Source organism: Microcoleus sp. FACHB-SPT15, assembly GCF_014849525.1.
GTDB lineage: Bacteria > Cyanobacteriota > Cyanobacteriia > Cyanobacteriales > Coleofasciculaceae > Symplocastrum > Symplocastrum torsivum.
The window spans coordinates 1-57,671 of record NZ_JACJNU010000012.1; the positions used below are offsets into that span (position 1 = coordinate 1).

General features: G+C 45.5%; 45 protein-coding genes and 1 pseudogene (1 of these 46 running past the window's edge). 21 read left to right on the plus strand and 25 right to left on the minus strand.

Annotation, left to right across the window (positions count from 1 at the left end; translation table 11 throughout):
• Nucleotides 1-162 precede the first annotated feature (162 nt).
• Nucleotides 163-2,049 carry a family 10 glycosylhydrolase gene (locus H6F98_RS04655; RefSeq protein WP_192217505.1) on the minus strand — a complete coding sequence of 629 codons (1,887 nt, stop codon included), beginning with the start codon at nt 2,047-2,049 and terminating at the stop codon, nt 163-165.
• Between the two features lie 455 nt (nt 2,050-2,504).
• Here H6F98_RS04655 and H6F98_RS04660 point away from each other — a divergent pair, with 455 nt between their 5' ends.
• The 3 genes from H6F98_RS04660 to H6F98_RS04670 all read left to right on the plus strand — a co-directional run bounded on the left by H6F98_RS04660 (nt 2,505) and on the right by H6F98_RS04670 (nt 4,918).
• Nucleotides 2,505-3,002: a hypothetical protein gene (locus H6F98_RS04660; protein WP_192217506.1), complete on the plus strand. Its 498-nt coding sequence runs from the start codon at nt 2,505-2,507 to the stop codon at nt 3,000-3,002.
• Nucleotides 3,003-3,117: 115 nt separating this feature from the next.
• Nucleotides 3,118-3,882, plus strand: coding sequence for a DNA polymerase beta superfamily protein (locus H6F98_RS04665; protein WP_192217507.1), 765 nt, complete (start codon nt 3,118-3,120; stop codon nt 3,880-3,882).
• A 73-nt stretch (nt 3,883-3,955) separates the two neighbouring features.
• The gene (locus H6F98_RS04670) at nt 3,956-4,918 is read left to right on the plus strand and encodes a protochlorophyllide reductase (protein ID WP_192217508.1); all 963 of its coding nucleotides are present in this window, start codon (nt 3,956-3,958) and stop codon (nt 4,916-4,918) included.
• A gap of 167 nt (nt 4,919-5,085) precedes the next feature.
• On the opposite strand, the gene H6F98_RS04675 is transcribed toward H6F98_RS04670, so the two are convergent.
• Complete coding sequence (locus H6F98_RS04675) at nt 5,086-7,956, minus strand: PAS domain-containing protein (RefSeq protein WP_192217509.1); 2,871 nt, start codon at nt 7,954-7,956, stop codon at nt 5,086-5,088.
• Nucleotides 7,957-8,351: 395 nt separating this feature from the next.
• Here H6F98_RS04675 and H6F98_RS04680 point away from each other — a divergent pair, with 395 nt between their 5' ends.
• Nucleotides 8,352-10,193: an AAA-like domain-containing protein gene (locus H6F98_RS04680; protein ID WP_192217510.1), complete on the plus strand. Its 1,842-nt coding sequence runs from the start codon at nt 8,352-8,354 to the stop codon at nt 10,191-10,193.
• Nucleotides 10,194-10,447: 254 nt separating this feature from the next.
• On the opposite strand, the gene H6F98_RS04685 is transcribed toward H6F98_RS04680, so the two are convergent.
• Nucleotides 10,448-11,050, minus strand: a complete 603-nt coding sequence (locus H6F98_RS04685; RefSeq protein WP_192217511.1) for a Uma2 family endonuclease — start codon at nt 11,048-11,050, stop codon at nt 10,448-10,450.
• A 211-nt stretch (nt 11,051-11,261) separates the two neighbouring features.
• Here H6F98_RS04685 and H6F98_RS04690 point away from each other — a divergent pair, with 211 nt between their 5' ends.
• The 7 genes and pseudogenes from H6F98_RS04690 (at nt 11,262) to H6F98_RS04720 (ending at nt 25,160) form a co-directional block, all read left to right on the plus strand.
• Nucleotides 11,262-14,777 (plus strand): AAA-like domain-containing protein, encoded by a 3,516-nt coding sequence (locus tag H6F98_RS04690; protein WP_192217512.1) that lies wholly within the window; start codon nt 11,262-11,264, stop codon nt 14,775-14,777.
• Nucleotides 14,723-18,742 carry a nitric oxide synthase oxygenase gene (locus H6F98_RS04695; RefSeq protein ID WP_313929795.1) on the plus strand — a complete coding sequence of 1,340 codons (4,020 nt, stop codon included), beginning with the start codon at nt 14,723-14,725 and terminating at the stop codon, nt 18,740-18,742. Before H6F98_RS04690 ends, H6F98_RS04695 begins: the two co-directional genes overlap by 55 nt.
• A 159-nt stretch (nt 18,743-18,901) precedes the next feature.
• Nucleotides 18,902-20,128 (plus strand): hypothetical protein, encoded by a 1,227-nt coding sequence (locus tag H6F98_RS04700; protein ID WP_192217513.1) that lies wholly within the window; start codon nt 18,902-18,904, stop codon nt 20,126-20,128.
• A 16-nt stretch (nt 20,129-20,144) separates the two neighbouring features.
• On the plus strand, nt 20,145-20,633 hold the full coding sequence (locus tag H6F98_RS04705; RefSeq protein WP_192217514.1) for a GAF domain-containing protein: 489 nt from the start codon (nt 20,145-20,147) through the stop codon (nt 20,631-20,633).
• Nucleotides 20,634-20,854: 221 nt separating this feature from the next.
• On the plus strand, nt 20,855-22,189 hold the full coding sequence (locus H6F98_RS04710; protein WP_192217515.1) for an IS701 family transposase: 1,335 nt from the start codon (nt 20,855-20,857) through the stop codon (nt 22,187-22,189).
• 26 nt (nt 22,190-22,215) lie between these two features.
• Nucleotides 22,216-23,487 (plus strand): annotated as a pseudogene (locus H6F98_RS04715) (ABC transporter substrate-binding protein); the annotation flags it as partial.
• Nucleotides 23,424-25,160 (plus strand): mechanosensitive ion channel domain-containing protein, encoded by a 1,737-nt coding sequence (locus H6F98_RS04720; RefSeq protein ID WP_192217517.1) that lies wholly within the window; start codon nt 23,424-23,426, stop codon nt 25,158-25,160. The pseudogene H6F98_RS04715 and the gene H6F98_RS04720, both read left to right, overlap by 64 nt.
• 238 nt (nt 25,161-25,398) lie before the next feature.
• Here the strand turns inward: H6F98_RS04720 and H6F98_RS04725 are convergent, their stop codons facing one another.
• The 6 genes from H6F98_RS04725 to H6F98_RS04750 form a co-directional block, all read right to left on the minus strand.
• Nucleotides 25,399-25,776 carry a DUF423 domain-containing protein gene (locus H6F98_RS04725; RefSeq protein WP_192217518.1) on the minus strand — a complete coding sequence of 126 codons (378 nt, stop codon included), beginning with the start codon at nt 25,774-25,776 and terminating at the stop codon, nt 25,399-25,401.
• A 47-nt stretch (nt 25,777-25,823) separates the two neighbouring features.
• Nucleotides 25,824-26,228: a hypothetical protein gene (locus tag H6F98_RS04730; RefSeq protein WP_192217519.1), complete on the minus strand. Its 405-nt coding sequence runs from the start codon at nt 26,226-26,228 to the stop codon at nt 25,824-25,826.
• Between the two features lie 142 nt (nt 26,229-26,370).
• Nucleotides 26,371-27,057, minus strand: a complete 687-nt coding sequence (gene bchM / locus H6F98_RS04735; RefSeq protein WP_192217520.1) for a magnesium protoporphyrin IX methyltransferase — start codon at nt 27,055-27,057, stop codon at nt 26,371-26,373.
• A 45-nt stretch (nt 27,058-27,102) separates the two neighbouring features.
• Nucleotides 27,103-28,110, minus strand: coding sequence for a 4-(cytidine 5'-diphospho)-2-C-methyl-D-erythritol kinase (ispE, locus tag H6F98_RS04740; protein WP_192217521.1), 1,008 nt, complete (start codon nt 28,108-28,110; stop codon nt 27,103-27,105).
• A 9-nt stretch (nt 28,111-28,119) separates the two neighbouring features.
• Nucleotides 28,120-28,962, minus strand: coding sequence for a 16S rRNA (adenine(1518)-N(6)/adenine(1519)-N(6))-dimethyltransferase RsmA (rsmA, locus tag H6F98_RS04745; protein WP_192217522.1), 843 nt, complete (start codon nt 28,960-28,962; stop codon nt 28,120-28,122).
• 85 nt (nt 28,963-29,047) lie between these two features.
• Nucleotides 29,048-30,001 (minus strand): bestrophin family protein, encoded by a 954-nt coding sequence (locus tag H6F98_RS04750; protein ID WP_192217523.1) that lies wholly within the window; start codon nt 29,999-30,001, stop codon nt 29,048-29,050.
• 359 nt (nt 30,002-30,360) lie between these two features.
• Here H6F98_RS04750 and abc-f point away from each other — a divergent pair, with 359 nt between their 5' ends.
• Nucleotides 30,361-31,977, plus strand: coding sequence for a ribosomal protection-like ABC-F family protein (gene abc-f / locus H6F98_RS04755; protein WP_192217524.1), 1,617 nt, complete (start codon nt 30,361-30,363; stop codon nt 31,975-31,977).
• Between the two features lie 344 nt (nt 31,978-32,321).
• Here abc-f and folB read toward each other — a convergent pair whose 3' ends face one another.
• Together folB and H6F98_RS04765 are read right to left on the minus strand one after the other, a co-directional pair.
• Complete coding sequence (gene folB, locus H6F98_RS04760) at nt 32,322-32,681, minus strand: dihydroneopterin aldolase (protein WP_192217525.1); 360 nt, start codon at nt 32,679-32,681, stop codon at nt 32,322-32,324.
• A 64-nt stretch (nt 32,682-32,745) separates the two neighbouring features.
• On the minus strand, nt 32,746-33,162 hold the full coding sequence (locus tag H6F98_RS04765; protein WP_192217526.1) for a hypothetical protein: 417 nt from the start codon (nt 33,160-33,162) through the stop codon (nt 32,746-32,748).
• Between the two features lie 381 nt (nt 33,163-33,543).
• Between H6F98_RS04765 and H6F98_RS04770 the strand changes: the two genes are divergently transcribed.
• Nucleotides 33,544-35,280 (plus strand): ABC transporter ATP-binding protein, encoded by a 1,737-nt coding sequence (locus H6F98_RS04770; protein WP_192217527.1) that lies wholly within the window; start codon nt 33,544-33,546, stop codon nt 35,278-35,280.
• A gap of 243 nt (nt 35,281-35,523) precedes the next feature.
• Here H6F98_RS04770 and H6F98_RS04775 read toward each other — a convergent pair whose 3' ends face one another.
• The 3 genes from H6F98_RS04775 to H6F98_RS04785 all read right to left on the minus strand — a co-directional run bounded on the left by H6F98_RS04775 (nt 35,524) and on the right by H6F98_RS04785 (nt 39,414).
• Complete coding sequence (locus H6F98_RS04775; RefSeq protein WP_192217528.1) at nt 35,524-36,597, minus strand: aromatic ring-hydroxylating dioxygenase subunit alpha; 1,074 nt, start codon at nt 36,595-36,597, stop codon at nt 35,524-35,526.
• Between the two features lie 72 nt (nt 36,598-36,669).
• Nucleotides 36,670-38,619: an FAD-dependent oxidoreductase gene (locus tag H6F98_RS04780; RefSeq protein WP_396810628.1), complete on the minus strand. Its 1,950-nt coding sequence runs from the start codon at nt 38,617-38,619 to the stop codon at nt 36,670-36,672.
• A 210-nt stretch (nt 38,620-38,829) separates the two neighbouring features.
• Nucleotides 38,830-39,414 carry a TetR/AcrR family transcriptional regulator gene (locus H6F98_RS04785; RefSeq protein ID WP_192217530.1) on the minus strand — a complete coding sequence of 195 codons (585 nt, stop codon included), beginning with the start codon at nt 39,412-39,414 and terminating at the stop codon, nt 38,830-38,832.
• Nucleotides 39,415-39,746: 332 nt separating this feature from the next.
• On the opposite strand from H6F98_RS04785, the gene H6F98_RS04790 reads away from it, so the two are divergent.
• Complete coding sequence (locus tag H6F98_RS04790) at nt 39,747-40,520, plus strand: ABC transporter permease (protein ID WP_192217531.1); 774 nt, start codon at nt 39,747-39,749, stop codon at nt 40,518-40,520.
• 90 nt (nt 40,521-40,610) lie between these two features.
• Here the strand turns inward: H6F98_RS04790 and H6F98_RS04795 are convergent, their stop codons facing one another.
• The 7 genes from H6F98_RS04795 to H6F98_RS04825 form a co-directional block, all read right to left on the minus strand.
• Nucleotides 40,611-41,105: a response regulator gene (locus H6F98_RS04795; protein ID WP_192217532.1), complete on the minus strand. Its 495-nt coding sequence runs from the start codon at nt 41,103-41,105 to the stop codon at nt 40,611-40,613.
• 329 nt (nt 41,106-41,434) lie between these two features.
• Nucleotides 41,435-42,646 (minus strand): hormogonium polysaccharide biosynthesis glycosyltransferase HpsP, encoded by a 1,212-nt coding sequence (gene hpsP, locus H6F98_RS04800; RefSeq protein WP_192217533.1) that lies wholly within the window; start codon nt 42,644-42,646, stop codon nt 41,435-41,437.
• A 247-nt stretch (nt 42,647-42,893) separates the two neighbouring features.
• Nucleotides 42,894-43,610, minus strand: coding sequence for a peptidoglycan-binding protein (locus H6F98_RS04805; protein WP_192217534.1), 717 nt, complete (start codon nt 43,608-43,610; stop codon nt 42,894-42,896).
• 109 nt (nt 43,611-43,719) lie between these two features.
• Nucleotides 43,720-44,889: a hormogonium polysaccharide biosynthesis glycosyltransferase HpsO gene (hpsO, locus tag H6F98_RS04810; protein WP_192217583.1), complete on the minus strand. Its 1,170-nt coding sequence runs from the start codon at nt 44,887-44,889 to the stop codon at nt 43,720-43,722.
• A gap of 165 nt (nt 44,890-45,054) precedes the next feature.
• The gene (locus tag H6F98_RS04815; protein WP_199348294.1) at nt 45,055-45,270 is read right to left on the minus strand and encodes a DUF4351 domain-containing protein; all 216 of its coding nucleotides are present in this window, start codon (nt 45,268-45,270) and stop codon (nt 45,055-45,057) included.
• Between the two features lie 365 nt (nt 45,271-45,635).
• Nucleotides 45,636-46,019 (minus strand): oxalurate catabolism protein HpxZ, encoded by a 384-nt coding sequence (hpxZ, locus tag H6F98_RS04820; RefSeq protein WP_192217535.1) that lies wholly within the window; start codon nt 46,017-46,019, stop codon nt 45,636-45,638.
• Between the two features lie 89 nt (nt 46,020-46,108).
• Entirely contained in the window at nt 46,109-47,533 is a 1,425-nt protein-coding gene (locus H6F98_RS04825; RefSeq protein WP_192217536.1) for an amidohydrolase, read from the minus strand.
• Between the two features lie 299 nt (nt 47,534-47,832).
• Here H6F98_RS04825 and H6F98_RS04830 point away from each other — a divergent pair, with 299 nt between their 5' ends.
• The 4 genes from H6F98_RS04830 to H6F98_RS04845 all read left to right on the plus strand — a co-directional run bounded on the left by H6F98_RS04830 (nt 47,833) and on the right by H6F98_RS04845 (nt 50,078).
• A complete protein-coding gene (locus tag H6F98_RS04830; RefSeq protein WP_192217537.1) occupies nt 47,833-48,018 on the plus strand; it encodes a hypothetical protein in 186 nt (61 codons plus the stop codon).
• 103 nt (nt 48,019-48,121) lie between these two features.
• Nucleotides 48,122-48,892 (plus strand): cysteine hydrolase family protein, encoded by a 771-nt coding sequence (locus tag H6F98_RS04835; protein WP_192217538.1) that lies wholly within the window; start codon nt 48,122-48,124, stop codon nt 48,890-48,892.
• 241 nt (nt 48,893-49,133) lie between these two features.
• Entirely contained in the window at nt 49,134-49,571 is a 438-nt protein-coding gene (locus H6F98_RS04840) for a cupin domain-containing protein (protein WP_199348301.1), read from the plus strand.
• Nucleotides 49,572-50,078, plus strand: coding sequence for a GNAT family N-acetyltransferase (locus tag H6F98_RS04845; protein WP_192217540.1), 507 nt, complete (start codon nt 49,572-49,574; stop codon nt 50,076-50,078). It abuts the gene before it with no gap.
• 42 nt (nt 50,079-50,120) lie between these two features.
• Here H6F98_RS04845 and H6F98_RS04850 read toward each other — a convergent pair whose 3' ends face one another.
• The gene (locus tag H6F98_RS04850; protein WP_192217541.1) at nt 50,121-50,759 is read right to left on the minus strand and encodes a Uma2 family endonuclease; all 639 of its coding nucleotides are present in this window, start codon (nt 50,757-50,759) and stop codon (nt 50,121-50,123) included.
• Nucleotides 50,760-50,861: 102 nt separating this feature from the next.
• Here H6F98_RS04850 and H6F98_RS04855 point away from each other — a divergent pair, with 102 nt between their 5' ends.
• Nucleotides 50,862-52,508: a CocE/NonD family hydrolase gene (locus H6F98_RS04855; protein WP_192217542.1), complete on the plus strand. Its 1,647-nt coding sequence runs from the start codon at nt 50,862-50,864 to the stop codon at nt 52,506-52,508.
• Between the two features lie 11 nt (nt 52,509-52,519).
• On the opposite strand, the gene H6F98_RS04860 is transcribed toward H6F98_RS04855, so the two are convergent.
• Nucleotides 52,520-52,663 carry a hypothetical protein gene (locus H6F98_RS04860; protein WP_192217543.1) on the minus strand — a complete coding sequence of 48 codons (144 nt, stop codon included), beginning with the start codon at nt 52,661-52,663 and terminating at the stop codon, nt 52,520-52,522.
• Between the two features lie 170 nt (nt 52,664-52,833).
• Between H6F98_RS04860 and H6F98_RS04865 the strand changes: the two genes are divergently transcribed.
• A complete protein-coding gene (locus H6F98_RS04865; RefSeq protein ID WP_396810598.1) occupies nt 52,834-53,070 on the plus strand; it encodes a hypothetical protein in 237 nt (78 codons plus the stop codon).
• A gap of 384 nt (nt 53,071-53,454) precedes the next feature.
• On the opposite strand, the gene H6F98_RS04870 is transcribed toward H6F98_RS04865, so the two are convergent.
• Nucleotides 53,455-53,670: a hypothetical protein gene (locus H6F98_RS04870; protein ID WP_192217544.1), complete on the minus strand. Its 216-nt coding sequence runs from the start codon at nt 53,668-53,670 to the stop codon at nt 53,455-53,457.
• Between the two features lie 271 nt (nt 53,671-53,941).
• Nucleotides 53,942-54,247, minus strand: coding sequence for a hypothetical protein (locus H6F98_RS04875; RefSeq protein ID WP_192217545.1), 306 nt, complete (start codon nt 54,245-54,247; stop codon nt 53,942-53,944).
• Nucleotides 54,248-54,629: 382 nt separating this feature from the next.
• Here H6F98_RS04875 and H6F98_RS04880 point away from each other — a divergent pair, with 382 nt between their 5' ends.
• Nucleotides 54,630-57,671, plus strand: the 5' portion of a protein-coding gene (locus H6F98_RS04880; protein ID WP_192217546.1) for a PAS domain S-box protein. The gene runs 2,664 nt beyond the window's last position; 3,042 of the gene's 5,706 nt are visible here — the first part of the coding sequence; the start codon lies at nt 54,630-54,632; its stop codon lies beyond the right edge, outside the window.

A 57,671-nucleotide genomic window follows, 5' to 3' on the forward strand; every position in this document is an offset into this window, starting at 1 on the left:
AGAACAGCTATGTCTTTTCGATTTTTTGATTGGTTGAACCTAAATCGTGACGTGTTTGCTGCTTACAAAGCCAGTTTAGGGTTTATTTGGGCTTAATTTTTGTCTAAGTCCCGTTAAGGCAGAAGGCAGAAGGGGATATTTCTAACAACCAACAACCAACAACTAATCCTCCTTAGAGGACTTCAACGCTTCTAAAAGATCAGGAGGTTCGGCTGGCATCGGAAAAAGTAAGCGAAAGGCAGCCTGACGCTGGTCTGATGGTTCTGAGGCATTGTTCCACAAGGTTTCATAGAAAAAGAACGATACCCCAGCAAATCCCCGCTGTCGGACAGCATCTACTTGCTTTTGAATTTGTGACAGGGAAATAGGTTTGCTTCTCAGTCCAGTTAGAATACCGATCCCTACAGGGATATGACTGCGGGCGGCTTTAACTTCAGGTTGTTCCAACTCTGAGATAAAGGTGTTGAAGCTGTCTCGATAAATCTGCACAATCAGTTCCTCCACCAAGCCACGCCGTTCCCAATTTGCCCAGTCTGCTAAAAAGAATTGGTAGGAGTCTTTCTGCGGGTTGGGAGAGACGGAGAGGATGACGTTTGGCTTACGGTCTTTTACCGCCCGGAATACCTTGGTTAAGTAATCGGTAATTTTGTTAGCCCGCCAGCGTACCCATTCAGCATCTTGAGGGTTTGTGGAGGGGGATTTGCCTTGATGTTCTTTTTTGTACAACTCAATGGTAAAGGGATCGTAACCTAGGTCAGAGGGCAAGCCAAAGTGGTCATCAAATTGGATGCCATCAACATCGTAGTTGTTGACAATCTCAACCACTAAATCCTGGATGAACTGCTGCACCTCTGGCTTGAAGGGGTTGAGCCAGACGCGATCGTGAGTTCCTTCTTTTTTCGTCTTTACACCTTTGCTATTTTGGGTGAGCCAATCCGGGTGACGCTTGGCTAATTCAGAATCAGCAGGTGCCATGAAGCCAAATTCAAACCAGGGAATGACCCGAATCCCGTTTTGATGTCCCTGCTCCACCATTTCCTTGAGCATATCTCGCCCTTGTACCCCTAAATCCGGGTTGAGGGATGCGTCAAGGGGGGTTACTAATCTTACTGCCCGTCCGGTAACTTGTTCTGCTACTTGGCTAGGGTAGAGGGTATAACCCCAGTTCCAGACAGTAGGGTAAACGGTGTTGAAGTTTAGCTCTTTGAGCCGTTGGATAGCGTTGGTTACATTCTGGCTGGAAAATAATACGTTACTGTCAATATTTGTAAGCCATACACCGCGTAACTCTGCTTTTGCCGTATCAGATGGCGGTGTTCCTACTTTCGCAATGTACTGGGCAGGGATCGATCCCACCGTGCCTGTTGCTTGACACAAAAACGCGGCAACATCGGCTCGACTTGCCAACTGATTGGAGTTAAGTTTCCGAACCTCAGGATAATTAACAACTAGCCCTTTTTCTATAGCGGCTGCGATCGCACTTCGAGAATACTCCGGAATCCCAGCGACATCACTAAATGCTCCATTTAATGTGTCTACAGTGGGATTGACGGGTACATACTTTAACCCACTCGCTAATGACACTAACGCTTGCACACGAGGGATATTTTGAGTTGGATTGAAAACTCCTCCCGGATAGCCAGCCAGAAATCCGGTTTGATAAGCCTTTTGAATCGCAGCACTCGCCCAGTAGTTAGTCGAGACATCTGCAAATTTGCCTCCGGTTCGTATGGCTGGAGTATCGGGGAAGGCTTTTCCCAGCATGGCGGCAAACTCTGCTCTCGTCACAGGTGCATTCGGCTTAAAGCTGCCATCGGGATAACCACTAAGGATTTGCCGTTGGGTTAGTTGTTCAATACAAGGCTGTGCCCACGTCCCCTGGATATCATTAAACCTCGTCTGAGCCTGAGCAATGGTTGGCTTGAGTACTGCAACTGTAATGCCTAAGATAAACAGGAAAATAATCCAAGCCTTACGCCCAAAAGCGCGGCTAAACCAAACCAGCCCATCTGCACAGGCTGTAAAAGAGTTTTGGAGAAATCGTTTCATAGATGGCGAGATAGACACTAAACAATTGACACAAGCGCCTTGCACTAATCAGGAATGACTGGTAAAACTGGGCAAAGGTTGCAGGGCAAGAAGTATAGCATCGCAAATTTGGGTGGGATTTGACGTGATGAAAGTCAGTCCAGACACGGTTAGTGAATGGTGTTGAACCGCAGAGGGTTAGTGTCTGTGCAAGGTTCATGTTGGACAGAAGATTTTTCAATCTGATAATTACTATTCAATGTCATTAAGCTTTGTTACATCTATCCGGATTTTGAAATAACCGCCGTGTTGTCATACGTAAGCAGATCGTTGTCATACACAAATGCAATCGCGTCATACAACCGTAGTACTGCAATTAGATGTAATACTGCAATTAAAAAATCACCCATTCTTACGAAGACATCACTTTTTTTTTCCTTTAAAAAGTAATTTAGAAAGCCACCTGGTATTTTCATATGACTCACCAGTTTGATTTGGAAGATTCGGCTATCAGTAACAAGCGATCGCTCCGAAAACTGGAACGGGCGATTACTCTATCCCAAGGTCAATTTTCACTAATTTTGGTATGCTGCAACTGTCCCTCGTTGCGGCTGCGAGTGGTGAATCGGCTGCCAGAATTCTCTTCTGTCCAAATCCAAGAACTCACGCTACACCCATCGGTTAACACTCTATTTACAACGATTCTGACCGCGATGGAGGAACCGCCGCCTCCAGCGTTGATGGTTTTCGGGCTAGAATCAGTCGTTGCAATTGATCAAGTTTTAATTGCGACTAACCTTGTGCGGGATGAGTTTCGCAAACAGTTTCCTTTCCCGTTAGTGTTGTGTGTTAATGATGAGATTCTGCAAAAGCTGATTCGACTTGCACCTGATTTTAGGAGCTGGGCAGCTAACCCAATTCGATTTGAAATCCCTAATATTCAGTCACTTGAACGGGCAGCGGTTACCGCTTAATTCTGCCTCTTGATTGCCCAATTATCCTCCCTATGGGGATCGCAAATTTAAAGGATAATTTAAGCTATTCAAGGATTCATATTCAGGTGGCTGAAGTAACAAGCGGATCAATCTAGTGGTTATTGACCAACGCCTGCTCACAGCAATTCATCGTCAGCCTTACCCGCTGTTATTTAGTACAGTTAGTGGGGCGCATCTCTACGGCTTTCCTTCCCCTGACTCGGACTATGACTTGAGAGGAAGTCATATTCTGCCAGTGCCAGAGGTGGTAGGACTCAATCCGCAACAGGAAACGATTGAAGTCACAGAAGTCCGTGAGGGGCTGGAAATTGACTTGGTGACTCACGATATCAAAAAGTTCTTTTCGTTGCTCCTGAAAAAGAACGGCTATGTTTTAGAGCAGTTATATTCGCCGCTGATTGTTCACACGACACCAGAACATGAGGAACTAAAAGCGATCGCAATTGGCTGCATCACACGCCACCATGCCTACCACTACATCGGCTTTGCTCAGACACAGTGGCGACTGTTTGAAAAAGAACAGCCACATCGCGTTAAACCTCTACTCTATGTCTACCGAGTCTTGTTAACCGGGATCAACTTGATGCGAACCGGAACGGTAGAAGCAAATTTAGTACAACTGAATCAACGTTTCCAACTTCCCTACATTCCTGACTTGATTGCTCTAAAGCTGGCAAGAGCAGAAAAATCCGTTTTGGAAGATGCCGCTCTAGAATTCCATCAGCAGGAATATCTGCGACTGTTAGGTGAATTAGAAGCCGCTCATCAGGCTAGCCACCTCCCCGAAAGTCCTTCTGCCAACGAAGCTCTAAACGACTTGCTCGTGCGTTTGCGGATTGGCTCTATGGCGAATCAGTAAATTAAAGATCTGATGGCTACAGCCGTGTGAGATCATAGAGAGAGTCAACAACGGTCAATGAAGTCTGAACAGAATGGCACAAGATCAGAAGTCAACGGTCGTAATCACGGGTGCCTCTTCGGGAGTGGGTTTGTACGCTGCGAAAGCCCTTGCTAAAAGAGGATGGCATGTGGTGATGGCCTGTCGAGATTTAGAGAAGGCACAAAACGTTGCCCAAATGGTGGAAATGCCGCAAGACAGCTACACCATCATGCATATCGACGTTGCCTCTTTGGAGAGCGTTCGGCAGTTTGTCAATAAGTTCAGGGCAAGTGGCAAGTCTCTAGACGCTTTGGTGTGCAACGCTGCAATCTATATGCCTTTATTAAAGGAGCCGTTACGATCCCCAGAAGGATTTGAGTTAAGCGTTGCCACAAATCACCTGGGTCATTTCCTCTTATGTAACCTCATGCTTGAGGATTTGAAGAATTCAGGAGCTACGGAGCCGAGGCTCGTCATTTTAGGAACCGTAACGCATAATCCGGACGAGTTGGGCGGGAAGATTCCGCCACGTCCAGACTTGGGCGATTTCAAGGGTTTTACAGAAGGATTTAAAGAGCCAATCTCGATGATTGATGGCAAGAACTTTGAACCCGTCAAAGCTTACAAAGACAGCAAAGTCTGTAATGTGCTGACTATGCGGGAACTGCATCGACGCTATCACGACTCAACAGGCATCGTCTTCAGTTCTCTCTACCCAGGATGTGTTGCCGACACGCCGCTATTTAGAAACCACTATCCGCTGTTTCAAAAACTCTTCCCCTGGTTCCAGAAAAATATCACGGGGGGATACGTGTCTCAAGAGTTGGCGGGTGAGCGAGTCGCGGTAGTGGTTGCTGATCCTGAGTACAATCAATCGGGTGCCTATTGGAGTTGGGGAAATCGACAGAAGAAAGATGGCAAGTCGTTTGTTCAAAGAGTCTCTCCCCAAGCCCGTGATGATGAAAAAGGCGATCGCATGTGGGAGCTAAGCGCCAAGTTGGTTGGGTTATCGTGACAGGACATGGGCTGGGTGTTAGTGTTGGTGCCGCTCAGCCTGTATGATTAATTGCTCCTCGCCCAAAAGAGGAGGAAACCCCAAAACTGCCAGAACAGGAGCAGGAAACAACGATTAAGGCATAAACTCTGTATGGTGTTGATGACCATACAGGAATGTAAGATTTGTTAGGTGGTAATTAGCTGCTTAAGCAGTGAAGTTTCTGCTCTGTTGTGGGTCACATCCCTATTACAGGTTACTGGAATTTCCACAATGAACTCTGTTCCTTTCTCTGGGGCAGAAATACAACTGATTCGACCCTTGTGTTTTTCTACTACAATCTGATGGCTAATGGACAATCCCAATCCGGTGCCCCTTCCTACAGGTTTTGTCGTAAAAAACGGGTCAAATATTTGCTGGCGCACTTTTTCACTCATGCCAGAACCATTGTCTGCAATACGAATGATAATGTAGTTTGTTATTTGTTGTTTGTTGTTGGGAACTGACTGCTGATAGCCCGATACTGATGTGCTGATGGTAATCACTCGTGGGGACGATTGATTTTCCAGAGCATCAATTGCATTATTCAATAGATTTAGAAATACCTGATTTAATTGGCTGGCGTAACAGATCACCTGGGGCAGTTGACCGTAGTTTTTAATCACTTCAATTTCAAGACGCCCACCTACTGCCCTAAGTCGGTGCTGCAAAATTAGTAAGGTGTTATCAATGCCTTCGTGGATATCTACCAGTTTTTGCTCCGATTCATCCAATCTAGAGAAGCTTTTGAGCGATCGCACAATTTCTTCAATGCGTTTAGTCCCCACCTGCATCGAATCCATCAGTTTTGACCAATCTTCTACCAGAAAGTTCAAGTCGATCACAGAAGCTAAATGCTGAAGTTCTGGTGTGGAATTCGGGTAGGTTTGCTGATAGAGTTCAAGCAGTCTTAGCAGGTCTTGGAAGTATTCTCTGGCAGGAGTAAGATTGCCTTTGATAAAGCTGACGGGATTGTTAATTTCGTGGGCAACTCCCGCCACCATTTGCCCCAAACTGGACATTTTTTCATTTTGAATCAATTGAGTTTGGGTGCGTCTCAGTTCGCCTAAAGTCAGCTCTAGCTCTTGTGCTTTTTCTCGTTCTCGTGCTTCCGATTGTCGCAGTGCTTCTGACTGCTTTTGAACCTGCGTTAATAATTCAGCTTGCTGCAAAGCGACTCCCAACTGATTGCCAATCTGACTCACCACATTGATTTCTGCTGTTTTCCATTGGCGGGAGCCAGAATTTTGATAAGTCGCGAGCAGCCCCCACAGTTTAGAGCCACAGAAAATGGGGACAATAATGTAGGCTCTGGCTTGAAATTGCTGTAAGAGGTTGAGGTAACAAGAGTTGAACCCGGCTTTGTAAATGTCCTGGACTACTGCATAACTTGTTCCTCGACTGTACGCACCGCCTTGGGTTTCTTGCAGATGAGTATCCTGCACTGGGAAAGAAGTATTAAGAACGCTATCGCATCCTGCGGCACTATCGAATTTTTTCACAGCGCAGCGATTATCTTCTAGACTAGTGTGTGCCAGATTCGGGTTATGGGCTTGTTCCTGCAATAGCGAAATCCACCCAGTCCCTACAGACTCGGAAACAATCTCTCCACTCCAGTCGGGATTGAAACGATAGATCAAGACGCGATCGCAGTTAATCAACTGCCGCAATTCCTCTGTTGTTGCACTGAAAATCGTTTCAATATCCAAAGTTTGGCGCATTCTTTGAATCGCTCTGGCGATCGCTCGTTCTCGTTGAACGCTCTCCTGCAAGGCTTCTTCTACCCGTTTGCGATCAGTGATATCCAATGCTGTTCCAAACAGTCGAATCACTTGCCCTTGCTCATTAACACCAGCCTCTCCTCTTCCCTCGATGTACCGGACTTGACCATCAGGGCGCACAATTCGATAGTCCAGTTCGTAGCATGTCCCTAATGCGAGCGCTTGTGAGGTAGCTTGTTGAAATGGTTCTCGGTCATCGGGATGAATCTTCTCGATCAGTTCGGCGTAATTCGGTTCGGGTTGAGTCGGGTCAAGACCTAGAATGTGGAATTTCTCTGCTGACCAGGTAATTTCCCCAGTGAGTACATCAAATTCCCAGTTGCCGATATGGGAAATTTTTTGGGCTGTTGCCAGGTTAGCTTCACTATGTTTGAGTCGTTCCTCTGCAAGTTTGCGATCGCTAATATCTTTTTGTGTACCGAGCATTCGCATAGGCGCACCCGATTCATCGCGATCGCAAACCTTACCGTGACTCAGAATCCACTTCCACTGCCCAGACTTTGAGCGCATCCGAAATTCCACTTCATAAAGGGGAAGCGCATCTCGAAGATAGGCGTTCAACACTTCCATTACCCTGGGCTTATCCTGTGGATGCATCAGCCGCTCCCAGGATTGGTAATTATTCTCAATCTCCTCTACCTCGTACCCCAGCATTCTCTTCCAATAGGAGTCGAAATAGGTTTGCCCTGTGGTAATGTTCCAATCCCACCACCCCAAAGCACTACCTTCTAACGCTAGCTGCAAACGTTCTTCGCTCTCTCGCAGCGCCGCCTCTGCCTGCCTCCTCTCAGCCATTTCCTGCTTGAGTTGCGCGATCGCCTGCTGGAGTTCAGCTTCTGTTCGCAGGCGCTCTTGAATTTCGTTTTTCACGGCTTCAAATTGAGCCGCACTAGGCATTGCCAAGGCTTTGGGGAGTAACGAAACAAGTTCTGATGCCGTATAGAGAGAGATGACGGCAGTAAAGGCTTTGACCAAACCCGATAACCAATAGTCAGGATGCCACAGTGTCCAAATTTCTATAATGTGGGTTGTGCCACAGGAAACGATGAAAGCACCAAACAGCAGGAAAATCCAGTTGAAAGGTACATCTCGCCGCTTGGCAACGAAATAAGTAAGCATTAGCGGAATTGAATAATACGCTACTGCTGTCAAAGCATCTGAGACAATATGTAACCCTACTAACTCAGGCTTCCAGAGATAGCAGTGTCCGTGAGGAATAAAAAATTCCGCTATTATCATGTTGATTATCTTAAAAACTTAAAACTCTATCTAAAGGTAGATGCTAAACCCTGAAATTAACTCCAACTAGATTGCTTTAGTAGCGAGATGTTTTCAGACCCTCTGAAGATAGATGCAAACCCTAAAAGAAACTACTATTAGATTGCATCTGTAGCGAGATGTTTGCAGACCCTCTAAAGATAGATGCAAATCTTGAAAGGAACTACTACTAGATTGCATCCGTAGTCAGATGTTTTCAAGTAAAGATTGCAAGTTAAGCACACAAGATAAGCACACAAGATAAGCGAATTAACATCCATATCGCTCAATAAGACAAATACTATGAGTAGAAAGCTGCCAAAATAAAAAAAATCAGCTAAATCCTGTTGGATCTCAAGGAGATTGAGCGAATATTAATGAGAAGTCAACCATCACGGCGGAAGCGGGGTGTCGTTCTCACGCTTCAAGGTTGGCAACGCTTGCAAAGGGCACAGCGCCAGTGGGAAATTCAAGAAAATACTGGCAATTCCTACACCTTGGAAGAATTAAGTGAACTGAGCGGCTTGAGTCCCAATACCATCGCCAAGGTACAACATCGCCAAGTTGCTGTAGATCGGCAGACTTTGGAGTCTTACTTCAGGGCATTTAATCTTACTCTGTCCCTTGACGACTATACCAATCCCGACTCTGACAATCTAGAGAGTGGCTCTAGAGTCATGCTCAAAGGTCAAGTTCCTCTAGATTCCCCATTTTATGTAGAGCGTCCCCCTATTGAGCGGCTTTGCGATGAAACCATTTTGCAGCCTGGGGCTTTGATTCGGATCAAAGCTCCCAAGCTTATGGGCAAAACTTCTTTGATGATCAGGATTCTCGACTCTGCGCGATCGCACAATTTTAAGACGGTTACGTTGAGCTTGCAACTGGCTGATGCCGATGTATTCGCGACTCTAAATCAATTTCTGCGGTGGTTCTGTGCAGTTGTCTCTCGGAGTTTGGGACTACCGAATCGGTTAAGCGAGTATTGGGATGACGTTTTTGGCAGCAATTACAACTGCACCGATTACTTCGAGAGTTATCTGTTAGCAGAAATTGACACTCCGCTCGTTTTGACATTAGATGACGTGGACGTGGTGTTCAATTACCCCAAAATTGCCACCGACTTTTTTGGCTTGCTGCGAACTTGGTATCAGAAAGCCAAGTATGCCGACAAGAGTAGCGATGTTTGGCAAAAACTGCGGTTAGTGGTGGTTCATTCTACGGAAGTTTATATCCCGCTCAACATCAATCAATCACCTTTTAATGTCGGATTATCGATTAAGTTGCCAGAGTTTACCCCGCTTCAGGTACAAGATTTAGCGACTCGGTATCAACTGAATTGGGGAACCCAGAAGGTAGAATACCTGATGGGATTGATTGGTGGAAACCCTTATCTAGTACAGGTGGCACTGCATCATATTAGCTGCCAAGACATCACGCTTGAGCAGCTATTAGAAACCGCGACGACTGAAGACGGTATTTACAGTGACTATCTGCGACGCCAATTGTGGAATCTCCAACAATATCCCGATTTGGTGACAGGATTGGCGCGGGTTGTGATGTCACCAACCCCCGTGAAATTAGATCCAATCCAAACTTTTAAATTGCAAAGTATGGGCGTCGTGCGCTTCCTCGATAGCCAGGTTGTGCCCAGTTGCGAGTTGTATCGTCAGTATTTTAGCGATCAGCTGGGTCAATTACGGTTGAATTTAATCCAAGAACACCGTCTCACTACGATTGTTTCTATAAATGCGGTTGACTTAGCAGCGAAGATGGAAGCTGACTCTGAACAGACGCAGAATCTACTTGATCGAGACTTTCAGGTCATCTCCCAATTAGCTCAGCAATATGAAGGTCAGATTCTCAAATCTTTTGGCGATGGGTTGTTATTTTACTTTCCTAGTACCATCAATGCTGTCAATTGCGCTCAAGAGATTCAACTGACATTCATACAGATAACTCCACCCACGTCTCAGCCGAGGCTAACTTATCGAATTGGCATCCATTTTGGAGATGTTATTTTCAATTACGCTGATGTCACTGGAACTGGGGTTATCATTGCCACTCGCGTACAAGCTGAAACTTCGCCCGGTTGCGTTGGTATTTCCCAGACAGTCTATGAAGCGGTCAGAAGTTATCTTCCCCTACAACCCATCGAAATAGGGCAACGGCAATTCGAGGGGATTGAAGAACCGATACCGCTGTACCAACTTACTCTTTGATGGGATTGGGGAAGAGTTTGAACTCTACGGTGTGAAATTCAAGTGTGGGCTACTTAGTTGTTTTATGTTGTCTCAGTTGATTTTGGAGAGGCAAACGTTGTTCGATGCAGATGTAGAAGAAAGAGATCGCACTCTATGTAATGGAATCAAAACTCAAAACGCTGCACAGTAATTAAAAAGGAAAAGGACGACATTTGTGTGATGGAGTCGGCAATCACTCTTTAAGCTTTTCATCCTATAAATAATCCTATCAATTACCAGATTTTTGCCATCTGCAAGACAAATCCTGGTAACTCTGGATCGCCACTCACTGTTTCGGGATTATCCAAGATTTCCGGTTCTTGATTGGGACGGTAGATGTAGACTTTTCGATTCTTGCGGTCAATCAACAACCCCAGTGATGCACCGTTGTCAATATATTCCTGCATCTTGTTTTGCAATCCACTAAGAGTATCGCTAGAAGACCGTAATTCAATCACAAAGTCTGGACAAATCGGAGCAAATGAGGATTTTTGTTTTTCAGTTAAAGCATTCCAGCGCTTTAGTTTAATCCACGAGGCATCAGGGGAGCGAGTTGCCCCATTCGGCAGAGTAAAGCCTGCACTGGAGTCAAACGTTTCACCTGTGCCATCTTGCTCTGCCCAGTTCGCAAGTTGCTGAGCAATTTTAAGGTTTCGATTCCCGGTATCTGAAAAAGCTGGCGGCATAATGATAACTTCCCCACTGGCAGTACGCTCAATTCTCAAATCGCGATTGGCTAGACAGAATTCGTAAAATTGTTCAACACTCATCGATTTGATAGCAGGGAGATTGACCGTCAGTGGGACGCTCATGCTCTGAATTAGCAGCGTCGTCATTGTTTTTCCTCAGTTGGTGTAGGGGTGAAGTAGTGACAGAATACCCTGAGCTTATCCGCTCCTAGTTTTAGCGACTAAAGCAATCGTACACTGGGTGAAAAATCTCTTGTTTTGAGGAACTAGAAATAATCCTGATGTTAGATTGAATTGACTGTCATTTCCAATCGCCAAGTATAAGATTTGACTTTTAGCTTTTACCTTTTGCTTCATCATGCTCACCGCCCAAAGTCCATCCTATGAGTATCAAGTTGGCGGGAGTCTACCGATTGATGCCCCTAGTTATGTCAGGCGTCAAGCTGATGATGAGTTGTATGAGGCATTACTTAAGGGTGAATTTTGTTACGTCCTCAACTCCCGACAGATGGGCAAGTCTTCGCTTTGGGTGCAAACGATGAACCGCTTGCAATCTGAAGGCGTTTGCTGCGGAGTCATCGATCTCACAGCGATTGGCACTCAAGAGATAACCCCAGAGCAGTGGTATGCCTCTGTTGTCGGTTCTCTCAGCAATAGCTTCCAACTCCAATTTAATTTACGAGCTTGGTGGCGCGATCGCACCCACCTATCCTTAGTCAGCCGCCTGAGTGAATTTCTAGAAACCGTTTTACTAGAAGAAATTCAGCAAAATGTCGTAATTTTTATTGATGAAATCGATAGTCTCCTGGGCTTAGGCTTCCCGATTGACGATTTTTTTGCTCTAATCAGAGCTTGCCACAACAAACGCGCTCAAAAATCAACTTATAAACGGCTAACATTTGCCCTTTTAGGAGTCGCAACACCGCCAGATTTAATAGCCGACAAAAACCGCACACCGTTTAATATCGGACGGGCAATTGAGCTAAGGGGATTTGATTTACACGAAGCAATGCCCCTGATGCCTGGATTAAAGAGGATTGCCAGTCAACCAGAAGCCTTGTTAGCTGAAATTTTGCACTGGACAGGGGGACAGCCATTTTTAACACAAAAGTTGTGCCAGCTTACCCTGATGGCAACAAATCCATCCAATGCAATTCCTGCTGGGGATGAGGTGCGTTGGGTGGAAGAGTTGGTGTTAAAGCGCATCATTGACAACTGGGAAAGTCAAGACGAACCGGAGCATTTGAGGACAATACGCGATCGCCTTTTGAGAAACTCCCAACGTGCTGCTAGATTACTCGGCATCTATCAAAAAATCTTACAACCCCCCCAACCCCTCCTCACTAAAGCTTCGGTTAGCAGAGGGCAAAGGGGTGTGCCAACCGATGACTCGCGAGAGCAAATGGAACTCCTGCTATCTGGTTTGGTCGTAAAACAGCAGGGTTTTCTCAAGGTAAAAAATCCTATCTATCAGAACGTATTCGATTTGGAATGGGTAGAAGAACAATTAGATTCTCTGCGCCCTTACTCTCAATCATTCAATGCTTGGATTACTTCAAAGCAAAATGATTCTTCTCGATTGTTGCGCGGACAAGCATTAATTGATGCTCAAACTTGGTCACGGGGTAAAAGTTTAAGTGATTTGGATTATCAATTTTTAGCCGCGTCTGAAGAATTAGATAGGATCGAAGTGCAACAGGCACTAGAAGCGGCTAGGCTCAAAGAAGTTGAAGCCCGACTTACAGAGGAACAAAAAAGACTTGCTCAAGAGAAAAAAGCAGCAAGAAGACAAAGGTTCTTGCTAGTTGTACTCTCTCAGGCATTGTTGCTTGCTTGTGGGTTAGGAGTGGTAACTTACTCTCAGTATCGACAAACTGCTGTCAGCGAGATAAAAGCGATCGCCAAATCTTCCGAAGCGCTATTCGCCTCAAATCAAAAGTTAGACGCACTAGTACAAGCCATCACCGCACAGCGACGTTTGCAAAAGTTAGGTGTTACAGACGCAGATATCCAGCACTCAGTTAAGGAGGCTCTCCATCAGGCGGTTTATGGAGCGGTTGAGTACAACCACTTATCTGGGCATGACAATGTAGTTAATGATGTAGCGTTCAGCCCTGATAGCGAACTCATTGCCTCAGCTTCTGCCGACAAAACCATCGATCTTTGGAAAAAAGACGGTACAAAACTGGGAACACTTCAAGGGCACAACAAGACAGTTTGGGGAGTTGTATTTAGCCCCAAAGGAGAGCTAATTGCTTCCGGTTCTGGGGATAACACCGTTAAACTTTGGCGCAAAACGAGTACAAAATCACCAAACCTAAAGCCGAACTATACGTTGTGGCACACCTTAAAAGGACATACTAATGAAGTTGCACAAGTAGCGATCGCTCCTGACGGTCAAACTATTGCATCTGCTTCTAAAGATAAAACAATTAAACTCTGGAGTACAGACGGCAAACTGCTGAAAACTCTCACCGGACATAAAGATGAAGTTGACAGCGTTGCCTTTAGCCCTGACAGTCAAACCATTGCATCTGCTTCTAAAGATAAAACGATTAAACTCTGGAGTACAGACGGTAAACTGATAAGAACCCTCACCGGACATACGGATAGAGTTAAGCACGTTGCCTTCAGCCCTCAAGGAAATCTCATCGCCTCGACGAGTTGGGATAAAACAGTCAAACTTTGGCAGCTTGACGGCACATTAGTCCAAACCCTAACTGGACACAGTGATGCAGTAGGCAAAGTCGCTTTTAACCCGAATGGTCGTTTAATCGCCTCGGCAAGTCTTGATAGAACAGTCAAACTTTGGAAGCTTAACGGGACTCTTGTAAAAACCCTGCCAGCCGCAAAAGATACCGTCTCTGGAGTGGCTTGGAGTCCTGACGGACAAATCCTCGCCTCATCCAGTTGGGATGGCCCGATCGCGCTCTGGAAGCTTGATGACAGCTTGCTCCAAACTCTTAACGGACATCAAGCCTCAATTTACACCGTAAAATTTAGTCCTGATGGCAAGACAATTGCCACCGCCAGTCGTGACAATACAGTTAAACTTTGGCGGCTTGATGGTAGCTTAATTCGCACTTTCCCCAAACAAGCTGATAAAGTTTTCGGAGTAGATTTCAGCCCAAACGGAGACACCATTGCTACAGGCGGTTATGACAGCACAGTCCGGTTGTGGCAAGCTGACGGAACCTTACTCCAAACTTTCACCGGACATCAGGGTAGAGTCTTCACCGTTGATTTTCATCCAGATGGGCAGTCACTCGCCTCGGCGGGCGAGGACAGAACAGTTAAAGTTTGGAAGATTGACGGTACTGAGTTGGCAACTCTCAAAGGGCATAGCGATCACGTTAACGGAGTTGCCTTTAGTCATGATGGAACGCTCATTGCCTCAGCTAGTGTGGACGGCACAGTCAAACTTTGGCAGTGGGATAATACCATCGCATCTGGAAAGCCCAACTACAGGCTTCTACATACGTTAACAAGCCATCGCCGTCAGGTGGCTGGAGTGGCATTTAGCCCCGACGGAAAAACTCTCGCTTCGGCAGGTATGGATGGCACGGTGAGACTTTGGCGACGCGACGGTACAGAAATCAGAGCCTTTAAGGGACACAAAAATGGCGTATTCGGAGTAGCATTTAGCCCTGATGGCAAGACGATCGCTTCAGCCAGTTTCGACGGCACGGTTAAACTTTGGAGCTACGACGGTAAAGAGCTTGAAACCTTAAAGGGACATAGCGATGGGGTGTTCGGAGTTACCTTTAGCCCTAATGGGACGTTCATTGCCTCAGCAAGTCAGGATAGAACCGCAATTTTGTGGAATTTAGAGCGAATTTTCCAGCTCGATCTCAAGGTACAGCAGAACCAGTAGAGATTGAGCTGCCTCAGCCCACACCACTCACCCCGCAGGACGAAGTGATCGTTAAGGATGTCTGGAACAAGCTGCGGGCGTGGAAAGAATTGCAGATGGAGAAATTCCTGAAGCGGATGCTCTTGGAAGAGCCAGAGCTTGAGTATCTGTTTGGGGAAGCGCTCGACAGTATGAGCGACTTTTTCTATGAGTTGTTTGACTGTGCCATCCACCAGCTTCAACCAGAGACGCAAGTGATTGTGGGCGAACCTTTAATGGGAGTGCCACCGGAAAAAGGGGATGGATTGGACACCATTGAAGACTATGGCAGGTTATTTGCCGATGTAGGGATGCGTCCTGAGCATTGGGTGAAGGCGCGACAAGTGTGGATGTGGATGCTGCCGTCTATTCCCTATTTGGAAGACTACGATCGCGAGGATTTGCAAAAAGGCGCAAACTCTGCCCTCTACAAGTTCTTCAATACCTACATCATTCTGCCGATGGCAAAGGCAGTCCGGCGCTACGACGAAGCCTTACCCCCTGAAATGCTGCAAAAAATGGCAGAGTCCTGGTCTGTGTTTAGCCAGAACAAGCAGCAGATGGGCATGGAGTTTTACCAGATCTTGTTTGAGAAATATCCGTTTGTTCTGCCGATTTTTGGTCGGGCAGACATGGATTATCTCTCACTGCACCTGTTTCAGGCATTGGAGTTTTTGGTGCGTTGTCTGCAAAGTGGCAGCAGTGATGAAATCTTACGAGAACTGCGGTTTTTGGGACAGGTTCATAGTTTCGCTGATGTGCCAACCTGTGCCTATCCTGCCATTGGCGAGACCATGTTTGCTCTGTTTGAACGGTATCTCCCCGACTTTACCCCTGAACTACGGCAAGGATGGCAAACGTTGCTTGATCGGGTAATCAATGTTGTTAAGCTGCCCATGCTCAACCAGGAGCGACTGCTCAAGAAAGCCAAGCAGTTCCTCGATCTGATTTCTGGTGAACAAGCCTGGGAACCGGAGGACAAAGAGCGGCGCTGGAAAGAAATTCGCGAGGAAGTGAAAGCAACTGGCACTTATACTCACACCTATGAGGAACTGGCTTACGGGGCGCAGGTAGCATGGCGCAATGCCTCCAAGTGCGTTGGACGGATTGCCTGGAACAATATGGTGATACGCGATTGCCGCCACGTCACTGATCCAGATGAAATGTTCCGCGAATGTCACGAACACGTCAAATTTGCGACGAATGGTGGCAATTTGCAGATTACGATGAGCGTCTTTCGTCCCAAGCTACCCAAAGAACGCTGGGGTCCGCGCTTCTGGAATTCCCAACTCTATCGTTATGCAGCATACGAGCAGCCCGATGGTAGTGTAATGGGCGATCCAGCCAACCTGGCATTGACTAACGCCATCATCAAATTTGGCTGGCAACCGCCCGAACCGCGCAGCGCCTATGACATTTTACCACTGGTGATTGAGGTTCCCGGTCAGGAGCCGAAGATGTACCACTGGCAGCGCGAAGAAGTGCTGGAAGTGCATATTGAGCATCCCACTGTTCCAGAGTTTAAAGACATCGGAATGCGTTGGTATGCGATTCCTGCTATCAGCAACTTCTCCGTTCACATTGGTGGTATCCAATATGGCTGTATGCCCTTCAATGGCTGGTATATGGACACCGAAATCATGCGCGATTTCCTCGATGAGTACCGCTACAACAAGATGGAGGAAATCGCGAAAGTTCTGAAACTGGACACCAGTTCGGAGCAAACCCTGTGGCGCGATCGCGTTGCCCTAGAACTCAACATCGCCATCCTTCACTCTTTCCAGAAAGCCAAGGTGACGATGGTCGATCACCAAACTGCGTCTCGCCAGTTCTTAACCCATGATTTACGCGAAAAGAAAGCGGGACGAGAATGTCCGGGTGATTGGGGCTGGGTTGTTCCTGCTACAGGTGGCAGTGCTTGTCCGGTGTGGCATCACCAGATGCGCGATTTTTATTTGGAACCTGCCTATCACCATTCCGCTGATCGCTGGGACGTGGAAGATGGCATTGATCTAGAGAAGCTCACGGCTGTTGCGAATGAAGACGGCGATAAGCGCGATCGCATTCTGATTCTCTATGCCTCTGAAACGGGAACCGCAGAGGGGTTTGCCCGTAAAGCCGCTCGTCAGTTGCAGCAATTCCGTCCTAAAGTGATGGCACTTGATGAATATCCTGTTGATACGCTTGCCTCTGAGAAGTTGCTGCTGATTATCACCTCCACCTTCGGCAATGGCGAAATGCCAAGTAACGGCAAGCGATTCTTGCAATGGGTGAAACAACAGCCTGCGGGAGCGCTCGATGGCTTGAACTACTCCGTGTTAGGGATTGGCAGCACGGTGTATGAAAAATTCTGCGCGGCTGGCATCGCAGTTGATAAAGCCCTGACGAGAGCCGGGGCAAACTGTGCTGTCCCCATGCATAAAGGCGATGAAATTAAAGGTCAAGCTGATACCTTTAAGCAGTGGTTAGGCTTAATTTCCCGTGTGCTGGGTGCAGACGAAACAACAGGTAACGCGACCAATTTTGCTGCTCCTAAACTTACCGTTATCTTCCTAAACGAAGCAGAAGCGGCAACTATTGCACCTGTGCAAATCAGTGGTGATCGCGGCGTTGAAGTTCCCATCCTTGCCAACGATGAACTGCTGCAAGAAGTCATCCCCGGCAGCCGTTCCACTCGCTATATTGTCTTTGATATTGCAGGAACCGATTTGCAGTATGAAACAGGGGATCATGTAGCGGTTCATCCCTGCAATCCACCCGAACTAGTGAACCGCCTGTGCGATCGCATTGGTGTGACGACAAATACGTACTTTACGGCTTCTTACGTCAATCCAGACGGCACAACCACCGACGATCAGCCCCCTGTTGCAGTTCCGACTACCGTGGGTCAACTGCTCTCTGAAGAACTGGATCTATCATTACGGGAACCCTTCAACGATCTGCTCACTTACCTGTATTCATCCGCTCAGAATCCCCAAGATAAACAACGCCTGGAAGTCTGGCTAGAGATTTTGCGGCAGGGTGAGGACAATCCTGATGCTGTGACGCTCAAGAAAACTATCTCTGATAATTTCATGAGCGTTGCCGATTTGTTTGATGAATTTCCTTCAGCAACGATTACGCTGGAAGCGCTGTTGGAATTGCTGCCCAAGCAAAAGCCACGCCTCTATTCCATCTCGTCCTGTCCGTTGCTGCATCCTGACAAAATTCAAGTGACGATTGGCGTGCTGCAAGTTACTACCGATGCTGGCAAAGTGCGCCAGGGGTTGTGTTCCAACTATCTAGCCGGACTGCAACCTGGCTCAAAAGTTCGCATTGGGGTTCGCACCTCTGGCTTCCGTCCCCCTGCCGATCCGCAAGCACCGATGTTGATGGTTGGTCCTGGTACAGGCGTATCGCCACTCATTGCCTTCCTGCAATACCGGGAAGCTTTACAGAAACAGGGAACGACCTTGGGCGAGGCCTGCCTATACTTTGGCTGTCGCAATCACGGTGATTTTCTGTATGGCGAACAACTGATAACCTGGCAAAATCAGGGCGTGTTGACAGATTTGCAAGTAGCTTTCTCCCGTCTCACCGACAAGAAAGTTTACGTGCAAGGCTTAATGCAAGAGAACGCACAAGCCTTGTGGCAGTCACTCAGCCATCCTCAGTGTCATTACTACGTCTGCGGCGACGCGAAGATGGCGGATGATGTGTTCGAGGTGTTTTTGGCGATCGCCAAAAATGAGGGCAAACTTTCTCACATTGAAGCCGTTGAATTTTTCGACAAAATGAAGCAAGAAAAACGCTTCCATGCCGATGTATGGGGTGTGCAACTCAACTTCAAACAAGCCATCCAACAGTTGCAAAAAGATAACTACTCCAAAGCCGAAAAGTGGCTGGAACGGGTGAAGCAGCCCAGAGAGCAATTATCTGCCGATCCAAACCAGACTGTTTTGGTCTAATCTGGGCAAGCCTATTTAGGCGAGGGTGAGTCTGACTTTGAACTTGTACATCTTTTGATAGATTATGTCCTTGCAGATTCGCCACTCGCCTAATTTTTTCTTTAATCCGTCACTACTAATTTTTGTCTAACACATCAGGGAAAAAAACTGCTATTAGGAATGAAAAGACTTGGGTTTCGCCAATTTATATTAGTCTGTGTTCTGACAATAGTATGGTGTATCATCGCTCATGCCCACCAGGTTTATGCATCAAATATACAAGGGCAGAATCGAACTATTGCATCAAAATCAGAGCCGGAGTTCAAGCTTGTCAGTCAAGTCACTGAACAATTTGCTCAAACAGAATCAGTAAATAACTCCTCCTGGCAAACTGAAGTATCAAACTCGGTGCGTCAGCCCAGTCCTTATAAGCCGACCATTGTTTTTGTTGATGTGAGATTAAACACCGTTTCTCAAATTAACCTACCAGAGAAAACCTACAACATATCAGCAGAAGTTGTTTTAGAGTGGCAAGACGGTCGATTGGCTTTCACACCTAATAATAAAGAGACAAATACGCCATTAAAATTTAATGGTAATGATGTCGATTTGATACTAGGAAAAATTTGGTCACCAAGTTTTACAATTGGTAATGAAATTCAGCCGCGAGAAACACAAAATCGTTCGGTTCAGGTTGCTTCTAACGGTTGGGTAAGAGTCTACGAACAGTTTAATGATGTGGTCAAATTTGATGCAGATGTCCACACTTTTCCCTTTAGTAACCAGACACTCACTCTAGCTATTAATTCTGCCCTAGACGACCTCAGTGCCGTCGCATTCAGTCTTCGAGAGTTTAAATTTAATTCCCCAGACCCATCACAGCAAATTATTGGACGTTGGTCGCTGAAAAAGCTGAATGCTAATACGAGAAGCTTTAGCCGTCTCGATTCCAAAGTCAGTTTTCCACAAATTCTTATATTCATGCACATTCAGCATAAACCGCAGTACGTCATTTTTAACTTTTTTATCCCACTATTTATCATTTTTGTTGCTGCGGCGGCTGTAACCTGGATTGACCCGACTAAAACGGCTCCTCATACTGCTCCGCGAGTCCTTGGGACAATAATATTACTTCTGACGACAATTACTCTCAAGTTCGCTCTAGCCAGAGAAATTCCTGCTGTAAATTACATTACTTTGACCGATGCAGTTTTCGGTGTGACTGTTCTCATCCTAATCCTGAGTTTAATCATGTCTTGTACAATCATCTACTTGAAAGAGCATGTACAAAAAGACGTTCTATCCAAAAGACTTAATACAAACTTCCGAATGATTTATCCTCTTTTATATGTTGCTTGCATGAGTGCTGTTTTTCTACTTTTCTACACAGTGAATTGGAACTCTTGATCAATACCTGGAGTTTATGGTTAATTCTGTTTCTACAGATATCTCGATGCCTCATCCTGATTTCGCTGCCGCTCTCAGTTGTGTTTGCCAAGCGATTAACTGGGACTATGGCGAAGTTTGGATACCAAATCCAGAAACAACACTGCTCGAACTCAGTCCATTTTGGTATTGCCATCCAAACCGAAGTAGCGATCGCCTAGATGCTCTTGAAAAATTTAGAGCCTGTAGTGAACAGTTCGTTTTATCAATCGATCAAGGATTGCCAGGAAGAATTTGGCGATCGCGCCAGCCTGAGTGGGTTAACGATGTTGCTACGCAGCCAGAAGACTACTTTCTTCGCAACCAAATTGCGAAAGCATTCAATGTCAAAGCTGGATTTGGATTTCCAGTTGTTTACGATCAAGCGAGCATTGGAATTTTAGTGTTTTTTACCGATTACGCCTGTGAAGAAGACCACTGTTTAGTTCAGGTTGCGATCGCGGCAGCAACTACATATAGAGCATGAAGAATTTTGGTTCCTCTACAGCGAGAATCTTCATCCTTCTACTTGTTGCTTTAACTGTGTTGCTGTCTGCTTGTAGTGGAGTCTCGGTAAATTCTGAGCATCAAATACTCACAATCTGGTCGTCCTACGCCAATCAAGACATAGAAATTCTGATTAACGCTCTTTCATCACTCTAGGCAGAGGATAATGGGCTGAAAACTGCCCAAAGCCAGAATCAGCCTATGACAGAGCGACGTCAAGCTGCTCCAACCGTGAAATTTGTGGATGAATACTGTCAATGGTATCAACAGTTGTTTCCAGAAGTCAGAAGCTATGAAGCTTTTAAGTATCTTCATGTGGGTATGATTTCGGACATTAAGCGAAAATCATTGCCTGAGATAGGGAAATTTGTGGGGCTAAAGAATGAACAATCTCTGCTGCATTTCGTAAGCGAATCACCTTGGCAAGTTGAAGACTTAAGAGAACAGAGATTAAAGTTAATTCTGCAAGTCTTGCAAGGTCGAGAAATCAACTTAATTATAGATGAAACAGGAGACCGAAAAAAGGGGAACAAAACCGATTATGTCAAACGCCAGTATATTGGCAACCTAGGTAAAGTAGAGAACGGGATAGTAGCTGTAACGGCTTATGGATTAATTGAGGGTATGACTTTCCCCTTGATTTTTGAAGTTTACAAGCCAAAAGAACGATTAGAACAGGGAGATACCTATCGAACAAAGCCAGAGATTGCCGCGATATTAATTCAAAAGCTACAAGCAATGGGGTTTAAGTTCAAGCTGGTATTAGCTGATAGTCTTTATGGTGAAAGTGATGGCAACTTTGTCAGTGTATTGAATAAATTAAAACTAAATTTTGTGGTGGCTATTCGGAGTAATCACACCGCCTGGTTGCCCCCAGGACAAAGGGTTAGACAAAACCAGTGGCGTAAATTTGAGCGTGTATTTTCCGATGGCAGTACTCAACAACGCTATATCCGGGAAATCATTTTTGGTAAGCGTCGTGAGATGCAATATTGGCAAATTACAGATGACCCCAAGACTCTACCCAAGAACTCTACTTGGTATGTGATGACGAAAGTCCCTGGTGTTAAATATAAAGAAGTCGGCAATCTATACGGGTTAAGAAACTGGGTTGAGTATGGACTTAAACAAAGCAAGAACGAACTCGGATGGGCAGACTTTCGCGTGACCAATTATGCCCAAATACAGAAGTGGTGGGAAGTGGTTATGAGTGCCTATCTTCTGGTAAGTCTTCATGCTAATGTTCTTAATCCTCATGAACATTCCCCTAAAGATAATATTACTAAATCTGTCCTGAAAAAATTTTCAACTCATGATTGGTGGGATGAGGGACAAGGCTGGAAAAATCTCCTGAACAATTTACGCTTAGTCCTACAACCTTTCGGTTCTTTTAATCTGATTAAACCGTGGTTGAAGGTATTTCCTATTCCCGCTTTATCTGTGGGCTTTGAGCGACTGATTGGGTTGATGAATTTATTTAATGGAGCGGTTCCCCTCACCGTGCCTGAGCCAGCTTTCTTATTTTCTTCTGCCTAGAGTGATGAAAGAGCGTTAAGAACTATCAGACTGTTCGCCCGAATGTGGAAGTGATTCATACCAGCGAAGGGCTGCTCAATTACTTCTCCTTTTTAAAAGAGCGAATGAGTCAAGGGCTAGGACCTGATCTAGCGATCGTACCCGATCAGGTGCTGCCCTCCCTAATTGAAGCAGGAATTATTGAAGATTTAGAAAAATATAGCCTGGATACGTCCAATTTTTATTCCAAAGCCCTGGTATCGTTGCGAACAGAAAACAAACACTTATATGGTATTCCATTTGGCTTTCAAACCATGGCACTTTGCTATAACCATGACCAGACGACTGACCCGCCAACAACGTTGGATGCAGTGTTGGCTCAAGCGAATCAGGGTAAGGGGATTGCCATTGACCCTAGCTTTTTGAATAGTGTTTGGGGAGTTGGTGCAATGGGCGGTACATTCTTTAATTCCGTTGACCAATTTACGCTTGAGGAAGATTCGTTAAGCCGTTGGCTAGGTTGGCTCAAGAATGCTCAGCAAGCTCCAAATATTTATATAGATAACCGTCGCGACGTTTTATTTGACCTGTTTGCAGCGGGCAAGGTTGCGTATTTTCCTTGCTGGACTTTTGAGCTATCAGCACTACAGAAAAAAATGGGTAATCAATTGGGCGTTGCCGTATTACCGGGTCACTTGAATAGTGCCTCTCCAGCCTTAGTAACGGATTCCCTGGTGCTGAATGTTCATGCATCGGCTACCCAAAAAAAGTTGGCACTCGACTTTGCAGAGTTCGTGACTCGTCGGGAACAACAGTTGGCATTCCAATCTGCTCAAAACGCGATTATTATTCCCATCAATCCTAAAGTATTGGTTGATCGAAGGCTCTTGCCGATTCGACGGAGCTTGATCGAGCAAGTCCAAAACAGTTTTCCAATTCCGATCACGCAGTCCCGCTATCAAACCAATCGCCTGGTTTATTATGGGAATGCGATTTACACCCAGGTAATGCAGGGAGATATCTTTCCCATTGAGGGAACACGTCAGTTTATTAATCAGCTCAACCAATCTGCGGAGGGTAAAGTCATTAATGGGTCTGCCTCAATAACCAATGCAGTAAGTAGCAACAATGTACAAACTGACATCACGCCAAAAGCTGATTACTTGCTTCAGCTATTTCGGATTCAATGGCAAATTCTGCACCGTCCTTTTATTTGGTTACAAATCGTTCTCTTTACTGGTGTGGTGTTATTAGTATGGTTGATCGCTCGCGGCTTAAATCGCTTCATCAGCAATTTCAGCCAGCGCTTCACCGAGTGACAACCTTTTTGCAACTCCACTCCTACGAGTGGGTCAGAATTGGCACTGAGTTGTCTCGTGCGCTTTTGTTTCCATTGCTGCTGTGGGGAACGCTCTGGCTACTGGTGCAAGTTTTTCCCAGTTCAGGGCATTGGAACCTGAATTTAATCGCGACGTTCTTTTTACCGTTGGTCTCTCTGTTTGTTGTTTATCGGGCGATCGCGGCAGTTGTCCTGTTGATGGGTGGAAAAGAGGTTCATGCATCGCTGGTGGTACGTTTTTTGCTGCCGCTCTTTATCACTTACGCCGTGATTCAGTTCATAGGGTTGTTTAGTGAAATTTCACTGTTGGGAGATACCCAACTCTTCACAGTTGCTAAAACCACCATCACCCTACGCGGTTTATTCGCGGCATCGATTGGGCTATATCTCTGGTTCGCCGGAGTGAGCAGTTTGGCGCAATTCTTACGTAAATTGCTGCTCAATCGCCTGCACGTAGACGAAGCAACGCTGGATGGTTTGCTAATCCTGCTGCGTTACTTTTTGATTGGCTTAGGGCTGTTTGTGGCGTTTAGTGAATTGAAACTCGATTCCACTGCGATCGCTGCCATCTCTGGCGGGTTAGCGGTGGGCATCGGCTTTGGTCTTAAGGATATTGTGATCAACTTCCTAAGCGGCATCATACTGCTGTTTGAGCGCAGCCTACGTCCAGGGGATATTATTGAATTCAACAACAAGATGGGACGAGTTGAAGAAATTAACCTGCGTGCCACGACGATCAAGACCAGAGATCACGTAGAGTTAGTGATTCCCAATCAACTGTTTTGGAATGCAGCTCTCACCTCTTATACGCGCAGAAGCCGCATGGCCCGGTTTCAGATCGAGGTGCTGCTTGGCTATGACTACTCGCCTGACACCATAACCGCTATTTTGGTGAATGCTGCTCGCGAAAATTCCAAAATCGCCACCAGTTTGACGGCAAAAGTTGAAATCGTCAATTTCGGTCAGGAGGGAGTCCTCTACAAGCTCAAGTTCTGGACAGATGACCCTCTGGCAATTAACAGCCTTCGAGACAAGATTTATCGCCACCTCTGGAAAGCTTTTGAAGAAGAGGGCATTGAGCTGGAAACCCCAACGAATATTACCATTCATTCCCCCAAAACTCTAACCCGATCAGACTGGGCGTTGGTCGAATCCCCTGAAGATCAGATTCACCATCCAACCCGATCAAGTCCGTTACAGCCAGAAATCGCTCCACAACAAACTGCTCCTGTACAACCAAAAGCCCCTACTCAGGTTGAGTTAGTTGAGAGTAGTTTTGAAAAAATTAAGCCTCATGCAACTGAATTCTCAGTAAGTTTTTATCGCCATCTGTTTAGAAGCAACCCAGAACTGCGCTCGATGTTTAGCAACACCGACATGGAAAAACAGCAGCAAAAACTGCTCAGTGCGCTGGTTCTTCTAGTTGAAAATGTCCGCAATCCCGATCACTTAGTTCCCATCCTGCAAGATTTAGGAGCCAAACATAAAGGCTATGGGGTAATCGAAAAACATTATCCAGCAGTTGGCGCTGCCTTGCTGCAAACCTTTGAGCAGTATCTTAAAGAAGGTTGGACGAAAGAAGTCAAGCAAGCCTGGACAAATACCTTTGATGCGATCGCCCAAATCATGCTAGACGGCGCAGAAGAAGCTTAACTTGAATGGCACTGATAAGCTTCTGTAGACCATCGCTTGCTGTTGATGCGTTGCCAGACACTCACTCTAGCTACAGTAAGCTTTTTAACCTTTCTCAACTGGCGCACTCAAACTCTGGAAGATAGCAGTCGCCACAAATGTTAGGACATTAACAGGAGAAGAGCGTTACCCAGCTAGAGCCGATTTGACCCAAAGCTGACTGCTGATTACTATAACGAAAATCGAGAGTCAATAATGGTTACTTATAGCCCCAAGCTGCGATCGCAAGACAGCCCCAACCGATAATAAAAGCGACTCCTCCTAGGGGTGTGATCGCTCCTAACCATTTGATGCCGCTGAAACTCAAGGCATACAAGCTGCCGGAAAAGATGGCAATGCCGATGATAAAGGCAGAACCCGCCGCTATCAATAAACTTTGTGAGGCTTCAGCGCGGCTTAAGAGCAACGCTACTACCAACAGGGCAAGAGAATGATACATCTGATAACGGGCACCCGTTTCAAAAATTTCTATTGCCCGTTCACTTAGCTTTTCTTTCAAGGCATGAGCGGCAAAGGCACCTCCTGCAACAGATAGACCTGCCAAGATTGATGCTACGCTCAAAAATAATCGAGTCATTAATCGCGCTTTTAACTAACTAATAAAGATTTCTCGAACTTCAAAAGCTAGAGATGGAATTGGTAGACAATGCCACCATCATCGAGAGGTTCAAATGTTGCATTGAACTCTTTTGCTCGTTCATCCAGATAGTCTCTAGCTTGCTCTCCGGATAGCTGTGCTTCCATCGCAAAATAGAGGACGCTTAGCTGCCCATTGTTTTCTTTGATTAACCGATAAAACGTAGCTCGAAGGCGATCGCGTGTTTCTTTATCACCCGCTTTATACAATCTCCATGCCACCCATCCTCCCACACTAGCCGCAGGTAGAGTCAGGATGAGTAGCGCCGCTAAAGCTTCATCTTTATCCTGCGGTGAGGTTTGAGGATTCGTGATTTCTGTGAGAGCAACGAGCGAAAGAGGAACACCAAACACGAGTAGGAAACCCGCAATTACCTTCTGAAGTAGTTTCATGTGGCAGCTTTAACGTCGTCTATAGCGGTTTTCAGTTGGATGAGCTACAGCGGCAGGTCTGTGAAACTTAAATAGAGCTAGGAAAAAAAGCTGATAGCTGATAGCTGACGGCTAACCGCTATATATTGCCCCGATTCTAACCTTATCTACGAGTGGCTTCCAAAATCCGTGAGAAGTAAAAACGAGTACGAGTCATTGCACTGCGCTGTACACAAAAGCCATTATTTTCCAGAATTTTCACTACATCTGCTTCCCGGTGGAGATAAGCACGAGTCGCTTTACTAGAACCAGGGAAGAAACTACCAATTTTTTTCAGCAGACTGAGTGCAACGGTTTTTGGTGCAAAGCTTAGAATCAGCCGAGAGTCTGCCAAAGACGCCAGGTGAGCAATCATTTGCGCTGCCTTGTCTTGAGGATAATGGATGAGTACATCCAGGCAAATGACGGTGTGGTAGCTGCCACTCAATGCCTCTAAATCCTGCACTGTAAATATGGGATTGGTAGCTTGTCCTAAGCTATCTTTCGCTCTTGCCTGAGCTTCGCTGACCATTTTTTCGGAGATGTCAGAAGCATTGACTTTTGCCCCTGCTTGTGCGAGAGGAATGCTGAGGCTACCAACACCACAACCTGCGTCGCAAATTGATAAATCAGCTAAATTCCCGTCAGCATTGAGCCAGCTAAGGACTGTATCAACTGTCTGCTGATGACCAGTGCGGATATCTAGCTGAACTTTGTTCACTTCACCATCGCCGTAAATCCGCTGCCAGCGGTCAAACCCTGTGGCATTGAAATAGTCTTTGACAATGGTTTTGTCATCAACAGTGTTCATATTAGATGTTAATAAAGGATTCGGGACAGTTAATTACTTTAGTTCTTAATTGACAGTTGAGACAACCTGAACACCGTGATTTGAGAACTTTGTCACCCAAAAATCTAGATCTGGATCGGCAATCCTAGCTCTTACGTTCTGCTGAATCTCCTGCGCGTGAGCCTCTGATTCACACAGAGCAAAGACAGTTGGACCTGAACCCGACATCATCGTTCCTAAAGCACCACTACTCTCAAACGCTTCCCGTAGCTGCATGACTTGGGGATTGGCTGGTAAGACCACTTTCTCTAAATCATTATGTAGGAGTTGACCAATCTGCGAGACATTTTTGTTGAAAATTGCGTTGACCATTGGGCCGGAATGCACTCTTGCTGCACGGGATTCCAAGCTTTCGGCAGACGATCCTAACGTCGGTAACCCTAGCTGCTCCGGAGTCACTATGCTAACGCGATCGCGAATATAGGTATGACCAAACTCAGAACGATAAGTCTGATAAGCCCAAACTGTTGAAACCATCAGATTGCGGTGTTTTGCCAACACCACGTAGAGATTTTCTAAATCCGGCAAGGGAGATAGTGCTTCCCCTCGACCTGTCGCCAACGCTGTGCCACCCGCTAGACAGAAGGGTATGTCTGAACCAAGTTTTGCGGCTAGTTCTTGTAGTTCCGGCTGGGTTAGCCCTAGTTGCCACATCAAATCCATTCCCATCAAAACAGCAGCGGCATCCGTTGAGCCACCAGCTAATCCTGCGGCGACAGGAATCTGCTTTTTGATAGCGATTTCAACGCCACCCAACCGGGCAAAAACATCGGGGAATTCCTCAGCCATCAACTTTACGGCTTTGTAGGCAAGGTTGCTTTCGTCGTTAGGGACTTGGGGATGGTCGCATTGAATGCGGATTGTATCTGTGCTAATTGACCGCAGATTGATGTGATCAGCGAGTTCTATGCTTTGGAGAATCATTGCTAGCTCGTGATATCCATCAGGGCGATCGCCTAAAATTTCCAGATACAGATTGATTTTGGCTGGGGCAATTAGGGAGTAGGAACGCATTGCTGGGGATTAGGGATTGGGGATTGGTGACTGGGAACTAGACGTGAGGGTGTTACTCAAAGTTACCCATTGTTGCACGCTTAGGTCTTCGGCGCGAACTTGGGAGTTCACTTCTAATTGTTCCAGCAAGTGGGTAAGGCGATCGCGTTCCACGACTGATTGCAAATTATTTCTCAACATTTTCCGCTTGCTGGAAAATCCGAGTTTCACTAACATCTCCAGGTGCTTGGGTTCATTGACAGGTGGTTCTACCACTCGCGGATGCAGCCTCACGACCGCTGAATCTACCTTAGGCGGGGGGACGAACGCTTTAGCAGGTACATCGCAGATAAATTCACACTCTGCTAGGTACTGTACCCGCACAGATAAAGCACCAAACATTCTAGAACCAGATTTAGCAGATAAACGCTGTGCGACTTCTTTTTGCACGAGGAGTACGATTGTCTCGAATGGTTCAGTAGCTGGTTGAGCAATCGTACCTAGCAGCTTCTCTAGAATGGGGCCCGTGATGTTGTAAGGGATATTGGCAACAACTTTATTAGGTTTCTGGAATGCCGGGAAGAAGGCAAGTTGAGTATTTAAGTCAAGGGAGAGGAAGTCGCCCTGCAATAGTAAGAAGTTATCAATGGAACCGAGCTTTTTTACTAAGAGTTCACACAAGTCACGGTCAATCTCAACGGCAACAACAGACTGAACTTGAGGTAATAACTGACGGGTGAGAATGCCTGTACCGGGACCAATTTCGAGAATGCGATCGCTTCTTTGCAACTGAGCCGCTGCAACAATTTTATTCAGTGCCTTTTCGCTACGCAGCCAATGTTGAGCAAATTGTTTACGCGGTTGAGGAGCCATATAGCAATCCTATTCGATTCGTGCAAGAGGACAAGGTAGACAAGAGGGGGTATTCAAAACTCATTTAGGATTGCCTATTAGCTTTCTATCTGAGTGATGAGAGCTGAGAATCTAATTCTAGATTTGGCTCTCTCATTTCCTGTTTTTTTTGACTGTTGGCTGCGATTAAATCCTCAATATTCTTCGATATCGTCCCGCAAAACTCTTCTAGAGGTAAGTCATTGGCATCTTCTCCGAAAGGATTTTCAATTTCTGTGCCAATTTCTTCAATTCCCAGTAAGACGAAACTTAGGATAGCAGAAATGGGGCTAGTCCACCAATGTAAGTGATTAACGACTTGAAAGGGTAACGAGATGCAATAGATTAGCAACAAGCGTTTGAGATATATTGCGTAAGCTAAGGGAATTGGTGTTGATGCAATACGCTCACAGGTAGTGATAGCTTCCAATAAATTGTTGCTTAAACCATTCATGGTTGCTTGTTGATTAGCAGAGACTAAATTTCGTTTGTATTGCTGCTGTATGTAATGTCCAATCCAAACTACTAATTGTAGGGGTGTAGATCTGACGGTTTTGAGTAGTTGAAACTGCTCTGGGTTCATTAAAGCTTCTAATTCACTATTAACTGGCTGATATCGTAATTGCAGTTTGGTAGCGACAGCAAAGGCAGCGAGTAAGCGAAGATTTGATACTTTATTCTCTCGATCTGTCGAATCAGTTTCAACAATAGATACCCAAATTAAGTACCCTAAACTGCGAATATTTGCTGTTAAACTTGCCCAGGCTTTGCGTCCTTCCCAAAAGCGCTCGTAGGCGGTATTCGTGCGAAAAACCAACAATAAACCTAAGACCAAATTGTAGGAAACATTAGTAACAACAATATCGAATCCCTGCCAGGAAACAGGAAATCCTAAATGATCGAGTAGCGAGACAAAAATCCCTAATCCTCCACATAAGAGGACACCAGGAAGCACTTTGGGGGCGACTGAGCCTCGCCACCGTAAAACTACTCTCAGCCAACTCGCTTGTTCAACACTCATGCGATCGCCCCTAACCTTTTCCTCCGTCCGCCACTAACCCATGATAGCGAGACAGTGTTAGAGCTAATGCCAATTGTATGGCAGTGGTAAGAGCTTCTTGTCCCTTCGTATCGTCGCCAAAAGAGGCAGAAGGCAGAGGAAATGCCTTCGCCCTTTGCCCACGATCATAAAATTTAACCTCACTCGCTGATTCAATTGCGTAGTACTAAATAACACTAATGTAGTACAATTGAGTCAGAAGTCGTCATGGGCGATCGCCCACTACCAGACATGAAAATTACATTGACCAATCAAACTCATCGATTCTCCGTCAGAACAGGGATTCTCCCCTATCCAGTTAACTACTCAAAGCTTACCGTATGGAAAGACAATCATTACTATCAGCCTATGACGTAACCTACGAATTTGCTGTAGGTAAGACGCTCTTTAGTCGTATCAATGCTGGCATTAATCAGGGAGATAAAATTGCTCTGATTGGTGCTAACGGAATAGGTAAATCAACCTTATTAAAAATACTGGCGGGTCAAATCCGGCCGAGTTCTGGTTCGGTGGTTAGTAATAGCTGCATCTATTATTTGCCCCAAATCAGTACGATTGGTCGAGAAAATAAAGATATAACAGTTCTAGATTTCATCTGCTCTTTGTCAGAAGAATGGTGGCAAATCACTAGCGTTTTGGAAACTAGACTAGATATAAAGATTGATTTGTCTATACCAATCGGTAGTTTAAGCGGAGGAGAGATAACTAAGCTATTTTTGGCTATTGGTCTATGTAGAGAACCTAATGTTTTACTCTTAGATGAGCCAACTAATCATATGGGTTTTTTAGCTTTAGAAAATCTCAGTCATTTTTTAAGCGAGTTTTCTGGAGCTTTTGTAATTGTCTCTCACAAACCCTTCTTTCTCGACCAAGTTGCTAATACGACTTGGGAGTTAACGGCGGAGGGAGTAAAGGTTTATGGAGGTAACTTTTCTTTATATAAAGACCAAAAAGAGACAGAACGACAAGCTGCACTCAGAACCCAAGAGGTTGCCAAAAAAGAACTAAAACGTGCTAGAGAAAGTGCCTTAAGAGAGCAACAACGGGCAGCGCGTTCAAGACGAAAAGGGCATATCCAAGCTTTTGATGGAAGTATGGGGAAAGCCGCGCAACACTTTTTTGCTAACCGTGCCTCAGCTTCAGCAGGAAGTTCCTCTAAAAAACACGATACAGCTATGAAGAACGCTGTTCAAAAAGTTGAAGACTCAAAGCTAAGAAAAAATAAAGCTACAGCAATTCATCTAGACGAAGGAAGTAGTAAACGAGGAAAAAACTTAATTGATATTCAAGGGGCAACTCTAAAAGTAGGAAACCAGCTTTTAATTGATAATATTCATCTTCATATCGCCTATGGAGATAGAATAGCTATTTCCGGCTCTAATGGTTCAGGAAAATCAAGCCTGATTCAAGGAATCTTAAGTTCCACTAGCGGTGCCAACTCCATAACCTCACTTGAGGCTGGCACAATTCTCCTTTCAGAGGACATGAAAATAGTCTCTCTCGATCAAAATTATCAATTAATCAATAGAGAGAAGACTGTCCTGGAAAATATGCAACAAGCTAATTCAATTCTTAACTATCAATTATTAAGGCAACAGTTGGGGAGTTTTCTCTTTCTTAATGATGAGGTTCATAAAAGTGCATCACTGCTGAGTGGTGGTGAGCTAGCTAGACTTGCCTTAGCAATTGTTAGTATCTCTGAAATTGACTTACTGATTTTGGATGAACCAACAAACAATCTTGATATAGAAACAGTTAATCAAATTATTGAGGCATTAAACCTATATCAAGGAGCACTTTTAGTCATATCACATGATCTGGATTTCTTGAGTAGGATTGGTATCACCAAAGCTTTTAAGCTAAAAGAAAAAGCATTCAAGGCTACAGATTATCTTCCTCATGAAGTTGATGAATATTATCAAGAACTTCTTTATTGATTAAGAGTTAGACAATGCAACCGAACCAATATGAAACTTGCGATGGGGAGCATGTCACCGATGGGAAGCCCTCACCCTAAATCCCTCTCCCCGTGGGAGAGGGACGCATGAAATCTTACTCCCCTTCTCCCATGGGGAGAAGGGATTGGGGGATGTTAGCGTAGCGGTACGCAGTGCGGGCTGTTCCTCCACTTGCTTTCCTTGACATGCTCCCCTTGCGATCGCTCTTTTCCTTACTGAACGGAGGAGATATTATCCCCCCAAATCTGTGTGGACTGACAACAATAGAATTGTAAACACTGCCTATTGTCAGAATGTAAGAAAGCGTGATGGTTCCTCTCCTTTTATTCTCTTGTTCTCGTAATGTCAATCGTAATTTTGCCGCTAAAGTCGGGAATAGGGGCAGCGAGTTTGCTAAACCGAACTTGTACTTGCTGCACCTGCTCGAATTTCAACATGGCATCTGCGATCGCATTTGCCATTTTTTCCAGTAACGCAACTTTAGAGGTTTTCACCAACTGCTTGACTGTTTCAATCGCACGACAGTAGTCAAGCGTATCGGTAATATTGTCACTCTGACCTGCTGGTGCTAAATCCATCCATAACGTCAGGTCAACCTCAAACCACTGTCCCAGCACTTGCTCCTCTTTAAGGTAGCCGATGTAGCCGTAGCAATTAATTCCAGTTATTTGAATGCAATCCATTGAAATTCAGGCATATTGTCTTTTACCAAGTGTTATGTATTGTCCCTAAGGCTTTGGGTTCTACCTAAGAGTTGCTACGACATGACTGAAGAATCTCTCGAACCTCACCTGGCGGCTGCCCGCTTGTTTTCGCGTCTTGGACAATCTTCCTAAATTCGTCAAAGGTGTACCTGTTCTGAATCTCCGTAATCGCGCAAGTACAAAGTGCCTGTACCTTAGCGCCACGATCTTTCGCACAAGCTTCCGTAAAACGCTGGACTGCCACCTCTGGGTAAACGTTAGTCGTCTTCTGGGAACTAACTGTTGGTTGTGAACTGACTGTTGGTTGTGAACTAACTGTTGGTTGTGAACTAACTGTTGGTGGGGAACTGGTACTAGTCTCAGGTGCGGTATTAGACTCAGGTGTGGAGTTGCAAGCAGTAATAGTAAGTATTGCTAAGCAAGTACTGACAAGAGATAGCTTATGCAGTCGCTTTTTCATGTATTTCTCTTGTAAATTCTTTCAGTAAGGGGTTGAAACAATCATGACTTCAAGCAGAGCATAAGTCTTTAATGGTAGAAGTTGCCCCTCCCTAAGGGAGAAATAGCTTGAAAAAGCATGGCAGGAGAAGCTGGAGAGGAGTTTTTACGAGCTGGTCTAGTTTAATTTAATTTAATTTAGTAGGCAGCACACTCTATTATCTTTAGGCGCTCAATTCCTTACCTTGCTTGGAAATGTAGGAGTTGCGATCGCCTTTTCTCGGCATAATCCACTCACACGTTAATTAAGTACCCAGATTGCGCTTGGGTACTAATCCCAGAGCGTGGCACATAACATAATAAATAATCCAATTCAAAATACTACAGAGAACAGAACTCGCCTATGCAATCTCTCAATCGCGTTCTGGGGAGCCTGAATGCTTACCGCTTCATCGCTATCGGGGCTTTTGTGAGTTTGTTGCTGCTGACGGCAGCTAATGCCGTGACTCCGCAACTCTTTCGTTGGGCCATTGATCAGGGTATTGCCAAAAAAAATCTACAAATTGTTCTCTACAGTGCGGCTTTAATGGTTTTAGTCGCTGTTGGGCGTGGCTTGTTCAACTTCGGGCAAAGCTTTTGGGCAGAAGCCGCCTCTCAGGGTGTTGCCTATGACTTGCGTAATACAATTTTCACTAAAATTCAAAACCTTAGTTTCAGCTACCACGATCAATCGCAAACCTCACAACTATTAACCCGCATCACCAGTGATATTGAGCAAATTCGTACATTTGTTGGTACAACGCTAATTCAGGTTGTTGGTTCTGTCGTTACGCTAGTTAGCATTGCGATAATTTTGCTGTTGATGGACTGGCAATTGGCGCTGATTACTTTGGTAATGGTACCGATTGCAGGATTTTTACTAGCACAGTTTCTCACCCGAAATCAAAAGCTATTTGAGCGGGTACAAGAACAATTAGGTAATCTCAATGGAGTTTTGCAAGAAAACCTGTTCGGTATCCGGGTGGTGAAAGCTTTTGTGCGTGAGCCAGTGGAGATGGGACGCTACTCGAAGCTGAACGATGACTTGATAGCGGTGAATATGCAAACGATTCGCGCTATTGCCAATACCTTCCCAGTCATTTTTCTCTTGAGTAACCTGATTACGCTAGCGGTGGTAGGTTATGGCGGGGCTGAGGTAATAGGGGGGAGGTTTTCGATTGGTGAGTTGGTAGCGTTTAACTCCTACCTGATGTTTATTCTCCAGCCGATTTTGCTGATTGGTTTTGCCGCACCCGTAATTGCACAGGCGGCAGCTTCGGCAGAACGAGTGTATGAAGTTGTAGATGCAGAAATTGAAATTCGCGATCGCCCTAATGCTATACCCTTTGAGAAATGTGGTGGCAGAATCACCTTTGAAAATGTCCATTTCCGCTATCCAGGAGCGGCAACAGAGGCGCTAAAAGGGATTTCTTTTGAAACCAAACCAAAAGAATTGATTGCAATTCTAGGGGCAACTGGCTCTGGTAAAAGTACGATTATGAACCTGATTCCGCGCTTCTATGATGTTACAGAAGGAGCGGTTCGGATTGATGGCAGGGATGTCCGGGATTTGACGTTAGAAAGTTTGCGATCGCATATTGGCATTGTCTTCCAAGAAACAACGCTTTTCTCTGGCACAATCCGCGATAACCTCACCTATGCAGCACCCAATGCGCCTTTAGAACGAGTGATTGAAGTCGCAAAGACGGCTCAAATTCACGACTTTATTACCAGCTTGCCAGATGGCTATGAGACACTTGTCGGTGAACGAGGAGTGGGTTTGTCGGGTGGACAGAAACAACGAATTGCGGTCGCTCGAACCTTACTCACCGACTATCGCATCCTGATTCTGGACGATAGCACCTCTGCTGTTGATGCCAAAACTGCTGCTCAAATCCAGGAAGCTTTGGATGAGTTGATGCGCTTACATACTTGTACCGCCTTCGTCATTGCCCAGCGTATCAGTACAGTTCGCAATGCCGATCGCATCTTACTCATGAATCAAGGGCAACTAGTCGCACAAGGTACTCATGATGAACTGATGCACAGTAGTCCTCTGTATGGCTCGATTCTAGAATCTCAAGTTCGCCAAGCGGCTTAGAGATTTCAATTTACAGCAGTTTTCAAGTCAATAGACCTCTTGCATAAATACGAAAAACCCCTCCCCAGCCCTCCCCGAAACGGAGAGGGAGCAAGAGTTCTTCTCCCGCATCGGGGGGATTGAGGGGGTCAATTTGACTTTTGCAAGAGGTCTATTGAAGTACAGATGGCTTGTAGGGGCGCACAGCTGTGGACCCTTAACTGTATTGCACTTGTGTAGTAATTGTCCTTTGCGCGATCGCACTTAATCTCTCTGCTGTAACTGACTCCTAATTAACCGTTGTACACTAACCAAAGCTCGATTCAACTCATAACTTCGGCGCTCTGGATGCGTCAGATACGCTTGTTGTTCTTCCTCAATCATCTGTACATCCTGACGCACCAATCCATCCAGTAACTTTTGTGCTGAACCCAATAAACTATCTTTTACAAATCGACGAAACCACACGGGTAATTTGTGCAAACGCCAAAAGGCATTTAGCGAAGTGAAATGAATTAGATAAGCACGAGTTGCCGTTTCGCTTACCGGACAAAGTAGACAGTAAATTTTAAAATCTTTCCCTAATGTTGAAACCCAGTGTGGGTAAACATAGCTGACATCCAACGGTTCTGGATGCAGTTGTCGCAAGGTGGGGAAAAATAGCTGAGAAATCGACCAAATTTTATCAATTTTGTAATAACTTTGTGCCTGATAGTGGGCATCAACACGATTAGTGTCTTCTTGGATATCCTCTAAGACAGCATCCGTCCAAGCTTGCCAGTCCTGATGCAAATGCCCGTGGTACATATCCATCAGGTTTTCTATCAAATAAGAATAATGGGCGTTGCATTCAATGACTGAGACAGTGGCGATGTAGTTGAGATGTTCCCATTCTGGTACACCCATCGGTTGTAGGGGTACGGAATGCTTCCCTTCTAAAGCGTTGATATCTCCAGGAAATAGCCAAATAAACCCATCCTGTTCCTGTACCGGATACTTACGAATCTTGCAGTTGGGTAGTTTCTGGTTATCAGCCAGGTAAGGGACATCTGCACACTCACCACTGGACTTGAATCGCCATCCATGATAGGCACATTCCAGTAGTTCGCCAGTGACGCAACCATGACTGAGTTTAACTTGTCGATGGGGACAACGATCTTCTAAGGCATGGACTGCCCCCTCATCATCTCGATAAAGCACAATCGGGTGATTCCAAAGAGTCACCCCTAGAGGCTGGGTTTGAACCTCTGTGCTGCGAGCAACAACATACCAATGATTGGGGTTGATTCCCAACTGACGGATATCAAGGTGCTGGGTGGTGAGAGAGGAGGATTGCATAGTGTTAGCTTGCAGACGAAGTTAGGTTTATATTGTCGCTTTCACCTTCAGTTTCAGGCTTTCTGCTATGAGCTAGATTTTCAAAATGCCTTCTGGATTCACGGAGAAAAGCGATCGCCTTTGCAACCCCTCCCGGTGCGAAATCTCATTCGCTGCCAGTAACCCACTACTAATTGCCCGTTCCATCAAACCACAAGGAAACGGCATCTTCACCCAATCCCCTGCAAATATAAGATTCGGGACACCTGTGTCAGTTTCTGGTCGTTCAGCATAGCTACCAGGTGGATAACCAGAAAAGTTCTTCTGATTTACCAGTTCCCTATGTAGCATCTTCGCCTGTGCAAGAGACGGCACAATCTCATAAAGTTCCTGCTCAAAGGTTGTTAGTAGTGCTTGCTGAGTGGGAAATTCTTTCTCTTTGTAGCAGTAAGCGTGTAACTCCACGACACTACCACCCGTTTTTTGATTCCAATCAATGAATTGATCTTGAATTCGGTGGTAAAGGGTGATGCTGTCAGTCAATTGATAACCAGACAAAGAGGAGAAGTTGCTGTGTTCCCAATCAAAGTCTTGGTCAAACCAGAACCGGGCAACAGCAAAGGGGTCAGCGATGCTCAATTTCTCCACCTGAGTATGTACCTGAGTATTCACCTCACCCTCACACAGCTTAAATAGCTGTTGAACTCCCGGTACATCTGTTGCAAAGACATAATAATCTGCCTTAATCGTGGTTTCAGCCGTCTCTAGAGGGGTAACACTTTGCGCCCCTACCAGTTGTATCTGGTCTTCAGCACGTTGAGCAATTTCAAAGCGGGGTAAATCCCGTTTAGCTGGCCCTGCAATGACTCGCCCTTCAGCATCATAGAGTGCGCCGTGGCAAGGACAGAGAAACTTTCCATCAGCTTGGTGCTGCACGGTACAACCCTGATGAGTGCAAGTAAGAGATACAGCTTTCGTGTCTCCTGGTGCAACGGCAAAAACCGCATCCCCAGCACCGTAGTATTCCAGGCTTGGTGATTGTGCATCGGTAGGGGATTGGGAAGATAAGGAAGCGGTTTGTTCAGGAATTTCCGTAAAGTTGCCCCCTTGTCCCCCTTCTCTAGTTCCCATAATCGTGTTGCGCTTCACCCAAAAGGGAACATTACTCTGGATACTTCCTTGCTGGTAGCTGAGGGAATCAATCTGTTCTTGCTGCCAGTTAAAGCGGCTTACTGTTGCTTCTGTCACAATCTTGCCGCCATTGCGCTGAATCGCCCTGGCAATTGGCTGCACTAAACTTGTCCCCATGTCCTGACGTGTACCATTAAACGCCAGTCCCTCCGGGTTACCAAAAAAGTAGAAATGGAAGAACTGCATTAGTTCTCCCACACTTAGCTCATCTGGCGCGTTCAGGCTAGATTTGGCAAAGGGTAAAAAATACAAGTCATAAAGCCCTTGGGGGAAATCTTGCTCTACCCATTCGGCAACTGACAGCTGATCGAGACGATCGAAACTTCTTGGTATCTGGAATCCACCAATTGCCTGGAAGACTTGCCAGTGTTTCGGTTTTATCAGATTTATCCCCCAGTTGAGACAATTGGGAGATGCGATCGCCAAATCCACAATATTCCAGGGAAATGCTGAGTGGTTGGGTCGAAATACCTCCGGGTTATACTTACCATCTCGGAAAACAACCGAGTAGGACTCCAACGAGAGAAAATTGTCCTTAATTTCTAGTTCTTCAACTAAGCTGTTGAGGTTGTAATACTGCGGGAAAAAGCCGTGGAAGCCGTGTTCCATCATGAAGGTTTCATTACCCACTTGGATCTGCCAACTCGCAACTTTCCCTCCTAGCTGAGGCGATCGCTCTAAAAGTGTTACTTTAAACCCACGTTGGCTGAGTTCATACGCACAGGCTAATCCAGCAAGTCCCGCCCCAACCACAACAACACTTCTGTCTTGATTCAGATACCGTGGTAAATCCAAGCTATCTTGCTGAAAAATCGTTGGTTGAGGCTTTGAGAAGCGGGAGTACCCCAGCATCCCACCAACAGCACCTACACCCAATAGCTTCAGCGCCGTCCGTCGAGAGATTCTAGGGAAGTTCTGTGCGCTTTCATCGTTCTTTTGGATAGGGGTGGAGGCTGGGACTACAGGAGAATTGGAGAATTGATTCTTCATGAAACTAAAGCTAAATCCTCAGACAACGAGCTTGAGCTACCTATTAATTGGTAGGTTAAATTGCGAAAAAAATTATTGGGGCTGCAATCCGTCTAACAGAACTGAAATTACTTCAGATGCAATAACGTCTTTCGGTGAGGTTCCCGGTAACGTACTAGCAAAGTTCATCCCGTCCATCGCCGACAGAAAAAGACCAGCGAGGATAGTAGGCTTCACCTCTCTAATCTGACCTTGTTCTTGTGCGGCGATGAAGGCTAGCCTAAGTGGATCGAAGACAGACTCTTCAGCAATTAACGACAATCGCTGAATGTGTTCCTCGCTCAAAGTTGGTACATCAGTATGCATTAAACTCAGAAAATTGAGAGGTGGTTGCGAGATGAACCAACGGGAAACCGCGTGCAACTGTCCTCTTAGATCTGACCCAGCCTCATGAATTGCCTGCTGTAAACCATTCCGGTGCCGTGCAAAAACTTGTTCGGTCACGGTGATGAACAACTGCTCCTTACTGGGAAAGTGATAGTACAGCGATGCCTGACGAATTCCCACTTCCTCAGCGATATCTCGCATCGTAACGTTGCTGTAACCCCCTTGACGGAAAAGAGTTTCAGCCGCAGCCAAGATACGTTCGCGTGGATCTAATGGAACTTGATCAAGCACTTCAAGTCAGTTGGGAAATTGGCTGCTTACCTAATTAATTGGTAGACTACCTACTAGTCAGTAGTTTTGAAAATTTTCTTAACTTTGTCAAGCGGTTTAGCGAGACTTTAGAAACTTTTGAGCTATCCACTCTTGAGTACTTATACTTACCTCTGTCAAGGTTAAGGCGCGTAGGTGGTAGGTTTTAGGGGAAAATCTAGCTCAAGACTTGGTCATGTTAGAACTTTCGGAAATTCTAACTCCAAGACTCGCCTTTCACCCTACTACCTAAAACCTAAAACCTGTCAAGGTGATAGGGGTAAGTACTTATAGGTTAGTTAGCAATTTCTTACATGAAATATTGGCGCGAAACCTTAGCTGTAGCACAGCGAATTTTGATTGAATTGTGGCGACGACGCCGTAGCCTGGTTTTTTGGAGTATTTTCCCGATTTCTGTCCTCTTACTCAACGGATTTATTTTGGCAGAACGGGCGAAGCTATCAACAGAAGTTGCATTTGAAAGTGCTGCTCCTTCAACTTTAGTAGGTGCCGCCTTGTTTTTTAGTTGCTTAGGCGGTAGTGTCGCAACGGTAGTTGCAGAACGAGAGCAGCAAACTCTCAAGCGCTTATTTATCTCCCCCCTTAGTGGAACCTCCTATTTTCTTGGTATCTTTTTTGCTCATAGCTGCATTGGCATTGGTCAAGCACTTCTGGTTTATACTATCTCAGCGTTTTTTGGAGCTAAGTTTCAGGGTTCTGTGCCACTGGGAGTAGTGATTATCCTACTCAGTATTATTTCTTATGTAGGTGTAGGATTTGTTCTCGGTACACAGTTTGCACGACGCACAGAGGATGTCAATGCTTTAGTCGCTGCTTTCGGTGTACCGCTTTTGATTTTGGGTGGAGCTTTTCTTCCCTCATCCTTGTTTCCGGATAAGTTGCTGAAAATTGCAAAATTTAATCCGATTTATCACATGAATGAAGCACTGCTAGGGGTTTGGGGCGGAGGTAAGGATTTGGCGGAAATTTCAACACATTTCTCGTTTCTATGTGTGTTCGCTGTTTTGATGGTAGCAGCAGGATGGCTCTCTTATCGACGAATGCTAAGTGTTGAAAGAAGGTTGTGACGTTAGAGTATAGTTTTTAAAAGAAGGCAGGAAACTTTAACTTCAAGGTATGCAAAGTTAAGGGTTTTCTTTTGTATCTTTTCACCTTCCTTAACGTTCATCTGCACTGAAAGGAGGTGTAAGGCGTCCGCTAAGTTTGGCAAGCTCGACAACTAACGTTACTGGCTCAATTGGCTTCGGTATCTGTGCATGGAATCCTACTGCCATTGCCCTAGCACGATCGACATCTCTAGCAGACGCTGTCACAGCCACAGCGATAATTTCCCTTTGCCGTGCTGTCTCATAAGCATAAACGAACTCCAAAAGTGAGTAGCCATCTATATCTGGTAAGGCAATATTGCTGACTAGGATATCTGGTTTATAAGTTTCCAGTGTTACCAAAGCTTCACCCGCTGAAGACACATTTACCACCTGTGCTTCAGCTATTTCAAATATGAAATTAAATAACTCTGCTGAATCTGGGTCATCCTCTACAAGGAGTATACTCAAACCCTTAAGTAAACCATCTATATCCATGACAACTGGTTTAGCCCTGCTACTCGGCAGAGATAAACCTAACGAATAGGGGATCAAGGTGATTGTCATAATAGAGCTTTTTACAGTGCAATAAAAAGTGTTGTTTTACAACTATTCATGAGCATCAAGCACTTCAACCTCTTTCTGAAGATAGATGAGTAAAAATGCTTAAGAATGTTTTAAGGTTTGTCAGGTACAAGAGGTACTACTTTAGACGTATCTCTGTTGACAGTTGATATAGCAAAAGGCAGAAGGGAAAAGATTGATGGGTTAAGGTTTCAGTATGAGAGCGAGTGTCAAGAGTCACCAAGGTGACCGCTATATTACTCTGTGTCACATGAACCAGCAGATAAGCTGACTTTCGCGTCGATTTAGCCCATTGACTGTAGAGCCTGTATTCACTTGTTTTGAAGGCTGATAATTCTTTGGTACGCCTGAATCATTGCCAGAGCGATCGCATCCCAACTATAGTTTTTCAAAGCGTACTCCTGAGCATTTTCCCCCCGCCGCTTCTGCTCACCAACATCCTGAAGCGCCTCTCGTAAAACCTCAGTCAAAGCATCCACCTCACAAGGGCAAACCCACCCCGCTTCAGCACCCTTGACTTCCTCCCAAATATGTACTTGGTCAGAAATTACCACAGGTGTTCCGGCAACCATCGCTTCCGCCACTGCAATGCCGAAGTTTTCGTAGTAAGACGGCAGGACAAACAAATCAGCATCGTATAACAATGCTGCCTTCAATTCACCCGTAACAAAACCTGTAATTGTAGTGCATGACGAGAGGGGTGAAGCCTTTATCTGTTCCCGAATCTGGTTTTCATAATCCGGGTCTTGAGGATTTGTCCCTGCCAGAACAAAGTGAAAATTTGGTAAGGACGTACAGCCGTGCGCCCTCACTAACAATCTTTCCAACGCTGGGATAAGCAGATTCAAGCCTTTCTTTGGGTCAATGCGAGACATAAACAGCACCAAAGGCGGGTCGTCTGGAATATTTAACTCAGTCCGCGCTTGACCTTTGGGTTGCTCCACTAACGGCTTCACACCCAACGGAATTACTAAATCTGGTGTGTGTGTCCCAAAGCGTTCTGAAATCTTTGCCTCTTGAGGGCTAGTGAAGTGAATCCCAGCAGCACCCGCTAAATTAGGTCGCTCTAGCAATGCTGCATAAACTTGCTTCAAACGCCGCTTTTTTTGTAAATCAGCCGGGTCAAGTGTACCCAAAGGGCGTAGGATATACGGCAGCTTCTTGCGTCGGGCAACCATTGCCGCTGCTGTACTCACTGGTGAAAACAGCGCATGGATATGGGCAAGGTCAAATTGTGTAGCGTGCTGCGATAACCAGCGCAATAGGTCGAGAGAGAACTTGTAGCGGCGGAAGGGAGAGCAACGGAAGTATCGCACCTGATAACCATCCTGCTCAACTGGTTTATCCAGAGGAACATCCAGTCGTGACTGACCTGTATCTCCATTCGAGTCAGTTGTCAGCACCGTAACCTCTACCCCTTGAATGGCAAGCGCAGAGGATAGCCCCATCACCATCTGGCTGGGACCACCATAAATCAGAGATATTGAAGGGACAATTTGCAGGATTCTTAGAGGTTTGCTCACAAATTCGTAACTAGTCCAGCAACATAGCAGACAGCCATTAGCTATCAGCTATTAGCTTTTTTGTTTTCCTTGCTCTGTCACTTGTTTCACACACCTCCCGCTTTACCTCATCTCTCCAGGAAACCGCTATAAAGTTACCGCAAACGGTTATGGAAGCCTCAATAGCCCCACCTCTATTCATCTATCTTTATCTGCGGTTCAACTGATCTCGTTTTCAGCAGGAGAATCTTGCGATCGCATCGCCTCCCTAAGGAGACAGAGTTGCCCCTTCTGTCTCATCAGGTTGCGGCTGAAGAAAGGGGTCTAAAGGCGCGGATTCGCTCTCGTACCAACTGGTAGACGATTCTGGTTCAGACGTTTTCTCTTCTTTGAGTTTTGGGGCAATTTCTGGCAAAGCAGCGAGAGTCTGTTGTCCAACAATTCCATCGACCTTGAGTCCTTTCTCTCGCTGGAATTTCTGAACCGCTTCTAGAGTTACCTCATCAAATGTGCCAATCTCTCCTACAGGGTGCCCTGCAACTTCCAGCCGTCTTTGGATATCGCTGACTTTTTCACCGCGATCGCCAACTTTCAATAGACCATCAGAAGCATTACTCACCACTTCTTGATCTAATGCCGCTTGCGTGTTTGCACCAACAACGCCATCTGCTGCCAGTCCTTCTGCTTCCTGGAATTCGATCACTGCCCTTTTGGTCAGGGAACCAAAATAGCCAGTTGCATTAGCTTTCAAGTATCCTAGCTTCTGTAAACGTTCTTGGAGGGTAGTCACCTCTGGATTGTAGTCACCTTGCCGCAGCGCTGCCGAGGCATGACTTGCCATCCCCACAACACCCAAGACAACACTGAAGGCAATAAACTTCGCCAATAGTTTTGGGGATTTCCAGAGCGTTGCGATCGCTAGTTCATTAGTGCCTAGTGGAGCTTCGTCAGCTAAAGCAAGATGTAAATAAGCAAGAGTTTCCATAGTTTCAGATTAAAATAACTCAGTCAAGCACTAGTTTAGCTTGAAGATTCCGCTACGCTTAATAAGCTTTCTCCAAGGAATTATTTAAATACTATTGATGGCAAGAATGTCAAGCAAGCAATTGCTTATAAAACCCCAACATTTGCCTTGCTAGTGCCTGATTTGTATAGTGACTCATCACCCGTTCATAACCCAGCCGAACTAACTTTTGGGTTAACTCAGGCTGCTCCATTAAGGACAGTATGCACTTTTGTAAAGCTGCCACATCTCTCTCCGGAAATATTAATCCTGCCTCTGCAATCACATAAGGAATTTCTCCAGAATCAGAACCAATCACTGGTACCTTAGATGCCATTGCTTCAATCAACACATGACCGAACTGTTCCTTCCAGCCAGCAGCAGTTAGGGTTTTAAATTGAGTATTTGTTTCTGAAGGCAGTACTAAAGTACTCATCAAATTGATGTAACGGGGTACCTCATCATGGGCAACACTCTCAACCCAAATCAGCCGATCTTGAATACCCCACTCAACGGCTTTTTCCATTAATACTTTCTCTAGCTGCCCCCGTCCTAGCAGTAGCCACTTCCAGGGACGCTCTCTCAATCCAGCAAGCGCTAATCCCAGAGTTAACAACCCTTTTTCTTCAACAAACCGCCCAACAAATCCCACCACAAAGTCATCGGGTTGAATTCCTAACTGGCTTTTCAGTTCTGGCTGTGGTTGAGGGCAAAACCGATTTTCATCCACACCCAACTGAGGCATAACTTTAATAGCTCCCTGATAGCCATGCTGCCGCAACACCTCTGCCCCATCCTGATTACCAGCAATAACCCCGTCAGTGTTGCGTAGGTTATAAGCTTCTAGGACAGATACCGGAAATTTCAAGTCGTAGGGTAAGTTCCACCAGGTAAAAAACAGATTTTTTGCCTTCAGCCGCATCAGCTTGTTCAGCGTAATTAGCTGCGCGTAGCCTAATGCCTTAGCACCTTGTTCCACTTGAATAATCTGTGGTCGAAACTGACGCAAGAGGGAAATGATGTCAGCCCCAAAGGTTAGCAATCCTTGGTTATTTTCACTAAAGTTGGAAACTGGCACTATCCGAAACGAGCCTTCCTGACGCGGCTGGGTTTCGATTATCTTGTTCTGAACACCACCGGGGCGCCAACGGCGGGGTACGACTACAGTTACTTCTATTTCAGGTTCCAATCGAGCCAATGCTCGTAGTTTCTCGCAGTTGAGGTCAACAATATAGGAGTGGCTAGCGACTAGAATTCTCATCATCTTTGTCATTCGTCGAATAACTAGGCGCTGAAATCCTACAATACTGATACTTCGCCTGAGAAAGTTGGTAACAAAAGAGGAGAGGTTGACCTGTGCAAAGTCTGATTGTAACCTAGCGATCAGAGACTTCAAGAGAATTGGCGATCGCTAACACTTACATTCTTAATCCAACTGGTTTGAGTTTTCGTCCAGCCAAGTTACTAAGTCTGCTTCATTTGAGAAATCCAACAGCGCCTCAGCCAAATTCTCTAACTGAGCAACAGATAACAGATTAACCTGCTCCTGCAACTCAGGATTCACTGTTAGTCTAAGCCGTGATGAGCCTGATGAAGTAACAGCAGGTGTGCGACCATTGAATGATCTTCGTGGTAACAGCAATTTAATATAAGTTAATATAATGTTATACTCTCGGACTGCTAACTATGGCTAATTCAGAAGAACGCAAAAAACAGATACTCGATCACGTTAACAGAACGGTAAAACTCCCTCAGCAATTGTCTTCTACAAATTCAGAGTCTAGAAAGCAGCAAATAATGGATCACATCAAGAGAACTCGAAATTAAGAGTTGTTGCCTCAAGCCTACCAATGGATTTGGGTAGGCTTGGATTTTATAGCAGAGAAAATGGGCGTAGGATATCGATAGATTTCTCAGCGTATAGCTTGACAAAAACGACAGGTTCTGGATTATTGCTTCAAGAGAAACGCCAACAAGCTTCAAGTGCGTAAGTCCTAAGATTGCTCATCAATCCGGTGTCGCTAACAACGAAACATGAGCGCTAACGATGCGCCACCCTTCCTCTGTTCGCATCCAGGTTTGGCTTTGTCGTCCTGTACGATTTGAGCTTTGACGCTGAAACTCTGTATTGGCTGTGGCGAACTCTCGTCCGTAAGTCGTTATTACTGTGTTCATTAGCGATCGCTCTAAATTTGCAGGTGAGCGATTTTTGCGAAAATTGGCGATCGCATCGTACCCATACAGATTTTCTGTTACGCCATAGCGCAACGTATGCGGAGTATTCCAAAACAATTCATTGAGTACCGCAACATCATTACTAACCAAAGCTTTTTCGTAACGTTCAAAGGCGACTGTCACCTCAGCCACCACTTCGGGGATATTAATCTCCATCTCAAACTCCCTCTCTTATAGGGCAAACATCTTGTCTGCCACCAGACTACAAAACGGGCTGAAAAGCCCGTTTCACAGGAACTGTGCAGTTACGAGTAACTTTTACTCAATTGCTCTGGCAACCCCATCACACCTCGATAATGAGCTTCAATTTGACTAACAGTAGCCGACTGGCGATTGGTACTCCACTCAGAACGCTCAAACAAGTTTTTCCTTAACGCATCGACATCAATGGTTGTCACCTTGCCATCCGCTACCACTCGCTTACCATTGACCCAAACACTATCAACCGCTTGGGTAGGACGTCCTAAAATGAGTAAGCCAATCGGGTCAGTGCGGGGCAAGAGTGAGAGACTAGTAAGGTCATACAGTACCAAATCCGCTTTTTTGCCCTCAGTCAGTGAACCGAGTTCATCAGCAACATTCAATCCCTTCGCACCACCTAATGAGGCAATTTCCACTGATTCGCGTGGGGTAATCCAGTGGTGATAGTCCATATCGGTAATGTTGTGCAGAATCGAACCGATTTTGATGGCTTCGAGTAAGTCTTGGGAGTCATTACTGGCAGCACCGTCACAACCAAATGAAACGTTCACACCTGCTTGACGATATTTCAAAATTGGAGCAATACCACTACCCAAACGTAGATTACTGAGGGGGTTGTGGACTACGGTTGAGTGTGTTTCTGCCAAGATCGCAATGTCGTTGTCACTTAACCAAACACAATGCGCGAGAGAGGTGCGATCGCTTAAATAACCAAGCTGCTTTAAATGTTCTACTGCACTACAACCGTATTTTTCTTGAGCAAGTTTTTCTTGTGCCTTGGTTTCCAATAAGTGGGCATGGCGACAGAGATTGTAGCGATCGCTTAATTCCCGACATCCTTCAAACAACGCATCAGAACATAACTGAATCCCGGTTGGGGCAACGAGAATATTCACACCTTCAGAAGGGTTGTGAAACTTGTCCACTGCCTCCTGCATGAGTGCCAACGTAGCCTCGGTTGAGCGAACATAGGTTTTATGTTCCCGTTGGGCACCACCATCAGGAATGCCTGCGGTGAGGGATTCATCCTGAATTAAAGGACCAATAAACGCCCGGATGCCAATTTCTTGGTAAGCACGAACAGCAGATGCGATCGTTTCAATTTCCTTGCCTGGAATCAAAACCAAGTGGTCAACAACACTTGTACCACCTGATAGCAATGTCTCTACTGCTGTTCCCAAGGCACTGAGGTAAACAAGATCAGGTTCCAGGGGAGCAAAATCGTAGAGTTCTGCAATCCATAATTCCAGGGGAACCGGAGGAATTATACCCCGTTGCCACATCTCCGGCGAGTGGGTGTGGGCATTGATAAAACCAGGGAGGAGGAGTTTATTTTGTCCATCCACTACTGTCCCGACAACATCTAGATTAGGGGCAATAGCCTGGATGTAATTGTCTACGATTTGCACATCAACAGTGGCATAGCCTTTATCCACCGCAACCAATACATTCTGAATTGTAAAGCTCACAGACTAACCCTTTCTTCTTCCTAATGCCGTTATTAATATATCTCTTCAACATTTACTAATGAAATGTTGTGAGCAAGTTTTACTAAGTTTTTTGTTAATTTAAATAAATTTATAGGTTTTATGCTCTGAGCCAATAACCAATGAGTATATTTTTTGTATTTTCTTATACAAAACAAAAATTAAAACTTCTTGTTATAAAGTAGATACAAAATCGTTTTAAGATTTTTAAAGATATTTTGATCTGGGAAAGTATGCCCTAGACATTCATTAGCTTGCGGAGTGGGGTTAGTATTGCGCTAGTGATTGTCACTAAGATGTTTGTTGGGACAGAACAGGGCTTAGGTAAGCGCATGATTGATGTTCAACAAGTCCTGATTATCAAGGATAGATATGCTTTTATTTTGATTATGGGAATTCTTGGGTACATCCTGAATGTTGTATTTCTTTTGATAGAGAGGCGCTTCATCCATTGGAGTGGTAAATAGGTTAAGTAATTTCTAATACTTAAATAACATTTAAGTTTAGGCTATAAGATGGCTGTGGCACCAGAATTGGTGTGGAATTGGAAGAGATTTCTTTGTTAAAACAATGACGCGATCGCTTCGTACCTTAGGTGTCCCGCCGAATGCTTGGACAGTTGATGCAGAAATTGCTGATCTCACTCGCCCAGCCCTTGCCGCTCAAATCATCACCCTGCTAACAGAAACGAAAAAGCTGCATCTAGATTTGGCAAAAGCCGCAATTCTAGTCATTGATATGCAGAATGACTTCTGTCACCCTGAAGGATGGCTTGCCCATATTGGCGTTGATGTCACACCTGCCAGAACTCCAATTGAACCCCTGCAAGCCTTTCTACCAGAACTGCGGCGTGTAAACGTTCCTGTAATCTGGTTGAATTGGGGGAACCGTTCCGACTTACTCAATATCAGTCCTGCGGCATTACACGTTTACAACCCAACAGGTGAGGGTGTGGGTTTAGGTGCTCCCTTGCCAGGTAGAGGTGCGCGAGTACTGACAGCAGGAAGTTGGGCAGCCGCAGTAGTGGATGAACTAGAACAGAAACCAGAAGATATCCGTATTGATAAATACCGTATGAGTGGGTTCTGGGATACTCCTTTGGATAGTATTTTGCGAAACTTGGGTAAAACAACTCTATTCTTTGGCGGAGTCAATGCCGATCAATGTGTCATGTCTACTCTACAAGATGCAAATTTCTTGGGTTATGATTGCATTCTTGTGAAAGATTGTACAGCGACAACATCCCCAGACTATTGCTGGCAAGCCACCCTTTATAACGTCAAACAATGTTTTGGATTTGTGACAGATTCGCAAGCTGTACTAGCAGCAATAAAGGCTTAAAGAGAATAGTAGGAGTAAAACTTAGCCTGAAAATTAGAGTGTTAACTTGAATAATGCTTCCTTAGGTAGTGCCCTAATTAAGGCAATTATTGAATCCTATAAGTACAAAGGAATAGACACAAGAAGCTTAAGGCTAAGTTGAAAATCAAGAAGGATGATTCAGCCCTAGAACCTCTGTAGTTCAACAGCAAAAATCAAAAATTTATAAAGGAGGAACCGCCAGATGAATATGACTCATTGCATGATTCCTGTCATTCAGTCTCCGAAAGACTACCAGGCTTATCGTATCAGTCCTCAGGATACAAATCGCTTAGCCATTGTGTTTGAACCAGCAACAGCTCATGCTTCTTTAACGTTTTGTGTAGAGATTTTTGATGAGGGGGGTAAGACTCCACCGAATCGCCATCAATTTGCGATCGAAATGTTTTTTGTCCTCAAGGGAGAAGGGCTAGCTACCTGTGACGGAAAAACCGTTCCAATCCGTCCTGGAGATAGTTTATTAGTTCCACCAACAGGAATTCATGAAATCAGAAATACAGGTTCTGGTCGCTTATATGCCTTATGCATTATGGTACCTAATGAAGATTTTGCTGAACTAATCCGCAGTGGGATACCTGTTGAATTGGATGAAGAGGATTTGAGAGTTCTAGGGCGTTCAGATGCTCTTGTTCCCTGCTAAATGGACTACTCAATTCGCCCACTAAGGCAAGATGATGAGCCGTTTCTCTGGGAAATGCTACATGAAGCGGCTCATCTAGGAGAAGAGGGTTCAACTGTGCAAGAGGTTAAGAATCATCCTGAACTTGCCAAATATGTTGAGGGCTGGGGACGTGCAGGAGATATGGGCTGCGTCGCAACCCTTATAAATAGTAATCAGCCGATAGGTGCTGCCTGGGTGCGTTTGCTCACTGGCGGCAATAAGGGCTATGGTTATGTGAATGATGCGACACCGGAATTAGCGATCGCTGTTCTTCCCGAACATCGAGGTAAAGGAGTGGGAACACAGCTACTTGAAAATTTGCTAGCCGCCGCAAAAGATTCCTATTTGTCTATATCCTTGAGTACAAGAGTCACAAATCCTGCCTTGCATTTGTACGAGAGAATGGGCTTCAAAATCATTGACGGGAGCGACTTCATAAACCGCACGGGTAGTACATCTCTCACGATGAAAGTAGACTTTCTTTAACTGTCATTTTGTTACCTACTCATACCAAAGGATTTAGAGTAATCATAACCCGTTACCCAATCGTTGCTTGAGGTTACGAATTGCAGCACTAGTGTTACGTTCATAAGCAATCTGAAGACATTGAGCAATCACCTCTTTTAACTCAATTTCAGGAAAATAGAGGCTTTTTTCCTGAAGACTATATTCCGCCCCTTGCAACTGGTAAATCAATAGTTGCTTTTTGCGAAATAGCCAAACTTCAGGAACTCGATAAGGCAAATAATCATTGATATTGGAATAACTTGTAACGTCGATTTCTAGAACTAAATCTGGTGGGGGTTCGCTGCTCCAATCAATTCGCTCTTTGCCTGAAACCGCTTCCCAATTGTCGATGTAGAAACAATAGTCTGGCTCAATGCCACTTTCCTCTGACAGTTCCATCGTTACGGGAGTAAAAGAGTCATATTCCCGTCCGGTGTAATCTAGAAGAACTTTGATAATGTCAGCAATCAGACTAGCATCTCGTCCATGTTTGGGCAAAGGAGACATCAGTAAAACCTCTCCATCTCGATACTTCATCCGGGGAATGGAGCCATCGCCCCGTTGCTGACACAACACTTGGTAATCTTGCCACGTTGCAGGCAAATGCACAATCGCTCCTGGTGGAAGTTGGATTCTTTCGGGTGAGACGAGGGCAAACATGGCTAAATCGCTCCCTTGCATAACCGCTTAGTGCCATAATATCGAGATTTATGTAGGCGTTTGAAATCCCGCTACTTGCTCATTGTTGATCTAGGCACCATCATGCTCAAGGTTCGACCGAAAGAAACTGCTTCAATGCTTACCCGTGATAGCGTGCGGCTAGATGCAGATATATACCGTCCCGATGTTGAGGGAGAGTTCCCAGTGCTGCTGATGCGGCAACCGTATGGAAGAGCGATCGCATCTACTGTCGTGTATGCTCATCCGACGTGGTACGCTGCCCAAGGTTATATTGTCGTTATTCAAGATGTGCGAGGACGTGGTACCTCCCAAGGAGAATTTCAGCTTTTTGTCAACGAGACAGAAGATGGTGAGGACACAGTAAACTGGGCAGCAGCGCTTCCAGGTAGCACGGGACAGGTGGGAATGTATGGCTTTTCCTACCAGGCAATGACTCAGCTTTATGCCGCTATTACTAAACCTCCTGCCCTCAAAACCATCTGCCCTGCAATGATGGGCTACGACTTATACACCGACTGGGTTTATGAAGGGGGAGCCTTTTGTTTAGAGAGTAATCTAGGTTGGGCAATTCAACTTGCCGCAGAATCAGCACGACTCAAGGGAGATGCGGCTGCCCATTACACCCTCTATGCAGCTTCCCACAATTTTCCACAGTACGACCCGATTCCCAGCCTCACAGAATGCTTGAAAAAGTTCGCACCAAACGCTTTCTATCACGAGTGGTTAGAGCATTCAAAACCCGATGACTACTGGAGGCAAATTTCCCCGAAGCACTACATGCAAGACGTTGACTTGCCGATGTTCCACATTGGGGGATGGTTCGATACATTCCTGCGCGGCAATATCCATTTGTACAAAGACATTACCGTCCGTAGTGCCTATCGCCAACAACTATTAATTGGTCCTTGGACACACCTGCCTTGGTGTCGCAAGGTTGGTGCAGTTGACTTTGGTTTAGAGGCAACTAATCCGGTTGATTGGTTGCAAGTGCGGTGGTTCGATCACTTTCTCAAAGGTATAGATACTGGACTATTGGAGGAACCGCCCGTTCGCCTCTTTGAGATGGGCAGTAACCGTTGGCGCAACTTTGATAACTGGCCTGATGTAACTCAGAAATCTTATTTTTTGTCAACTACTGGGCTTGCCTGTATCCGGGAGAACGAAGGCAGCCTTACGACTACTCACCCAGATAATTGTCCTAGTGATGTCTTGGTTCACGACCCTTGGCGACCTGTTCCAGCACTGGGGGGTCATGCTTCGATACCTTCTGGTTCATTTGAGCGATCGCATTTAGATTGTCGTTCCGATGTCTTGACCTATACTACTGAACCCTTAACCGCAGACTTGCATTTCGCCGGAGAGGTTGCCGTTGAAGTTTGGTGTAGCGCCGACCAACCGAGCCATGACCTATGCGCCATACTCTCAGAAGTGCGATCGAATGGCAATGTTTACAATCTGACGCAGGGTTATCTTCATGTGGAGTCGAGTCAGAATACACCGTTACGAGTATCACTCCAAGCAACTTGTGCTTGCATTGCAAAGGGGAATTCCTTGCGTCTTAGTTTGAGTGCAGCTTGTTTTCCTGCCTATCCTTTGAATCCAGGTACAGGTTCACCACTCGGAAGCGATCGCTTAATGGATGCTCAGATTGTGACTTTAACCGTAAGCTGTGGAGGCGATCGACCATCCCAGGTTTTGTTACCTGTGGTTTCTGCTTGTCCTTCTTAGCACCCTAATCATTAACGTCTCTTAACATTTAACCATCCAAACAAATCAGCCGCCGATAGTTGCCAATCAGCTAAGACATCTAAAATAGGTAAACTATCTGAGTCTTGCTTCACCTCTGGTTGCTGCTGGGGTTTAAAGATATATATTTCGCTCATCTATCTAAAGTGCTAATGCTGTCGTAAGTCCTATCACAACGTGACTACCTGCCTAAAGACTTGTTACCGTAAACATAGCAATTATTAAGTTTTTATACATATCTCTCATAAATCTTTGTCAAGGCTTTATGGTATAAATACCTACTTTACTAAACCTTTATAAAACAAAAGTGTCAAACTCCTCCTTGAAGACGCTATCTCAGATTCGCCTTATCCCTGGCGCGATGTCTGATTTATTCGCTCAAGTTAGTAGCTCTGGTCGAATCACACTAGCCGACCAATATGGGTTAATGGCAGCCTTGTTAGAGGAAGAACTCGCCGAACAGGAGAGAGCCTCAATTGATAGGTTGCTGTATGCCTTGAAACGGGGACGGCTAAAAGTAGTACGTGAAATTTCAGCCAAATAATGTGAGTGAGGTAGAGCTGACTCGCCCAATGCATTGTCAAGTCCTAATTACTCAAGCACGTTGTTCAGAGGTAGATGCACCCTGATGATTGCCTTCACCTCAAGCGTGAATGGGACGGGTATGTTTGCCTGGAGCTGGGCGACTTAGCCTGAAAAAAAAGATCCAGAACTCAGATTTCTCATAATTGAGGCTGTGTTGGCTCCCTTAATTTCTGACATTGGAAACTCAGACACAAGTCTTTCCTACCGGCACGAAATGGTGGAGTTATTTTTGGACACCCCCTTAAGGCTATTTAATTGTTGATCAGCCATTACTTTTGTTTACTTAGAGCTTGCACCCCACCCAAACACAAAGCCCCTGGTGTCGTTGTCCAGGGGCTTGTTTTTACCTTTCTTTGTAAGCTTGCAAAAGTGCTGCTGCTGCCTCATTCCTGGTATGGTGAAGCCCTTCACTCTTGCCTTGCGATTTCCATCTCCAAGGAGTTTCGGCAGGACCGTCCTTGACAACTATGCCTTTAGTTTTACCGTCAAGACAGACTTCCCAACCATCAGGTGTGCGTTTGTAGATCCAGATTCTCTCAGTCTTTTTCTTTTTGACCATCTGCCGTTCTCTTGCTAAACATAAGCCTACGAGTAATTCAGCTAACTAATAGAGAAATTTAGGCAACTTAATGATAAAGCTTGTTCCTTTGCCCTATGCACTTTCAACTTCAATCCAACTCCAAAAGCAGGGTGCGTTGTTTAACGTACCCTACCCCACATAGCGTTTGATAGAGAATTTGGCATAAGTCCTGAGAAACTCAAATTGTGAGGTTGACCGTAAGTTGTGGAGGCACGCGACCTTCACAAGTGTTACTGTCTGCTCTGAATCACTAATTGTAACTATGGACTGTCCAGTGTTTTGAGTGATTCATGTCTGAATCATCACTGATATCCACTCCTTTGTCACTTCCCGAACTCGCTTCCTGATTTTTTAGTTTTTTTTCTAAAAGCGTTAGATAAGAGATAGGAACCACAAGCGGCCAGGCAAGCGTCGCTATAAACAAAACTACCCAAGACAAACGCCTTTCCTCAAGCGTCATCTCGGTATCTCTCTCAAAAAACCTTAGCCAGATCTTGAAAAAGTACTGAGCGAGCAGCAGGTAAACAGAAACTAAAACGACTACAAGTAATGTCATGGTGATTAAGCCTTGTAATTGAGTATTAGCTTACCTGCTGTGAACATCATTAGATCATTGCAAAATACTACAATCACCCTCCCTGCGCTAGAACGGCAGGGTTTCTCGGAGGATTCCAGATTTTTGGAGATTTAGTACAGTCGCCACGTTTCGTCGAGACTGTTGCTGACAAGTTGCTTAGTTTGCATGAGTTCGGTGCTAAAGGAACGCTCGTCCGATTGTCGCAGGCACAGTAATGGCATTACTTATATCTTCTAGAAAATGTCTAAGTCCTCCTAAGCCGTCTTCCCTCTCGCCAAAGCATCTATCTTAAGGCGGATTCTCCTCAGGGAGTAACTTAGCTTGAATGGAGAAGACCGTGTATGCATACGGATGACTATTCATGAAGCGCGACGCCACAGGCAAGTTTGTTAGCAATTGGCACTCAGAGACGAAACAACGAGTTAGCGTATCTCTGACCAATACAGCATGGCGATCGCTCGATAAAGAGGCTCAGAGGCGAGGAAATTCTCGCTCTGAAGTCATTGAACGCTTTGCCCGCACTCTTGAAGGCGAACAGCATCTTGATTCTGAGAAGAATGGGGCGGATGCTCAAATTAATTCGCTACAGGAGCAGATTCTTGAACAGCAGCAAGCGATCGCAATCTTGCAGCGTCAGAAACAGGAGTTAGAAGCCTTATTAGAGAATGCTCCAGATGCGATCGCTGCCCAAGAAACTGAGCGCAAGGTGGCAATGATTCTTGAAAGCATTACAGATGCTTTTGTCGCCTTTGATCGCAACTGGCACTACACCTACGTGAATCGGGCAGCGGCTAAAATCCTGCACAAAACACCAGAAGAGCTACTGGGCAAGCACGTATGGAACGAGGTTTTTCCTGAGTTAGTCGGTGGAATTGCCTATCGAGAACTCCATCGGGCAGTGATGGAACATGTTCCTGTTTCCTGGGAAGAATTTGGGGAACCTGTCGAGTGTTGGTTAGAGGTGAATGCTTATCCCTCTACAGCAGGGGTAGCCGTTTATTTTCGGGATGTGAGCGATCACAAGCAAGCGGAGGCAGAACGAGAACGGTTGTTGCACGAGCTTGAAATTGAACGCGCCCGATTTGAAGCCGTTTTGCGACAGATGCCTGCTGGAGTCATGATTGCCGATGCGGCATCCGGTAAATTAGTTCTGGCGAACGAACAAACCAAGCAAATTGTTGGGTATGGCTACGAACAGTTGCTTGAGCTTGAGGAATATACACCCATTATTCCATGTGAAATCTTTCGCTTAGATGGTCAACTCTATTCGCCTCATGAGTATCCATTGGTGCGATCGCTAAAAACAGGTGAAGTCGTTACCAACGAAGAGATAGAAATTCATCGAGATGATGGTAACTGCATTTTCGTTAACGTCAACTCAGCACCAATTTTAGATAACCAGGGGCAGATTGTTGCAGCTGTTGCTATCTTCCAAGATGTGAGCGAACAGCAAGCTGCGCTACACGAACGCCAACGTGTAGAGCAAGCCTTACGCGAGAGCGAATCGCGGCTACGAGGATTATTGGAGGCGAATCTCATTGGCATTATTGTTGGCGATTTTCAAGGCAATATTCTGGAAGTCAACGACGCTTGGCTAGCAACTTTAGGCTACACGCGAGAAGAAGTTTTATCGGGAGAAGTAAACTTCCTGGAGATTACTCCACCCGAGTTTCGGCATTTAGACGAGCAAGCAATGGCACAGATGAAACAAGTTGGTCGCCATGCGCCGTTTGAGAAAGAATACATTCGTAAAGACGGTACTCGCGTTCCCGTTTTAATTGGGACTGCCTATTTAGGAGAACCTAACGATTTAGGTGTCGGTTTCTTGATCGACTTAACGGAGCGCAAACGCTTGGAACGCCAACTGCGGCAGCGAGAGCAACAGTTCAAGATGGTGGCTGAAAATGCCCCGGATATTATTAGCCGAATTGATGCAGAGTTTCGCCATCTTTATGTCAGTCCTTCTGTAGAACAGGCGACGGGCATTCCATCAGAGCAATTTATTGGCAAGACTAATGCTGATCTAGGAATGCCAGAAGACATGTATCGCGTTTGGCATGACAGTTTGCGGCAAGTCTTTGAAACGGGGCAGGAACAGACGATTGAATTTAAGTTTCCGACTCTCAAGGGTAGTCGATGGTATCAGTCGCGTATCGTACCTGAATTTGCCAGCGATGGCTCCGTGGAAACGGTACTGAGTATTGCTCGTGATGTGACGGATTACAAACAGGTTGAACAGGCATTACGAGAGAGCGAAGAACGCCTGCGGTTAGCACTTGCAGCAGCGCGGATGTTTGTCTGGGATATGGATTTGCAGAGCAATCGAGTGGTGTGTTCTGCTAATGCTCTAGACGTTTGGGGTCTTCATGAAGGGACGGGAGAAGAGTTTGTTGCGCTCATTCATCCAGACGATCGACAACAGGTGCTCCAAGCGACGGTAGGGGCAATGGCTGGAGAACAGCCCTACGCACCGGAGTATCGGGTAATTTGTCCAGACGGCGTTGTGCGCTGGCTCAACAGTCAGGGGCAAGTCTATTGGGATGAGACGGGGCAAGGAGTTCGCATGATTGGCGTTTCGGTTGATATTACAGAACGCAAACAGATCGAAGCAGAGCGCGATCGCCTTTTAAAACGAGAACAATCTGCCCGACTCGAAGCAGAAAGCGAACGCAAGCGGTTGCATGACATCCTGATGCAATTGCCTGCCATGATTGCCATTGTTAAAGGTGCCGATCTTGTGTATGAATTTGCCAATCCCGCCTACCTGCAAGGGACTGGGCGCACTCCAGACCTTATAGGGAAATCAATACGGGATGTTTTCCCGGAGATAGAGGGGCAAATTTACTTTGAAGCGTTTGAACAGGTTTACCGGACGGGAGAAACATTTATTCGGGAGGAGTTACCTAGTTACTGGGATCGGAACAGCGATGGGGTGTTGGAAGAAGCATTTTTCCACTGCATCTTTGCAGCTTGGCGGGATGCTGAGGGAACCATTCAGGGTGTGTTGATTTATAACATTGAAGTGACAGCCCAGGTGCGGGCAAGGCAAAAGATTGAGGAATTACTCGCAGAACTTCAGCACAAGGAGAGACAGCAGCAATTTCTGATCGAATTGAATGATGCGATTCGTGCCATTCAAGACCCCAAGGAAATTATGTGGAAAGTGGTTTGTTCCACAGGGCAACACTTCCAAGTTACTCGCTGTACCTACGCTGAAATTGATTCTACTCAGGAATATGTCATCGTCGATCACGACTATTGCAATGGTGTAATCAGCATCGTCGGTAGCCATCACATGGATTCCTTTGGCCCTGAACTCATTGCTGAACTAAAGGAGGGCAAAACTATTGTCGTAGATGATGTCGATCGCGATCCTCGGACTGCCGGATCGGGGACTGCTAGC

Coding starts and splice junctions, on each gene's coding strand:
- H6F98_RS04655 (WP_192217505.1), bottom strand. CDS start 2,049: ATGAAACGATTTCTCCAAAACTCTTTTACAGCCTGTGCAGATGGGCTG.
- H6F98_RS04660 (WP_192217506.1), top strand. CDS start 2,505: ATGACTCACCAGTTTGATTTGGAAGATTCGGCTATCAGTAACAAGCGA.
- H6F98_RS04670 (WP_192217508.1), top strand. CDS start 3,956: ATGGCACAAGATCAGAAGTCAACGGTCGTAATCACGGGTGCCTCTTCG.
- H6F98_RS04675 (WP_192217509.1), bottom strand. CDS start 7,956: ATGATAATAGCGGAATTTTTTATTCCTCACGGACACTGCTATCTCTGG.
- H6F98_RS04680 (WP_192217510.1), top strand. CDS start 8,352: ATGAGAAGTCAACCATCACGGCGGAAGCGGGGTGTCGTTCTCACGCTT.
- H6F98_RS04685 (WP_192217511.1), bottom strand. CDS start 11,050: ATGACGACGCTGCTAATTCAGAGCATGAGCGTCCCACTGACGGTCAAT.
- H6F98_RS04690 (WP_192217512.1), top strand. CDS start 11,262: ATGCTCACCGCCCAAAGTCCATCCTATGAGTATCAAGTTGGCGGGAGT.
- H6F98_RS04700 (WP_192217513.1), top strand. CDS start 18,902: ATGAAAAGACTTGGGTTTCGCCAATTTATATTAGTCTGTGTTCTGACA.
- H6F98_RS04705 (WP_192217514.1), top strand. CDS start 20,145: ATGGTTAATTCTGTTTCTACAGATATCTCGATGCCTCATCCTGATTTC.
- H6F98_RS04710 (WP_192217515.1), top strand. CDS start 20,855: ATGACAGAGCGACGTCAAGCTGCTCCAACCGTGAAATTTGTGGATGAA.
- H6F98_RS04720 (WP_192217517.1), top strand. CDS start 23,424: ATGGTTGATCGCTCGCGGCTTAAATCGCTTCATCAGCAATTTCAGCCA.
- H6F98_RS04725 (WP_192217518.1), bottom strand. CDS start 25,776: ATGACTCGATTATTTTTGAGCGTAGCATCAATCTTGGCAGGTCTATCT.
- H6F98_RS04730 (WP_192217519.1), bottom strand. CDS start 26,228: ATGAAACTACTTCAGAAGGTAATTGCGGGTTTCCTACTCGTGTTTGGT.
- bchM (WP_192217520.1), bottom strand. CDS start 27,057: ATGAACACTGTTGATGACAAAACCATTGTCAAAGACTATTTCAATGCC.
- ispE (WP_192217521.1), bottom strand. CDS start 28,110: ATGCGTTCCTACTCCCTAATTGCCCCAGCCAAAATCAATCTGTATCTG.
- rsmA (WP_192217522.1), bottom strand. CDS start 28,962: ATGGCTCCTCAACCGCGTAAACAATTTGCTCAACATTGGCTGCGTAGC.
- H6F98_RS04750 (WP_192217523.1), bottom strand. CDS start 30,001: ATGAGTGTTGAACAAGCGAGTTGGCTGAGAGTAGTTTTACGGTGGCGA.
- abc-f (WP_192217524.1), top strand. CDS start 30,361: ATGGAAAGACAATCATTACTATCAGCCTATGACGTAACCTACGAATTT.
- folB (WP_192217525.1), bottom strand. CDS start 32,681: ATGGATTGCATTCAAATAACTGGAATTAATTGCTACGGCTACATCGGC.
- H6F98_RS04765 (WP_192217526.1), bottom strand. CDS start 33,162: ATGAAAAAGCGACTGCATAAGCTATCTCTTGTCAGTACTTGCTTAGCA.
- H6F98_RS04770 (WP_192217527.1), top strand. CDS start 33,544: ATGCAATCTCTCAATCGCGTTCTGGGGAGCCTGAATGCTTACCGCTTC.
- H6F98_RS04775 (WP_192217528.1), bottom strand. CDS start 36,597: ATGCAATCCTCCTCTCTCACCACCCAGCACCTTGATATCCGTCAGTTG.
- H6F98_RS04780 (WP_396810628.1), bottom strand. CDS start 38,619: ATGCTGGGGTACTCCCGCTTCTCAAAGCCTCAACCAACGATTTTTCAG.
- H6F98_RS04790 (WP_192217531.1), top strand. CDS start 39,747: ATGAAATATTGGCGCGAAACCTTAGCTGTAGCACAGCGAATTTTGATT.
- H6F98_RS04795 (WP_192217532.1), bottom strand. CDS start 41,105: ATGACAATCACCTTGATCCCCTATTCGTTAGGTTTATCTCTGCCGAGT.
- H6F98_RS04805 (WP_192217534.1), bottom strand. CDS start 43,610: ATGGAAACTCTTGCTTATTTACATCTTGCTTTAGCTGACGAAGCTCCA.
- hpsO (WP_192217583.1), bottom strand. CDS start 44,889: ATGAGAATTCTAGTCGCTAGCCACTCCTATATTGTTGACCTCAACTGC.
- hpxZ (WP_192217535.1), bottom strand. CDS start 46,019: ATGGAGATTAATATCCCCGAAGTGGTGGCTGAGGTGACAGTCGCCTTT.
- H6F98_RS04835 (WP_192217538.1), top strand. CDS start 48,122: ATGACGCGATCGCTTCGTACCTTAGGTGTCCCGCCGAATGCTTGGACA.
- H6F98_RS04840 (WP_199348301.1), top strand. CDS start 49,134: ATGATTCCTGTCATTCAGTCTCCGAAAGACTACCAGGCTTATCGTATC.
- H6F98_RS04845 (WP_192217540.1), top strand. CDS start 49,572: ATGGACTACTCAATTCGCCCACTAAGGCAAGATGATGAGCCGTTTCTC.
- H6F98_RS04850 (WP_192217541.1), bottom strand. CDS start 50,759: ATGTTTGCCCTCGTCTCACCCGAAAGAATCCAACTTCCACCAGGAGCG.
- H6F98_RS04855 (WP_192217542.1), top strand. CDS start 50,862: ATGCTCAAGGTTCGACCGAAAGAAACTGCTTCAATGCTTACCCGTGAT.
- H6F98_RS04860 (WP_192217543.1), bottom strand. CDS start 52,663: ATGAGCGAAATATATATCTTTAAACCCCAGCAGCAACCAGAGGTGAAG.
- H6F98_RS04870 (WP_192217544.1), bottom strand. CDS start 53,670: ATGGTCAAAAAGAAAAAGACTGAGAGAATCTGGATCTACAAACGCACA.
- H6F98_RS04875 (WP_192217545.1), bottom strand. CDS start 54,247: ATGACATTACTTGTAGTCGTTTTAGTTTCTGTTTACCTGCTGCTCGCT.